This window comes from Serratia sp. PL7 (genome assembly GCF_945957435.1).
Genome location: NZ_CAMFLB010000030.1, coordinates 1 through 57671, shown reverse-complemented (window position 1 = coordinate 57671; position 57671 = coordinate 1). Strand labels below are relative to the sequence as shown.

The window sequence follows — 57671 nt, the reverse complement described above, 5'->3', positions numbered from 1 at the left end:
AGACGGCCAGTCACCGCATCAACCGAGGCACCCGCCTGGAAGAAGGCAGAAGCAGTTTCCAGCGTGCCAGAACAGTTGTTCAGGGCCATCACGAAGCCGGTATCACCTGCTGTGCGAGTGGCAGTTTGCAGTTGGCTGGTGCTTACGGTTGGCAGAACTACGGTGGCGTTTGCTGCCTGGCCGTCAACAATAACGTCACAGGTGTTGGCAGTCAGTTCACCGTTAAAGGTGATGGTGCCGGTAGAAGCTGCCTGAGCCAGGCCAACAGTACCGAAAACAGCGATCAGGGATGCAGCGATTGCTAACTTTTTCATATATATTCCTACTTACCTTGTATTATGAATACCATTTTAATATCCATTAAAATGGCCTGGTGAATACCCATGGGGATGGATATAGCTAGATGACTCTAGCATTTATATTAACAACAACTTACTTAATAAATAGCGAAGAGACTCGGTGGTTATCGACGGAATAGCCAATACCATGAACGTTCGCTATAAAATCTTCCGGGAGTCCAAGTGACGCCAGTTTCTTACGCAATTCATTTATTGCATGCCATAAACGCTGGCTGGACGAAGATAAATTAATCTCCTCCCAAACGTTTTTCATTATGTCATTTTTATAGATGACGGCATCCCGGCAATTCGCCAGCAAATAAATCAGTAATCGGGTCTGGATCTCGTTTAGAGAGATAACCTTGAAAAACAGGGTGCGCTCCGCAGCTCCATCAGAGTAATAAAGGAGTCTTCGGTTGGCAATATCGAATTGAATATCATCATCAATTAGGAATCCATAAAGTCTATTTTCCATATGCATCTCGGATTATTATTTTGGTTTAATAACAAAAATAACAAACCTCCCTTAGGTGAGACATTATAGAAGCAATTTCCACTATGGCAACCGCGCCAAGATGATCACATTGCCATCACTAAAAGTCTCACGACAGCATTAAATTCCGAGCAATTCAATTCAGTCAGAATTTACCGCTAGCCGACGCGAATCATTCTGGTGTTTTTCATAACTCATTACTTCACCTCATTTGAGTAGTCATAAATGTCAAAGATTTTTATCTTACAACATTTATAGCTGGCCATTAAATTTTACTCATTAATATTCAATCCATTACCTACAAACTCACGATTAGGATTTATCTGTTACACCGATATAAAAAGCCGCTACCGGTGAAGCTATCCTTTACCTCAGCAAGATGAAGCTGTTTTACTTTGTGCTCCCCTTGCTGATGGAATAAATACTAGGTCATGGATGAGACTTTTCTGAGTGAAGTAGTTTTATTCTTGATAAAAAACAAAAAAATACATGAAATTCAACAAATTAAAAAAACATATTGAATCAGAACAGACTATTCTCAATCGTTCTTAAATGACAGTCACTCTCATTTAAGATTAGTTATTAACATATTGTTTTTTAAATGAATGTGAATTGTTACTGATTTTTCATCCCACTATAAACGGTTAAACTATACTTTAAATAAATCGGACACTCAGACGACAAAAAGATAATATATTGAAATGAAACATAAAGTGATCATTAACGACACCGTACTGTACCTCCCAGAAGAGCACTGCCTGTGCCCACTGCGCGCTCGGGGTAAAGAAACCGTTTTGAACGTTCCTGCCAGCCGTTGCCTGCAATTAATGTTGCAGCATCCCGGCGAGGTGATCAGTCAAAGCGACTTTTTTAACGAGGTATGGCAAAAAAACGGCCAATATGTCACTGCCAATACCCTCTATCAGAACATTTCATTGGTAAGAAAAGGGATGCGGGAAGCCGGGTTGAGTAAAAATATCATCAGAACGGTTCCTAAAGTTGGGGTAGTTTTTTCCGGCACCGTTGAAATACAACAAGAAGAGAGCACCAAGGTCATAGTGCAGCAAAGCAATAAGCCGGAGTCGATCCCAGTGGAGAGCCCACAGGCCGAAACGCCGCCGTCAAAACGCACGGTTTTAAACCAGAGCAAGCTATTGCGTTATGGCCTATTTACGGCGTTCATTATGGCTATGATGATCCTTCTGGCCAGCAATCAGTCACAAAGCGCACGTTTTTTTGACAGCCACAATAAAGCTGCCACGATCAATCAATGTTCTGTCTATATAGATAGAGACGATCTGGAAACCAATGTGGCTGGCTACAAAGAATATTTGACCGTCAACAATGTGGTCTGCAATCCGGATGAGTTTGTCTACATTACTCGAACCCCGGCAAACCACAGCACGCTGGTATTATTTTGCGATACCACTGCACAAGGCGATCTGAGATGTTCCTCACGATTTCAAATCGATAATCAACACGACCCTCTTTCCGGCCTGCGACCAGCGGGGAGCCAATAGCCGTTTAACCATAAAGGTAAGGCAACAACGAACGGCGGCGGCGTAGTTGCATTCGTCATGTGGGCCCGGTAGATTGCAAGAGACCTCCCAAGTGGTATACCTACTTGGGAAAAAGCATGAGTACTGCACCACCCGCGATATGGCCAATAAACGCCGTGCCGAAGGGGATGATAACGAAGAAGCAGGATCGCAGTTACCTTGATTTTATAAGGGGGCCGGGCCCCCTTTCCTCTCCAATCATGTTTCCTGCCAACTTCAACCTTAAGCCAATGCTTTAGCCTTAAGCTGCTGGTATTCACTTTCGGTGATCACGCCATCATCCAACAGCTTTTTGGCATCCGAAATTTGCTCGGCTGGCGATTTGCCAGCCACCTCACGGATATACTCGTTGGTGGCTGAGACAGATTTTTGCACCTGCGCACGATGCCGCTCGGCCATGCCTTTACCACGGGCAATCAGATAGACCAGAGACGTTAACAACGGGATGAACAGCAGGAACACAATCCATACCGCCTTATAAAAGCCGCTCAGTTGGTGATCGCGGAACAGGTCAGAAACGACCTGGAACAGAATAAACAGGTAGGCAATAAAGAAGAAGAACGAGAAGGTGGTAACCAGAATATCCCACAGGGTGAGTAGGTGATAAGTCATTAGTGCTCCTTATGGTCTAGCAAAACCAGGATAAAACGGCTTTCAATAACAGATTGATGTTTAGCACCATAAGTATATGTCGGACTTTCATTTTTTCCATGTTAGGCGGGAAAAATACGGGAAGAGAGGGTATCTGTATGAGTAAGGCACGGGCCCCTCACCCTAACCCTCTCCCACAGGGAGAGGGGACCGACCGAGTGGGCTGAAAATGCGGTGATGTATCTTGGATGGGAGCGTTCGAGTTTACTGAGATGATTTCTTTACTTCCAAAGAGTAGGGATAACAGCTCCCTCTCCCTATGGATGGGACCGATCGAGTTTGCTGAGATTATCGCTTTTCTTACAAACGAGCAGGGGCTGACAGCCCCCTATCCCTGTGGATGGGACCGATCGAGTTTGCTGAGATTATCGCTTTTCTTACAAACGAGCAGGGGCTGACAGCTCCCTCTCCCTGTGGGAGAGGGTTGGGGTGAGGGCTATGCGTTACGCCAATGGCCATGCAGGATGACATCGTCGACAATTTCCTGCACGGTCAGTTTTGCCTCAACATCGTTAAAAAAATCACTGGTCACGATCTCGGTCTTATCATTCAGCCCAGCGATCACCGTGAGATGGCTGGCTGGATAGACCTCATGGACACGTGTTTGCATTTCGTCCAGCAAGGCCTCACGGGCTTTCTCAGACAAGTTGTCGAACAAATTGTTATCAACTTTTATTTGAATATTCATATTGGTAGCCTCTAGTAATGCGCGTGGGATTATCCCTATCATGATAGGCTCAATGTACAATTTTTGGCTAGTATCGATTCATTACGCCATATATCGAATTTTTATTCTGACAAATGTGGAATTTATTATACTTTACACTATTAAGAAACCTGAAAATCATTATATCACCAAGAAATAGCCAACTTATAGACTGTATTATCAATGCTATTTAAACAGTGCAGATCCCTCCCCGTAAATGCTGGATATTGTCGGTCGTCACCTGTAACATCTCAATAAATACCGAAATAGGAATTCTCCTATGAAATTATCTCTAAATGAATGTCTTGCAAACTTTTATTGCACCTTTGTGATTTAAAAACGATAGGTAAGAATTTTATTCTATCCAATCCTAATTATGGCGTTTTTTTAAGCGAAAAAATATAGGAGTTTTCTTTGGTACAGCGTAAATTTCTCACTCTGACAGAAGTTCGTAACCTGATGAGTGCTGCCAGAAAGACACAAACTGGGGTACGGGACAGCTGCCTGATCCTGCTTGCCTTCCGCCACGGCTTTCGTATCAGCGAGCTGCTGCGCCTGCGCTTTCGCGATCTTGAAATGGTCGAAGGACGGATAAATATACGCCGGCTTAAAAATGGCTTTTCTACCGTTCACCCTCTGATGAATGACGAATGCGAGGCAATTAGGGAATGGAAACAGCTCAGGGCCCAATGGAAACCGGGGGCAGACCCGGACATTATCTTTATTTCTCAGCGAGGAACCCAGTTATCGCGTGGTCAAGCCTGGCGCATTATCCGCCAGGCTGGCGAACTGGCAGGGACGGTCATCAATACGCATCCCCATATGTTACGCCATGCCTGTGGCTATGAACTGGCGGAAAGAGGCGCCGATACCCGCCTGATCCAGGATTATCTGGGGCACCGTAATATTCGCCATACCGTACGCTATACCGCCAGTAATGCGGCACGATTCGCTGGCATATGGGAAGCGGGTAAACGAAAAAACGGCTGAACCCTGCCAGAATAACCTCACTTTTAGTGTATTATGCAGCAAACCATGCTCTACCACCGCCGGAGATCGCTGTAGATCAGCGATCTCCAAATCGGGCAGTAACCGATATTTGACTATTGATTAAAGCAGGCATAGAGCTCGACTTCACTCTCAATGCCAAGCTTGCCCATCATGTTACGTTTATGCGCACTCACGGTCTTGACGCTGCGAGAAATCTTCTTCGCTATCTGCGAAATGCTGAAGCCTTCCTGCAATAAGCTATAAACCTTTATTTCCGAGCGGGAAAAAGGTCTGGTATCGGCGTTGAACAGACTAATCTCCCGCTCTCTGCGCAGAGACGGACTGACAACAATATTGCCAGACAAGACCCGATCGACCTGATTAACTAGCTGACGAATATCCTCAGATAGAGCAATATAGGATGCCCCAGGCAGGTAACCCGGGCAATCCAACACCTGTTTTCCTGGCACATCGGTCATAATCAGTAACGGTTTGTCCTGCCTGACCGATTGAATAAATGACAGCAGCTTCGCCCCCATAGTGATATTTTCATTCAGGCCATAGAGCTCACTGACGATCAGATCAGCATCAGATAAATCATCATTAAACACCAAATCATAGATAGAGTGTGCCGGTAAGATCTCTGCATCAGGCAGTTTGCGCCTGAATAACTGATACAAACCATGCCAGGTCACAATGCAGGGATGCATAATCATTATTTTTTTCATCACACCTCACCACTCAGTCTGTTTATCTTGGTTAAATAAACCAGCCTACCCGCCAGCAGGTAGAGTTCCTCATTGGTTGTCATCTGTAACTTTCTAATGATCGATTTCTTCTGCGTGCTGATGGTACGTACATCTTTGCCCGTCACATTGGCAATAGCCGTAGCACTGCGCCCGCGCAGTAAGGCTAGCGCAATTAATCTTTCCTGTTTACCTAATAAAGCCGCATTTTTGGACGTTTTATCAGTCTGCTCGCTGCCTAAACATTGGGTGATTTGATAAAGGTTAACCGGATCGATCAGTACCGTATCTACGCCAAACGCGTGGAGAAGTTGCACCAGCCAGGCCATATCATGCTGCAACCAGATCACTGAGTTGGTTTTATGATGATAACTGGCAATATCTGACAAAAAGGATAATAACGACAGATAGTCAGTGCCACGAGATAATGAGCTAAACAAGATCACATCAGGTTTAAATTCATAAATTTTCTTTTTGGCATCGGTCAGTTTACTGACCCGGCAAAAACTTAACTCCGTGCTACCCACGTCCCCCAGTAACCGCTGCAGCCCGATCCAATTGATCCTGGATGGCTCAACAACCAGAATTCGCTTGCGGCTTTCCGCTGTCGCATGCTCGACTTGCTGATGATTTGCCTGCTGCATTTTTCCTCCTAAATAACCGTGTTTAGTGCCCTTCCCCCAGGCTTGAGGCCTCGTTCAAACGCACATTCAAGGATACAAAAAGGTCACCCCCACCACGGCCTTGACGTTACCCGCTACTACCTGACCGGTAGTGCGTGCATAGTTGGCGGTCAAACCTAAACTGACTGCAGAACTACCGACGGTACCCAGCGCAACGTTCCTATTGGTGGCAATGACACCATTGCGGTTGGCAACCTGAATGCCAATTCCCTGAGCCACCGGTGCAGAGGCGGTGTTGGCAAAAATCGTGGATGCGGCATCCGTGGTTGGCCCGGTCAGGTAATAGGCCAGGTTTTGGTTCTTAGCGCAACGCACCGTCAACGGTATCGACACCGTTCCCGGATATTCTGGCAGATTCACGGTAACGTCGCGGGAAGATACATCACAGCCACCGGTAGGGATCACCACGCTATTGCTGGCATAGATATTCCAAATATACGAATGCGATTCTCCTACGTTATTGGTTTGATGCATATTTAACACCGCAATCAACGACCCACTGGTTATCGCCACTCCACCTGCGGTGCTGATAGGCGTGAGATAAAGCACGGCGGGCCATGGCGTCATAGTGGTGGTTCTATAGACAACGGACTTGGTTTCAGAGGTTGTCGGGAATGGGTAAGAAGTACCGTCATACACAAAGCTACCGGTGAAACTTGCCAGTACGCCACCATAGGCCGAGCCTCTTTGCAGAGAAACGTAGTCTATTCGAGTATCTGGATAATCATTTCGGCAGGATATCTGACGGGACAAATCAACGATCAGGTTTTGGCCGACCCCGATCTGCGGAGTCAAATCCACAAACACGTTAGCGCTGCCGCCACCGATAGGGATGGTTGCCCCGGCCGCCGTTTGGCAAGCAAATGCATGGGCACTGGATGAGTAGCCAATCAAGAGCGCAGCTGCACCCAGATATTTCAGAAATACGCGGATTAAGTCTTTCATATGTTCTTCATCATCAGGAATAGGTGTAAGTCACGTTGATCAGGGATTGAATCGAACCCTGCGTCACATTGCCGCTGGGCGTAATGGCTCTCACCTGCAAAACCAGGCTGGCGGCCAGCGATGCGTCATTCACCGCCACAACTTTGGTACTGCCGTTAGGCAGATTTACCCCACTGCTATCAGCCAGTTGCAACGCAATATTGCGGGCCGCGCCCTGATTGGCGTAATAACTTCGGCTGCTATCGGCCGTGCCGGAAAAGGTCGCGGTCACCTTTGAGGTCCCTACCGGGCAGTTGGTGAGGTTCAATGTCACCGAATGCCATGGCGAAGTCGCACCTGCCGCCAGCAGGTTGAAGGTATACAAATCACCCAGCTCTACCGTAGTGGACACGGTGGATACCGTGCAGGGTTTTGCCACCACCTTGCCATTGATGGTGATGTTGACATCTGCCGCATGCGCCAGGGGGAGTACCATCATCAGTAACCACCCCGCGATCGGACCCAGCTTGCTCATGTTCATAGCCCTTTTCTCCGGTTACTGAAATTCCAGGGTGAAGTTTGCCGTCGCTCTAACCTGCCCGGCAGTCACCGGGGCACGGGTCGCCATCAGGCGCGCATAAAAATACAGCGTATTAGATTGCCCAGCGGTGATGTTTGACCAGTTCAACCCACTCGAGATCTCATTGAGAGCAATGGCATTGCCGTTGTTATCGAGGATCTGTATACCCATGCCGGCTGCCGCACCGGCCCCACCGTCGATTTTCAGCAAAGTCAGATTGTCGCTGTCTGCCCCACCGGTGAAACCCGTTTTCACCGCAATGGCTGAACCGCCGCATTTATCGAGCACGATGCTGAACGGCACCATCGGCGTTGTCGCCCCTACCCGATGCAGCTGCTTGGCCGCATTACTCATCAGATCCACCACAAAACTTTGCGAACCCGGCGCTATGGAGCAGGCATTGTCCTTAACGTAGCCGTTAATGGCGATGGTACTGTCCGCAGCCTGCGTTACCCTGGCGCTAAACAGCGCCAGCAGACACAGGCTATAAAGTTGTATTCTCATTGCTCGCCTCTCCCGCCCGGCGTCATCGGCATACTGCCGTTAGATAGCTAAGTGCCCGCTGCTGACTTTCCGGCGGCAGTTGGTAACTCGCCACGCACTGCCCGCCTGCACCCTCGCCCCATTTGGCTTTCACCTCGCCACTTGGTGGCAGCCCGGTCAGATATACCTGCCCACCGTCGGCAACAATGCTGCCAGAGCGACCATTATCGAAGGACACCACCGACCCGAATGGCAACGGTTGTCCGTTATAGGTCAGCGTCATCAGTACCTTCAGCCCGATATGAGTTTTAAAATCAGCCAGCACCACCGCGCCGTGATTCGGCACTACGCTGACCACCGCGTCATCCAGCTCGACGTTGTTTGCCAGCGTATTGGGGTTCAGCGCCACGCGGTTTTCACGATAATCCATGGCAAACGGCAGTACGGCATATCCCCGCCAGTCGGTACGTATCCCGCTCTGGTTTTCCACCGATACGTTACCCGCCCCCGGCGCTTTGACCAGGATCAGCGTGTCATTCAGTGGTTGACTCAGGGTGATGCCATTTTCATGGGCCAGCACACCGCCGCTCAGCCCGTAATACAGTTGGCTGGTACCGCTGCTGCGGCTGTAACCCACGTTGGCGTTGCCAGAAGCCCCTCGATAGTTCAGCGATGTGTTACCCGTCCCGCCTGAAGTGCCCGTTCCGCCTCCGGCGTAACCGGCCTGCACGTTGTAACTCAGGTTGTTATCTTCCAGTAACGTGCCATACACCCCAGCCTGATTGGTCATCCTACCGCTCAGATCGTCAGACATGCTGTAGCTGACGCTAGAGCGGCTGAAAGCGGACTGGCTGTCGGAACGCAACCAATGGCTGAACGGGATGCTGATGTTAAAGGCCAGCATATTGTCGCGTCCGTCCTGCCAGGCATTTTTGGTCAGGCTGTAGCTGAGGGTATAAGTGATATCCTCCAACGTACCGCTGTAACCAGCCTGCAGTTGTTCATCCGCCTTACCGACCCCCCAATAAGTCTGATGGCTACCGGTCAGATAAAAGGTGCCATTGTCCCCAACCTGCTGAGTCACCGTCATCTGCAACCGCCCACGTTTGTTGTAGGCCAGATTGTAGTAATCGGTAAGTTTCGGAATGAGCTCGACGATACCTTCATCGGTTGCTGCCTTGTAGCCGCTCATCTGGCGCCAGGTCGTGTCACCCAGCGCGTAATAGCCGCTGGTGGAATAGCGGTAGCCGAGCAGTTGCAGGTTGGTGCCCCATTCGTTCAATGCCTTGTTATAAAGGAAGCGCAGCGACTGCCCCTGATGGGTGCTGTCATCCGGCAAGGTGGCGCTAGCCTGGGTGATGTCAAACGACACGGCGCCGAAAATGCCCAGGTTTTTAGCCACTCCAAGGTTGAACGCACGATAGCGATCGGCAAGCTGGGTGCCACCAGACAGCGTCCAGCCGTCAGCCAGCCCCCACATCAGGGTGCCCTGGCCAAAGGTGGGCTTTTCTTGCTGATCGTTGCCGCTGCGATACTGCCCCACCATCACCGTATATCTCACCTGCCCTTGGCGCAGCAGCCCAGGAACCGACGTATAGGGCACGGTAAAGACCTGAGCCGTGCCGTCGGCTTCCTGAATGCTGACCTGCAAATCACCGCCGCTGCCCGATCCAGACAGATCGTCGATGGTAAATGGGCCTGGCGGCACCGTGGTCTGATACACCTCAAACCCATTCTGCTTGACCGTGACCCTGGCGGTGCCGCGGGCAATTCCGCGGATCACGGGAGCATACCCTCGCTGGCTGTCTGGCAACATATTGTCATCCGTCGCCACCTGTACGCCGCGGAAGTTCACGCCGTCGAAAACGTCCCCTGAGGTATAGCCGTCACCCAACGTCAGGCGACTGCGCAGCAGCGCAATGTCCCGCTGCAAATAGGTATTGACGTGCTGCCAGCGGTTTTGATTAGCGCTCGATCCACCGCCGCTGGTGTAGCTCCAGGTAGTATTATCCCGCAGCCGCCAGGCCCCCAGATTCACGCCGCTTTGTAAGTTAAGGAAGGCGTAATTGCTGTTGCTCGACTGGCTGTTACGGACATTACTGCCGGTGAAGCTGTAATTGAGCAGCCCGGCAGTGATGCCGTTTTGCCACTGGTCAGGCGGGATATAACCACGGGCAGAGTTGCCCATGTAAGCCTGAGGAACACTGATAGACAGGCGCTGCCGCCCAACGTCAAAATCAGTGGAGGCTTCCTTGATCAGCGAGGTTAATGGTACGCAGGCTTCCGATGCCAAGATGGCCATTCCCGGGACCGCCCGGGTATTGACACCCATGGTGGCCAGTTGGCTGCGAGTCAGGCAAGGCACCAAGGCCTTGTTATCGGCATCGGCCCGGAAAGAGACATCCCGGGTCGACATAAACCCGTCATTCATATAAATGTCGACACGGTAGATACCCGGAGGCGCCTCAAGTCCCTTTTCGAACCCAGACAGATCGGCCACCTTCGCCGGATCGTCAGCCAGAAAACGAGGGTTGAAGTAATTTTCCGCTCGAGCCGATGCATCGCCACATAGCGCCCACAGCATCAAGGCCAAAGGCGTTAAAGTCAGCTTTAAGATGGGGGCACCCTGGTGGTTATCGTTTATCACTCTGCGACTTTCCGTGCCGTTTTTCAGGTATAGCATGATCCCTCCGGTTCGATACAGGTCGCCCGGCTGCCTGATTTATCTGGTTATAGCTTGATGAAGTGGATAGCGGCTCCAGGCCTTACTGCATCACACCCTTGAATGCCGGCGTTTGGGCACCGTAATCGTTGATAGTCCGATAGGAAATCGTGCTGCCTGCATCGGCGGGGAGCGCCACATTGGTCGATCCCATAGGCGATACCATGGTGTTTGCCAACTGCCGAGTGCCAGCGTTCAACTCGCTCAGCGTGATGAAATAAGGGGTAGGATTGACGATCGTCAACTCTTTGCCGCTACGTTTAAAGCGCAGCTGCTCCGCTGCCTTGTCTGGCGCAATGCTCAGCCCATTGGGGCGATAAAACAGTTTGATACGGCTGGTAATAGCCAATTGCAGGGTGTTCTCATCCTGGCGTGATTTGTCCAGTGAGGGGATCGCTTTGACGTTAACCCAGAACAGGCTTTCCCGATCCTTCGGCAAGCTTTGATTAGTCGCATCAATAATGCGCAACGTGTTTTCTTTTTTTCCCTGCATCAAATATAACGGTGGCGTAATAATCAGCCGACCATCTTTTTGGCCATCAGCGTTTTCTACCCAGGATTGGATCAGATAGGTACTTTTCTCATCGTTATTGCTGACTCCCAAAGTCACCTGCTTCTGATCGGCAGGATAGATCACCCGGGTCGCGCCCAGGCCGACTCCGGCGTTTGCCATGCCAACATGCCCCGCCGCCAACAACAGCAGCACGGACATCACCTTTCCAACCTTCGAAATTGTTCTCACATTTACCTCGTCCATCAGGATCTGACTTCCATAACACTGCGCGGCCAAGGGCCAAGCATTCGCAGCGCTATTACTTTTCATCTTGCGGCCAAGGCCTACTGATAAGTCAGTGCGAACCAGGCCTGAGCGTTAGCCAAACCATTGTTCACCGGCTGTCCGGTGGCGCGGTATTTCGCTACGAAATGCAGGATCACCGGCCCCTCTTGCAACGGCACCCAGTACCGCGGCGCAGTATTGAGTGGAATAAATCGGCCTCTGTCGTCGAACAACGCCACGGCTACGCCAGAGGCGACACCTGGCCCTTCACCAACAGAAAGCACCTGCGGATTATTGCTGTCTGCCATGCCATGGAACATGACCCCCACGTTACGGCTGACCGCGGTAGTGCAGTTCTGCAGATGTAAATCAAAGGGGACTGGATCGGCCTCATCGCCAGGCATACGAAACCGGTCGGTGGTGATATTCCCCATCGATACCGTCAAGTTGCGATCTCCGGCTTCCACCGAGCAGGTTTCAGCGATCACTTCACCCTGAAAGCGCATCAGGCCACCGAGAGGTTGTTCCTCCCAACGATCGTCAGCAACGACCTTCCCCGCCAACAGCAGGGTTAGCAGGAGTCCCGCTCCCATTCTCCACATCGCACACTCCTTGCCTCCGGTAGCTGAAAATCAGGCCTCCCTGGCCTGTAATCATCATCCTTGATAAGCTAATTCAGCTTACTGATACTGCACCTTGAAGGTCGCATCAGCGTTGGCAATACCGGCAGTGGCTACGCCGGTCGCGATATAACGAGCCTGGAATGGAACAATAACGGTGCCATCAGAGAGCGTAGTAGCCGCACTGAAGGTAGCGCCATCAACCGCTAACGCAGTACCGGTGCGATCAAGGATCTGAACGCCGACGTTAGTTGCATTACCAGCCGCAGAGCCTTGCAGGGCCAGCGCAGTAGGATAGGTGGCGTTAACCGCTGTGCCGCTGAAAGCGACAGCTGCCTGGGTAGCAACGGTAGAATCACAATCATTCAGCTGGATGTTGAACCCGGTAGCGGAGCTAACATCACCAGCGGTAGCCAGTGAAGTCGTTTTAACCTGCCCCAATTGCACTGTCTGGCCAATAGAACCGGCATCCACGGCACAAGCCGCATTAACAACTTCCCCTTTAAAATGGATAGGGCCACCGTTGACGGTAGTAACCGTTGCCGCATTAGCGACGCCAGCCAGAGAAAGAACTGCGGCAATACCAGCAACCAGTGATTTGATTTTCATACTATTTTCCTTTGAACACATAATGTTTCATAACCATGAAAAAGTGTGGAGGTCGATTCCCCTGGCGGGCAACCGCACAGACTTCATTTCTACTCACGGCCGGACCTCCCTATTCCGTTCAGTTTTCGCCAGCAACATGAGACATTTGGGGCTATTTTGTCTCACCCTATAAAAAAGCGGTAAATTAATAAATTACGAATTAATTGACTATTTTTAATATTCAAAACCAGGAAAAAAATATTAAATGCTTTGCAATAAGTTCATTATTGTGACTTTGGTGAGATTTTCGATTAACAGCAGAGAATTTATACCATGACAAAATTGCGGGAGGGGAAGAGGCTGTTCTGATGAGATAAAAAAATAAGCTTACTTATCATTATGATAAAACGTAATTCAGGAATATTCTAACATGAGGTATTGCAAAATCTTACCGAACGTTGAAGAATTAGGAACAGTTTAGCCCCAATTGTTCCATCTTGCGCCTGATTATTTACCAATAAATCCTTTATAACCAATCCGTTACGATCCCACATCCCGACAAAGCGCGCCGCGTTGCTTGCGGTATAGCGGACGGTATGCCTGATGTTACGATGCCCCAGATAATCCTGAATCAAGCGAGTATCCGTGCCCCTTTCCGCCAATTCATAGCCGCAGGCATGGCGCAGCATATGGGGATGCGTATGGGTAGCGGTGCCCGCCAGTTCCCCAGCCTGACGGATAATGCGCCAGGCCTGACCGCGCGATAGCTGGGTGCCACGCTGAGAGATAAAAACAATCTCTGGATCCACGGCAGGCTTCCACTGTGCCCTGACCTGGTTCCACTCCCTAATCGCCTTGCATTCATCACTCATCAGAGGATGAACGGTAGAGAATCCATTCTTAAGCCGGCGTATATTTATCCGTCCTTCAATCATTTCCAGGTCGTGATAACGCAAGTTCAACAACTCGCTGATACGAAACCCGTGGCGGAAGGCAAGCAGGATCAGGCAACTGTCCCGTACCCCGGTCTGTTTATTCCGGGCAGCACTCATCAGGTTGTTAACTTCGGTGAGAGTGAGAAATTTACGTTGTGCCACAAAAAACTCCTATTGCAATTATGCTGGATATTACTCGCTCAAGAATTAATAAAATCTGTCGCTGACAGATTGTTTAAAGCATAGCCTATTGTGATGAAGGATTACCAAATAAAAAATAGCATTAAGCGCCAGACGACTAAAACTGTTAACACGACAAGACCCTAAAAATTTAAAGGTTTATTTTCCACCTCCTACAAATATAAGATTTATCTCACCAAAAGTGCGTTTTGTAAGCAAAGCCAGCGCTGGCCTGCCGCCCACCGCCAAAGTGAGGATTTTTCCTAATCACTATGCTAGACAGTAATTAATCGAATAGTATTTTAAATTTTGTAATAAGATGAAAATGCCGTCACGCTATTTTGCTAATCAATTGTTCATCATGTTATTTTTAACCGTCCAGAATGTCACATAACCTTAGCGGTAATACATTCGCTAATGACGTGCACAGGGTTTATTGATTGAGAAGTTTAGATAAAGGGAATGCAGACAACCGGTAATAAAAAACTGCCCGCTAGGCGATCGTGGAACAGGTCGGAAACGGCTGGGGATGTCAGCCTGCAAAACGCAGGCTGACGTCTTCAGGGGAGAACGTTAAAGAATATCCACATTAATCACTGCCGAGCCGCGGAAATCCCCCCCCGCCAGATTACCGTTAACCTTCAATATCGAAGAGATAGGCACGGCAATCGTTTGGTTGGCCTCGATCTTTTCAAGGCTGCCGACATTGGCTGGCTGGTCACGCACAAGCACATCCGCCGCCAGTGAACCATCCGTACGCAGTTTGATACCGCTAGAGGTGTAGCCGACCAGCGTGACTTTAACCGTAGCACTGGCGGTGCATTTAACGTACAAGTCCGAGGTTTTTTTCAACCCTGGCACGCTATCGGCCTGAATATCCCCATAGCTGATGTCTACCGAAGTGCCTACCAGTGAACAGGCGGGGCCTGGCGGTGGCTGAGGTTTCCAGGCGTCACCGGTTCCACTACCATGTTCGAGAGAAACGTTCATAGACGGACCATCAGCAGGACGTTTGCCTATTTCTTTACCCAGTCCGAAGAAATACTTTTCATCGCCTTGCAATGTATACGTGATAGGGAGTATTGACGCCAAAACCTCACTACAGTTGCCACTTGCCACTCCCCTAGCTGACACAAGAAAGCGTTGGTACATCCCCGAACTGGTACCCAATATAGCGTAAAAGTTAACTGTAGTGCCGGTTCTACACGTAGTGGTGGATCCACCGATCCCATCAGGCTGGGCACTAATGGTTAATTGCTTTGGCCCCGTCCAGCTCACATCGATCCCGAGAGCGTGACCATATACGGGCATTATCAGGCCGATAATCACGGCCGTTTTTTTAAGCTGTGCTGTCCCTATTAACTTCATCTCTGTTCCTTATTGCTCTGCGCTATTGCTGATTAGCCTCTTCACAGAGGCCTAGCGGCGTCAGCCCTTAGTCATAGGTCAATGCAAAGGTCATGCTGGCACTGAAAGGACCACGATTAATGGTTCGGTTGGTAATCGCGTCTGGCTCACCTTGCACATAGGCCATCATGCGCAGATAGTTGTCCCCTGCCGCTAACGGGTAGCGATAGGGGCCTAACTGGTTCAATGGCAAAGGAGCGCCATTTTCTGACTCAATACCAATACCAATGCCCGATGCCTGGCTGGAGGCATCCAGCGCCAGTAATCCCGGCAAGGCGGGATTTTCCACTCCGGTGAACGTGACCTGCACCGATTTGCCTAGCGTCAGATCGCAGTTGCTCAGGTGCAGTTTGAACTTCCAACTGGTGGTTCTTTGATTGTGATACAGCTGTTTGTCGATCACCGTACCAAAATCCAGTTGGACGGTTTCCTCACCCGGCGGGATGATGCAAGGTTCCGCCACCAGCGTGCCATGTAAGCGCATGTTTGCCGCCTGAACGCCCTGGCTCAGTGCAAGCAGAGCGACGGTGGCACAGAGATATCTCAGTATTTGCCGCATATCAGCTCCTTATTGGTAATCCGCAAGCAGCGTTGCCGTAACTTCAAACGTCCCTTCTGTCAGTTCGGTGCCCGGTTTTTTAACCGGCACAGCTTCTAACAACGGTGGATTGAGCGGGTCAACAGCGATAGGCGTACCGAGCTCAAACGGCTCGCCGTTCTGGTAAATTTTGATGCCCAGATTGGCAATATTGGTCTGCAGCGTAGCCGGCTCAAAGGCGGCGACCGGGCCGAGCAGCGTCAGCACCATGCTCCAGGCAGGCCCCGCAGTACAGTCCAGCACGTAATCAACCTGTCGGCGGTGCTTCACCCCATCCACGCTCTTGACGCCGATCCGGTCAAAAGGCACATCAATGTCTTTGTCGTTATTCACCAGACAAGGGGGCGGCTCAATCAACGTACCGCTAAAGCTCATGTTTTCTACCGCTTGCGACGGGCATATGGCCAGCAGAGCAAACGATAGCAATAGTGACATCCCTGCAACCGATCTCATTCCTTTCTCCCGTTTCACTGGTAGTCGACCACCATCGTGGCTGCCGACGTAAAGTAGCCAGCGGTCAGGGTGCTCCCTGGGCGCTTCACTAAAGTGGCAAACAACTTTGGCTGATCCGGCAACGTGAAATTCAGCCAGCTATTCACTGGCATTGCCTGGCTGTCACTCGATAAGGCAATCCCCAGATCGCCCTTCGAGGTTTGCAGAGCGCCGGCGAAACCGGCGTCCATGCCCTGGATCTGCATTTTTAACGCGTTGGTGTTGCCTGCCGAGCATTCCAACGTGTAAGGCACCGGCTGGCGGTAGTTGATACCATCAACCCGGGTCGTCATCACCTCGTTGGTAAAATCCACCGTGATGGTTTGATCCCCGTTAATCACGCAGGGCGGCGGCAGTAAAATATTGCCCGAGATAGTCAGGTTGGACGTCGCAGCAACCGCTGATGACATGCCCAAAACCAGTATCAAACCTGCAAATCCCGTCGACGTTTTCCACGGCATAGTTCACCTCTGTTGCGCGTAGGCTATGAGTTACGTTTGCCAGGTTCTGCCTGACAGGTATCACCCGCACAGCGGAAAATAAGTTCTGGGCGGCCACCGAAGTCATTCACGTAGGTCAGCACCGGCGCACTCCCTAAAGCACTGACGCTGGCGCTTAGCGGTGCATTGGATTTAGGGGGGACCATCAACGGCACAAACCCTTTGGCGCTCTGGCCACCTTTAGTGGTGCTAGCCTCAACGATGGTGATGTAATACGGCGTCGGGTTGTTGACCACATAGCGATCGCCTTGGCGCGTCAGCGTCATTTTTTCCTGCCACGGCGTACTCATCTGTTCCTTGGTCGGTTCAATCGCCTGCGGGCGGTAGAACAGTTTAATGCGTGTCTGCAATGCAATTTGCAGCGTGTTCGGCTTGTCGCTGCGCGGTGGAATTTCACGCAGGTTGAAATAAAACAGCGATTCACGATCCTGTGGTAGTTGCTGCAAAGCAGGCAGCCCCTGCACTTTCACCTGGCTTTTGGCACCAGACTCAATACGCTGCACCGGAGGCAGAACGATCAGCGGGCTGGTGATCTTATTGCCCTGTTCATCCTCAATCCACCCCTGGGCCAGATAAGGCAGGTGTTTGTTTTCATTGCTGACGTTCATGCTGACAGACTTGTTGGAAGCGTTATAAATCACCCGGGTACGATCCAGGGCAATCGCCGCATTGGCCTGTGAGGTAAAGATGGCCAGCAGCAGTGCGCCAGCGGTTAATAAATGTGTGGTCGTTAATTTCATCAGTCTTTTTCCGTTCAGCTTCTGTTTTCCGTTTCCGGATTTTCCCCTGCGGCGATTGGCCGACAAGGCAGCAGTAAATTCTGTGTCCCATGTTGTGGGATATGCGTTGGCAGCGTTATTTCGCACTGGGTGATGCCATTCCAACTGGTGGTCATCTTGGCGCCGGGTTGTATGCCGCTCAGATAGACGCTGCCGTCATCGTTGATAATACCGACGTCCCGTTTCTTGCTATTTTGTACCGTGGCACCGAAAGGCGGTGATGACCCATCAGCCAGACGAACCACCGCCATCGCTTTTTCACCAGCCACCACTTCAAAACGCCGCAAACCAATTGCCCCTTCGGTCAATGTCGCTTGCTGCACCGAGCTGAGCGCTTCGGTCTTGTCATCCAGCGCGTTCAGATCGATGCTGACCTGGTTGCGGTAGTAGCTGTTGAGATCGGACACCACGGCTTTACCAAAGCGGTTGGATAAGGTGGTGGCACCATAGCCGCGCACAGGAACGCCTGCGACTCCATCGGTATCCAATAAAATGCGCGTTCCGCCAGGCATGCCAATCCGATGCATGGCCACGCCCTCCCCGGTCGCCGTCACCCCACCTTGCAACAGCAGGCCCATGGAACTGGAGCGCCCAGCTTGATAACCCGCGTTGGCACTCACCTGCGCGTCGTTGCCCAAGTGGGTGTAGTAACCGCTGGCAACCGCGCCTTGGCGGGCACTACCTGCACTGATCTGATAGGAGTCGGCATCATTCACGCGGCCGAAATAGCCCACCTGGTGAGTATTTTCATTGCGATCCCATGACCCGCTGTAACTGATGGAACCAGAGTGGCCCCAGGGAATGGTGACCGCCAGATACATGCCGTCGTCGTTGGTGCCGTTAAATTTGTTGCGATAGGCGGTCAACGAGAGGTTAAGATCCTTGAACTTGCCCAGATCGAAGTATCTCGCCAGCGACAGGTTGTAATGATCGTTGGCACTGTCATTCCAATAGGTCTGGTGGCTGTAATTGATAAAAGTGCTCAGGCCCAGCTCGACAAACTGCTTATTGAACGTAACGGTGTACATCTCCTTGCTGCTCTGGGTGCGGTAACCGGTAGTCCGTGCATCCAAAAATTCGCTCATGTTCATAAAGTTGCGTTCGGAGAAGCGATAGCCAGCGAACGTCACCTGGCTGTCATAATCGTCAAAACGTTTGGAATAACTGAGGCGGTAAGAGTTACCAAACAACGAGCTTTCCTGCGGCAAATTAGCCCGGGATTGGGTGACATCGAACGACAGTGCGCCCAGCATCATCAGATCGCGGCCAACCCCCAACGCCAACGCGTTATAGTCGTCGCTCCCCACGCCGCCGCCGTACAGTGACCAGCCGTTGCTAACCCCCCAGGAGAACTCGCCGGTGGAGAACAGTGGCCCGGTGACGTTATGTTTCCAATCGGTCGGTCGGCCTGCCGCGAGTTTATAGCGCAGCGAACCTGGACGGGTCAGATAGGGGATGCTGGCGGTGTTTACGGCGAACTCCTGCACGCTGCCATCCTGTTCCTCGACGCGAACCTGCAGTTGGCCGGAAACCGCATCATTCAAATCCTGAATGCGGTACGGGCCTGGCGCGACCTGAGTTTCATACAACACCCGGCCCTGTTGGCTAATAGTCACCTTGGCATTGCTTTTGGCAACGCCACTCACTTCCGGGGCATAGCCGCGCAGGTTAGGTGGCAGCATGTTGTCATCGGTATTGAGCGTAACGCCGGTGAAACGGAAGCTGTCGAAAATATCTGAATTGAGAAAATTCTCCCCGAGCGTCAGGCGGGCAAGCAGCTTGGGCAAGGCGCGATAGGCGTAATAACGGCTCCAATCCAGGCTATTTTCGCCGTTGGTGCCAGACTGATTGCGCATCTGCAACTGCCAATCCGCGCGCAGACGCCAAGGGCCAAAGTTGGCCCCGGTGGTCCCATTACCACTCAGGCTATAGGCCTGATCCTGGTGCTGCTGGCGCGTAGTCAGGAAGTTCAGGTTATAGTCAAACAACGCACCGGTAATGCCGTTGTCCCAACGGGAAGGCGGATCCCAATTTTCAGAACTGTATTCAAGATAGGCTTGTGGCACGCTGAGCTGCAGGGACGAAGTCGCCAGGTCGCCCTGAACCGTCAATCCTGGAATGCTTTGCAGATCGATACACTGCCCATCGTCTTCCCAGACAATGTCCTTGAGCACGCTGTCTCTCAGGCCAAACAGCTCTATCAATTCAGGCGTCAGGCAAGGTTCGCTGCTTTTAGGATCTGCTTTAGATGGCGCGAAGGTGATTGAACGCTCCGCTATTTGCTGCCGGTTGAGAAACACCGCCATGGTGTAAGTCCCTGGCATAATATAGCCGCCACGGGAGAAATGACTGAGATCGAGATTCTCCCGATCTTTAATATCCAACACATCGGTATTGAACTGGATATCCTCTGCGGCATGCGTAAGATAAACCGGGCTTCCCAGCGATAAAGCAATACAGACCCACAATCCGCGCAGCCGGAAAGTAGAATTCGCAACAGGTTTGGCCATCGATAAAAATTCCGTTTATCAGTAATAATCCATTTTGAAACGCACGGTGGAACGGTACTCACCGGCTCGCAGTATTTGGTGATTCGGCAACAGGTTTACGGTGTATTGCAGCAGCTTATCTCCGGAGCTCAACTCTGCCAGGGGCATAGCTACGCCGGGTAATGCGATGTTGCCTGATTGGTCTTTGATCTGTAGCCCAACGCCTTGGGCCTCGCCTTCAATACCCAGCAAGGCACCATCCTTCAAACCATCAAAGGTCACGCGGAATGCCTGCCAATCGGGCATCGTGGGATCGAAGCGTGGCAAGGTGCAGTTAATTAAGCGAATGACAAAAGGTTTAGCGATACCTTGCCCATCATGAGCAATTTGTGACGCAGGAACGGTGATCATCTCAATCACTTGCTCACGGCTGCTCATCTCAATGGCGCAGGCAGTTTCAATAATGCTGCCTTCCATGACGACACGGCCCCGTCCCAAAAACGTATCTGCCATTGCGGTTACGCTAAACAGAGTGCTGAGCAGGCAGCTCGCCACGATATATTCCATTTTGTTCACGCTGTTAATTCCCTTCGACACCATGACCTTCAGAATAAACATGCGGGTTTCCCCGCATGTGTGACCGCTTGACCGGTTAAAACTTACTGATAAGCCAGGGTGAAGGTCGTCGTGGTGCTGAAGTCGCCTGGGACGATTTCTGCAGCAGTTTTACCGTCAACACCCATGTCGCCCTGCAGGTAAGCAGAGAAGTTCAGAATGTTGGTTTGATCCTGGATGCCCTGTGGAGCAGTTGGTTGACCCAGTTTGATCAGCGTGCCGCTACCGTCGGTGATAGCCAGGCTAGCGCCACGAGCAGTACCGGTGATGCCCAGCAGATCGGCGTTACCCGCAGAAGTTGGACCTGTGAAGGTGGTGGTTACCGTTTTAAGGGTAGATGCATCACAGTTTTCCAGATGGATGTAGAAGTTTTCAGGGGTAGATTTGCCGCCGTCTTTCAGTGCCACGTTAGCGATCTGGCCCATCGGGATACGCTGGTTGTCATCGCCTGGGGCGATAGAGCAAGGTGCATCAATGATGGAACCGTAGAATTCGATTGTGCCATGGCCCGCGTCCTGTGCAGCATTGGCAGCAGAAACAAAACCCAAAGCGATTGCGGCAACTGTGAATTTGTTCAGTTTCATTATTTCTATTCCTTTATAAATTGATTGATATAAACGACTAATTAACCATCCATGTCAAACATGGTCTGGGCACTGCAAAAAACATGAGGCGACCGCCCATTATCCAATAGGAATACGCTTCATTTTTTATACTTCCGGCACTCAAGATTGGTTATATCGGTCAGCCTTCTACGCTGGTACCGTAATAGACCCGCAAGGTCTTATATAAGCCAATCTTATTGGTGCAACCAATTTTCTTCATAACGGACACGCGGTGACTGCTGACCGTCTTAATATTAATCCCTAAAATCGCACCGATCATTTTTGGCGTGTAACCGCGAAAAAGATAATAGCAAATCCGCTTTTCTCTGTTGCTTAACGCAGCCAAGGTCCCTTTAGGGATAAACTTGTCGCGTTTTGCCCATGTTGTATTTGGTGAATCGGCAATTTGTGTCAGCAGTGCATTAGAGCACTCATTGGTCGCAATAAAAACAACCCGATCTCTGTAGCGTTGCTCAATGCTTAGCGACAATATATTCAATAACGCCGTACTGGCAATCACTACCATCAACGTTCGGCTTTTCTTTTCACGTATCATTTCGCTAATCAGCAATGCACTGCGTGCCGAACCATCCGATATCGAATGCTCAAAGGCAACATGACTATGCTGTTGCTGCAACTTAATCAAGCTACACCTGATACCTTGTAAAAAGTAGCTATTATTGCTGGAGATATGGAATGAAATCTCACTTATATCTTCACTATGATAGTCGAAATCATATTCACCCACACCGTACCCGTCATCCATAACGCTACCAAACTTATCGCCAAATCCATATCGGCTATCGTACATCTGCTTCCCGCCACTATCGCTGAAAAGTTGGATGCATGTTAGCGATCGACTCCAAAATGCCATAATCAATTTATATCAACCTGTGAAATTTCATTTAAGTAATATAAAAAAATCAATAAAATCATATCATTGTAAAAAATTTCACTTAAGATCAACTTACCTTAAGAAGATGCCTAGAGCGGTATATTTGAGCATTAATCGACATTAATCAATTTACTAATCAGAAAAATCTTGCTAAGTTTTATAACGCAAGACCAGGAGCAGCCTGGTTCCTGGCTGTTCAACGGTGATGCATTAGCAATCAACAAGAAAAATCTCATTTAATAAATTGTATGCTATCCGTTATTTTTTGTTTTAATAACGCTCGTGATTTTGAACAAGGAAGTAAACGAAATGACTAGTAATTGTCGCGGTTATTATTATCTCATCGGTGACAGCGTTGAGTTCTGGCCTGAGGAAAACCTGCTTTACTCTCGTGTCAACGGTGAGAAAATCACGCTATTTATCGCAGCCTCACGCTGCCTTCAGCTTTTATTAAGCCAACAAGGTGAACTGGTTCCGCAGCGGAACCTGTTTGAAGCCGGATGGCAAAAAAATGGCTTAGAGGTGTCTAACAATACCTTTTACCAAAACATCCTTATGTTACGTAAAGGATTAAAGCTTGCCGGCTATGAGCAAGCAGTGATAAAAACAGTGCCCCGCCAGGGTCTTACCATTCCCTCAATAGTTCCGGTAGCAAGAATAATACCGGACATGAGTACAGCCTCTGCCGAAGAAATATCCATTACTGCGGAGGAAAACCAACCGTCAACACCCAGCAAGGTGGATAAAAAAGCATCCTCCCGGCCTCGTCATGTGTGGGCAATATTGCTTAGTCTCTCTTTCGGTATCGGTATTGTGCTGTTAGCTGCGTGGAATAGCTCTGAGAACAAGAATTTCTTCTCAAATTTTAACTTCGTAGGGAATATAGAGCAGTGTTCGGTCTATCTCGACAACGGCCAGACATCGTTGCAGTCCTACATGCAATTTATTGCGCAAAACAACTTCACCTGCAAAAAACAGGAAGTTGTCTACTTTACCGCCAACCCATTGGTTCCACGAGCCTCGGTAATTCGCTGCGAATGGCCATTTGCTTCAGGGACAAAGAATCTCTGTATTTCTGAATATTATCTGGAGTGGCAGCATAATGAATAAGCCCCAACTGTTCGGCGTATTTACACTACTCTCTTTGTTGTTCCTGTTGCTCGCGCTGGGGGCATACCGCCTCTATAGCCAATATCAGCAAACCCATTTTAGCTGCGAAGCCATGCTGCTGGTTCACAAAGATGATGCGGAGCTGGCCCTCATGGTTAACTTTATCTTCCAAGGTAATAACGGCATCGTCAGTCTGAAGGGAACCCTTAAGGAGGGCGACAAAACCACTAGCGTAAGCAGAAGAAACTATTTTGATTTCAGTCAGATAAAAACAGTTTATCACCTTAAGTCAATCTCGGCAGTGACCACACCGGCCGACAACAGTGACACCAAAGCTCTCGCCCGTTACCTCCCTCTTTTTTACCTGGAACCGGGACTAAAATTCGACTTCACCGCTTACTCTGCTACCAAAGAAGGGTATGTTTTTTCTACCGGGCAGGTGCCGTCATTTTACTGTGCACGTAAGTGAAATGCTGCGATACAGAGATAGGTGACCAGCAAAGGGTTGTTTGACGTTAACGAGTTTCGCGTTGTGCAGACCTAGCCCCTCCCCCCAAACCCCTTATGTCTTGATCTTCTCCGCCTTAGCGGAGAAGATCCCCGACAGATTATCGGGAGATAGCCGGTGAGCTCCCCCTAACCCTGGTGCCTATGAGCCCGTGGGAGAGATTGTGCCCCGGCTGTCTATTTCCCTGTCGCCTTCTAGACCGAACGGTATCCTGTGCCTATGAGCACCCACATATAAGGATGGTCCGGCGATTAATTACAGACATGTTTATGGAGTGCCATCATGCGCAGAACCCCATGTCGGTGTTGACATCGCCAAACACAAATTTGATTTTGATGTCGCCGTACCGCTGGACAATCAGAAGTATAAAACCAAAAAGTTTGCCAATACCCCTTCTGGATACCGCGAGTTCGCGGCCTGGTTGAGCCGCTTTGGCGACTGTCATGTCTGCATGGAAGCCACCGGGAGCTACAGCACGGAACTGGCCACTTATCTGGCAGACAACAACTACCACGTCAGTCTGATGAACCCGGCGTGTATCCATTCCTTCGGCAATACAGAACTGGCCCGGAACAAAACGGACAAAAGCGATGCAGCGACGACAGTCCGGTACTGCACACTGCATCAGCCTGATCCGTGGTTCCCGGCCCCGTTGAGTGAGCCAGTTGACCGCGTGTTGGTCAGGTATCTTAAGAACCCGGAAGCGATGCGTCAGATGGAAGAAAATCGCGCAGGTGGGCGAAGCAGCCATCGTCCATTCACTCAACGAGCACATCGCCACGTTGGATGAACAGATACGAGAAACGAAGTAGAAAATCGGTCAGCATATCTATGATAACCCGGTCCTGAAACGCGTCATGGGAGTTGATTAAAAAATATTTCAGGAGTGGGAGAGATACAGAGCCTCCAGCCAGGGCTTCGATGGAATCCAGTATCGGTTCACCAGAAGCAAGGTCCTGGTAGCGTACGCAGAACTGAATCCACAGCGATGGGAGTTGGGGACGTTTAAAGGGAAAATCGGGAATCCAAGTGGGACACGGCGGGTTGCGAAGCGCGTTATACATGAGCCCGCGGTAGTGGCAAGTCTAATTCAACGGTGTGGTTAAAGACCGAACAGAAAGGCTGATGTAGCGTGAGCGTGAGAAGTCAGGCAAAGCGATAGCGACCGTCGAGGGAAGCTATCACACAGACACCCGCGGACGTCTGGGACCGGAGCGGCGGTCCTCGTCGGCATTGTGAGGATAGAGTTACACAGGAGTATTTACGGGTCGCTTTAAGGAAGTCAAAACCCGCTTCCACCTGCGCCACCGCAGGGGGATTAGGAACAACAGATAGCCTCAACACGGCCGTGGATCGGTGGCCGTACGCACAGTAGAGTCTCCTCATAAACGGTCGGTACTGAAGCTGCACGTGGACACGGTGGAACCGTATATTCACACACGATCACGATGATCTTACTGGTGTCGCATGCAGAGACTTTCGGGATGTTTGTTCACGGTCTGGGACCGCATCGATCAGGAGATATCTATAGAATCTCCAACAGAAGTACACCATTCGCATTTGTCACACCGGCGCTAGACGCCGTACCAGACAAAGTAACGGTAAGGTTTTTTGTCCCTGACAGGAGCTGATTCAATCGGATCCAATCCCCGTTGACCGGCAAAGAGATCCCGTTGAAGCTGACAGACGCGTAGACACCATTACCAAACGACAACATATCGTTATCAGACAGGGCACTTGTGAGGGATAATTTGTAATTCACCGGAACCCCGGCCCCACAGGTAACGGACAGGGGCACAATCTTACTCACCGATACGGTAGGAGAAAGAGATTCGAAGGAGACGTTCAGGTTGGATTGGTCGATTGTACAAATTGATGATGTTTGGCCTGGCGCAACCCCATCCACCACACTGTCCACTTTAACATCCACAGTGATCATTCGTGTACCACCGGTCGTCGTCGTAGCCCGACAGGTCACATAGTTCAAATCGTAAGGCACGATGTAGGCGAATTGACCGGTCAGAAAACTGTTCCCACCCCCATTGGTCCCGGTATATGCAAAGGCGAGGCCGCCACGGTATAGCCCATTCAAATAATCCTCAATCGCACGGTCCCAGGATGGGACGGAGTACACAGAACCGGTAGGTGGTACCGGTCCGAACCCAGCTGGACATTGTTGCACTGCATGCAAGGAACCGTATCCGGCCACAATATTCGGATAACCGTCGGGGGTGTATGTACCGGTTGGCAGGGTACCGTTCACCGCGATACGCACGGCGGACGACACACCACTCTGGTTGTCGGTGGTATATGTTGCAAAGACACCAGATACGCGACTGTCACCAGAACCTTGTGCGGTGAGGGAGCGCGGAAACCCGTCATAGGTGTAAACAACAACGGCACTACACAGGTTGGAAAAAAACAAAAGAGTGAAAGAATACAGGGCGGCGAACAGGCCAGGACGGATGAAAATGGATGTGAGACTCATTTATATAGCTCCTGTTTAAATATTTAAACTTTTCATTTCAATCCTCACGGGTAAGGGATAAATAACCCCGCTCTCGCTGCTCGTAAAGCCAAGGATCGTTTTTCTAATACTGATAGCATCTGGCACTAAAACCAATGCGTCTGTTTTTTCATTGCTTTAGCGGTACTTATCACCCTTTCCGTGTCCCCAGTAAACCAGCGCCCTAACCAACCAAATCCTTTCGACACCCGGCCAATTTGTGTTTTTTCCGGGTGTTTCTCAAAACCATCATCCGCGAGAAAACCATTCAGTCGGGCAATAGCACGCCTCAAAGGCCAACGGGTGGGCGATAACAATAAAAAATCATCCATATATCGCTCGTACAACAGGTGTTGCAGCCCACTCATGGCCTCATCGACGTGATAGAGATAACAACCTCCGAGCAACGGGCTCAAAGAGCAGGCCCTCGCGATCCCGGATGTCGGTGTAAAAAACTCTCCGCCCCATTCCACACTGTAATGCACATATTGGGTCAGTAAATCCCGATAAACCGGGTGCTCAATGCGCGTAAACAACCATGCCAATAAGCGTGATTTGGGAAAATGCACATAATACCCCCGGATATCGGTACGAAATACATACCGATATTCATTCGATAATACAGCCGAACGCACCCGTGTTAATGACCCGGACACGCCACCATGGTTTTTCAAATGGCGACAGGCAGGATGCCGGGGGAGGTAGGGCATGATGCAAAGTGTCAACCATTTCAACACCAACGCATCGCTTGACGACCACATCACCACTGCCGTGTGTTGTGTATCGATCCGCTGCATCGGCATGAGTCGATAATCCCCGTTGCTCACTTGCTGCCATAAGCGCTCCTCCTGGGTCTGCCAGTGAAAACGCAGGTGCCAGATATCGGCATTCGCTGGCGCATGGCGACGTTGATGGACAAGCCAGCGGTATGCCTGCTCCCACGCCAATCTTTCGATAATATGACGAGGCCTATCTTCATTCATGCTCTCCCCCAGCGATACGCCCCTGCTTTCAAACTCTGGCCTCCTTACGTTATTCATATTCCAACGTAAAGGTTGCCGTTGCGGTAAACGCACCACGTTGGATGGATTTATTCTGTAGTGCCAAAGGTTCCCCCTGCACAAATGCCTTCAGGTTGAGCGCGTTATTGTTGCTTGCCTGTAGTTGCTGGGTATACTTGCCGCTATTGATCGCCAGCAGTTCACCCGCACCGTTCTCCAGCCCAATCGCCACGCCTTTGGCCGTACTGCTGCTGTCCAGTGCTAAATACCCCGGCAGCGCACCGCTGGCCATACCACTGAACGTTACCTTGACCTCACGCCCCAGCGCCAAATCACAGTTGATCAACCGGATAGCGAACGGCTGGCTGTGGGTACGGGTATTCAGGTACAGGTACTTGTCAATCACCGTGCCAAAATCCAGCTCTACGGCTTCATCACCTGGATAAATCTCGCAGGCATCTTCGATCAGCGTGCCGTCAAAATTCACCGTCTCGGCCATGCTGGGAGCGGTCAATCCTGCCAGCAGCAGCGACAGCGCACATCTATAGCTTTGAATTGCTGTCATGACAGCCCTCTTGAATTACTGAAACGCAATGGTCAGCGTGCCGGTGGCGGTAAAATCATCGCCCACCAGCTCGGTGCCCGCTCGTTTTACCGGCACGGCAGACAGGATCGGCGGTGTGCCCACATCGATCGCAAACGCCTTATTTAACTCCAACGGCTGACCATTTTTCTGGATCTGGATCCCCAACTTACCGCTATTGAGCAGCGTTATCGTACTCAAGGTGGCATTGTCAAAGCCCGCCCCCGCCAGGGTGCCGCCAAAGGTCAGCGTGACATCCCACGACTGGCTCATGTCCCCTAGGCAGATAAGCTGGTAGGGGATATCTTGTTTAAAGGCAACACCATCCACCTTGCGCACCCCGACCTTACCAAAAGATACCCTGATCGGGTCCTGCTGCCCTAGTTGACACACAGGGGGAATAATCAGCGTACCGTCAATCTTCCAATCGGCCTGAGCCACCGGGCTGAACATCACCCCGGCCAATACGCTCACGCTCAGCGTTTGCATGCACCAACTGCGTAAGCTGCTAATCATTGATAGTCCACCTTGAGTGTCGCAAATGCACTGAAGTACCCACCGTCCGTATCAAGGTAACTGGTCGCAGTATCCTTGACCGGGGCCACCTCCAGCGTTGGCAAGGTGGTGTAGTTTATGGCAAACGGCTGATTAATCGCCTGTTGGGCATTATTAACGTAAAACACCACCCCTAATTTGTCATTGCTGGTTTTTAATGCCCCATTGCTGCTAAAGGTGGTTGCATCGCCCTGCAAAGTCATTCTGAGGTCATTTTTCGCCAGATTGGTACAGGTCAGGCTCAACGGTACTGGGCGTTTGTAGTTATTACCATCAATGCGCGTCAGCAAAATATCGCCAAAATGCACAACCTGCTGCTGGTTATTGTTCAACGTACATTCCGGCGGCGAGTGAATGGTCAGCGTTAAATTAAGATTTGCCGTAGCGGCCTGACTCTGCGGCAGGGTCATCCCCAGCGCGGTCATCAACAGGCACATTACCCCGACCTGGTGTGGGGAACTCAGTGGTAATCGCATGGCAGCTCCTAGTCGTAACTCAGTTGAAATTGGATCTGCGCCCGATAAGCACCTGCATCCAACCCGGCTGAGGTTCGCACCGGGGTAATGTAATAAGTCAACTGGTTTTGCCCCGATGATACCAACGTTGGTGCGCTATATACCCCCGGCGTAATGGCGACATTACGCTGATCGCTTATCAACAATCCGAGCCCTTTGGCGCCAGAAACCGCCATCAGTAACGGATTTTCAGCCGTAGCCGGGGCCAGAAAACGGATCCTCATTGCTGGCATATCGGGGCTCCACAACTGATTGCCCAATTGATCGTGATTACGGCTCTCACCACTAAGACAATCCTCCAGCCGCAGCTGCACGGCAAACGGCGTGCCCTGTTTGCCCACCTGCTGCAACTTACCCGTACCAACATTACCCAGATCCACCGTCTGCCAGGCCGAGGACATATCCAGGCGGCAGGCGCTTTCCGTTAACGCCCCCTGCACCTGTAGAACTCCGTGTGCACCGTCCACATCCCAGTTGTCTACTTTTCCCAGTTCGGTCGCCTGTGCCAACGGAGAGAGTAAAATCAGCCCCACCGCAGCTTGCCAATAGCCATATTTACCGTTCATATTCATCCCTGTGTTGCCCAAGAGGTTCGATTGTCCTGGCTGCGACATCACTTCTTCGCAGGCACGACCTGGCACTGATTGGCCTGGCAGTTGAAAGACAGGGTTGGACGACCGCCGTAGTCATTGATATAGGTCAGCACTGGGCTGTTCCCCAAAGCACTGGCGCTTACGCCCAGTGATTGGCTGCTTTTCGGCGCGATCATCAACGGCTCAAAACCGGCCACCGTTTTGCCGTCTTTCTTCGGCAGGGCATCCACCAGGATGACGTTATACGGCGTCGGGTTATTGACCTTATACTGGTCCCCTTCCTTGGTTAAGGTCAGCTTTTCCTGCCACGGGTTATTCATTTGTTCCCGGGTAGGCACAATCGCGTCTGGGCGATAGAACAGCTTGATGCGGGTTTGCAGCGCAATTTGTAAGGTGTTCGGTTTATCGCTTTTTGGCGGTATCTCTCTCAGGTTGAAATAGAACACCGATTCCCGATCCTTGGGCAGGTTGGCCACATCTGGCAGCACCTGGATTTTTACCTGGCTTTTAGCCCCGGGCTCAATACGCTGTACGGGCGGTAATACGGTAAAGGGGGAGGTGATCTTTTCCCCTTTTTCATTTTCAATCCACCCTTGCGCCAAATAAGGCAGTTGCTTGTTTTCGTTGCTGACATTCAGGCTAATGGATTTTTCATTGCCAGAAATAATGGCTCTGGTACGGTCAAGCGCGATCGCTGCCTGTGCTGAGCTGAGGCTGGTCATACTCAATACGCTGGCAACCAGCACCGTAGAGAGCCTGTTATAAAATCCCTGGCTGTTGGGTCTATTTGATTTAATGTTTTTCATTACGTTAATATCTCTTCACTATAAAACGCCTGCCCTGCATGCGCAGTATAATAAGCACGCGTTGACTGTATGATTGATAGATAACCTGGACTGCGGGTTATCTATTCGCCTTGGTTATTTGCAAGGTAATAATAGGTTCACCATCAAGTCTTGTGTGTCTGATAACGAAGCTGGCAATATAACCTCACACTGGATTTTGCTATCCCAATTGACCGACAATTTTTCACCGGGATTTAACCCAGACAAGTATACATTGCCGCTATCATTCACAATCCCTACCTGCTGCTTACGTTGGTTAAACACCGTGGCACCAAACGGCGGATAGCTGTTATCTGCCAAGCGAATGATCGCCATCGCTTTGCTCCCAGCTATAACATCAAACGCCCTGTAGCCAATGGCACCTTCTGTCAATGTCCCTTGTTTGACGGACTGCGCGACTTCGGCATTGTCCGGCAGTGCATTCAGATCCACACTAACCATGCTGCGGTAGTAACTGTTGGTGTCCGTGAGCACCGCTTGCCCCCGGCTATTGGTGCGCACAATAGCGCCATTACCGCGTAGCGGGATATCAGCCACACCATCTGTATGAACAAAGATCCGCGTGCCGCCCATCTGGTTACCACGGTGGATCGCCGCACCTTGCCCGGTGGCAGTCATGCCCCCCTGCATGGAGAAGCCGGCTGAAGTGTAGCGATCCTGTTGATAGGTGGCGTTGGCGTTAACCTGCGCCAGGTCCCCTTGACGGCTATAGAATCCGCTCACCAGGCCGCCGGAACGTCCCCAGCCACTGCTCACCTGATAGTTACTGCGTTCATCGATACGATCATAGTAGCTGACACGCTGGCTATTGCCACTTTTGTCCCAGTCACCGCTGGCGCTCAACGAGCCTGTATTCCCCCACGGCAGTGACAGCGACACATACATCCCATCATCATTGCCACCATTGAAGCGGTTACGGTATGCCGTCAGGTTCACGCTGATATTCCTCACCCGTCCCACGTCAAAATTACGCGCCAGCGAGAGGCTATAACGATCGTTGTCCGGCTGATTCCAATACGTTTGGTGATAATAGTTCACATACGCACTGAGCCCGAGATCGGTAAACTGCTGGTTATAAGAGAGGGTATACATCTCTTTGCTGTTAGACTGCCGTATACCGGTCGTCCTCGCATCCAGGTACTCGGACATACTCATAAAGCCCTCTTGCGAGAAACGATAACCGGCGAAGGATATCTGGCTGTTATAAGTATTAAAGCGTTTGGAATAGCTCAGGCGATACGAGTTGCCGCTGTAGCTTTTTCCGCTTTCGTTCACACCCGCCACATCCGGTAAATGCGCAACGGAACGCGTTACGTCAAACGACATCGCCCCGAACATCAGTAAATCACGCCCGACACCCAGTGCCGTAGCGAGGTAATTTTGCTCTGCGGTCCCGCCCCCATACAGTGACCAGCCGTTGCTGACGCCCCAGGAGAACTCGCCGCTGGCAAACATGTCGCCATTAACATGGTGACGCCAGTCGCTTGGGCGACCAGTTGTCAGTTTGTAGCGCACCATGCCAGGGCGCGTCAGGTAAGGAATGCTGGCCGTGCTCACGCTAAAGGACTGGGTAGAGCCGTCTTGCTCCTTGACCTGCACATCCAGTTCCCCTGCTAGCGCATCGCTCAAGTCCTGAATACGGAAAGGACCTGCTGCCACCTGGGTCTGGTAAATCACGCGGCCTTGCTGACTGATGATAACCGTGGCGTTACTTCTGGCCACGCCGGTTACCTCAGGTGCATAACCGCGTAAGTTTGGCGGCAACATATTAGTGTCGCTGACCAGGCTCATCCCGGTGAAGCGGAAACTGTCAAAGATATCGGAAGCCAGAAAGTCTTCCCCCACCGTCAGCTTGCTGTTCAACGATTTAATCGCGCGATAGGCATAGAAACGTGACCAGTTAAATTCGTTGGTTGCCGCAGCCCCAGAGCGTTTGTCCTGGCGCATTTGCCAGTCGCCCCGCAAACGCCATGCGGATAAGTTCGCCCCGGCGACCCCGTTGCCCCCAGCGGTATAACTGGAGCCGGAACCGTTTCTTTTTTGCTGACTGACCTGCGCGTTCATGTTGTAGTCCAACAACAATCCAGGAATGCCTTCTTCCCAGCGGGACGGCGGATCCCAGTTTTCTGCGCTGTATTCCAGATACGCCTGCGGAATATTGATATACACTGCAGACTCGGCCATATCCGCCTTGACGTCGGTGCCCGGCAGGCTTTCCAGCACCAGACACTGATCCTGATGCCACCAGTTGAGCGAAGACAGCTGCGCTTTTTTCAGCCCCAACTGATTGACCAGTGCCGGGCTCAAACAGGCCAGACTATTTTTCGGGTTGGCAGGGTCGGCATAAAAAAACACCGTCTGCTCGGGCAGCGTCTGTTTATTCGCATAGACCGTAAAACTGTATTCTCCCGGCATCAGATAGCCCGGCCGCGAAAACTGGCTCAGGTCAATATTCGCTTTGTCGTTGACATCAAGAATATCGGTGTTGAATTCCAGATCTGCCGCCTGGGCATTGCCAATAAGAGAAAGACCAATCAGCACTTTCAATACGCTCAAGCGAATATTGGCAGGTAAACGGATATGAATGTTCATCTTTCCTGTTTTTCTCGTTGTATCCATACGGGAGTGAATACTTCACCCCGAGGCAAAAAGGTAAACTAACCCACTAATATCGAGTTATTCATAATCCAGTTTAAAAGCGAGCTGACTGTTATATTGCCCTGCAGCCAAAGGTTGCCGATTAGCAACCAGACGCAGCCGGTACATTAAATCGCGACTTCCTGGCGTTAACTGCTGTGGTAACATGCTGCTACCGGGGACAGATAACTCGTTATCCTGATTACGAATTTCTAACCCGACACCTTTGGCCTGCCCACTGACATTAAATAATCCCCGCTCATGCGGGCCATCAAAAGTAATACGAAAATATTGCCAATCCGGCCGGTGGTCATTTTGTTTTTCTAATGCGCAGTTAACCAAGCGGATAGTAAAGGGGCGTGCGGCACCTTGCCCGTCCCGTAATAGTTGGCTGATTGACAGACTACCCATATCAATCGTTTGGTCATGACTCCCAACATCAATGGCACACGCCGTTTCAATAATGCTCCCTTGCATTTTCAAGGTTCCTTCAGCAAAGACTGAAAAGGGTCCTGTTAGCCACACCAGCACCAATGAAAACACCAGCGATATTGATTTGCGAGCCATATTAACCTCTTAAATCCTTTTAAAAGCCTGACAGAGGCGCTATAGCCCCCCTGTCAGGTTGTACATCGGCTTATAGGTAAGACAGGGTAAAGTCTGCTACAGAGCTGAACTCACCGGCAGTGATGGTGCTCAGCGCACCTCCGTTACCCACCAGGTAAGCAGAGAAACGCAATGTGTTATTGCCGTTCTGGATCTGCTGGAAGTCTGTTGGAGTCCCCAAAGTCATCACGTTACCGCTGCCGTTAGTGATCTGCACACCCGCACCTGAGCCAGTACCTGTGATGCCCAGTGTTTTCTTGGCTGCATCAAAAGAAGCTGCTGCGCCGCTGAAAGTCAGTGTCACACCGCTGGTGATGCCTGTGAGATCGCAGTTTTCCAGAGCAATATCAAAAGTGCGAGGGGTTGATTTACCGCCATCGACCAGCGCCACGTTAGAGATTTGGCCCAAATCAACGGTCTGATCGATGCTGTCAGGAGAGATAGAGCAAGGTGCATCAACGATAGAACCTTTAAAGGTCACTTTCCCGTGCCCCACGTCAGCAGCAAAAGCAGAACCCGCCATCAGAGTAGCGCCAACAAACAATGCAATCGTTTTTACGTTCATGAAATCCGTTCCTATGAGTTAACTACAATAAATAAAATGTTAGATGGGCATTGAAATACTCACACCGCACCTGTTATCACTACCCAACAATGATACCGTTGCTTGGGATTGGCGTTATAATACCGCCACCATAAAATACTTAAATCAGACAATCCTCTTTGTTTTCTCTTACTGTCTTATGAGGCAATACCTCAACAAAAAAAACCTTAAAATACATATCGATACTAGGAAATGTCTGATTTGAATTATTATAAACAAATCAACACTTGCTAAAAAGGAAGTCAGGAATACCCATCTCAGGATATTGTTATCGCCATTTTCAGCACGAAAGACATTACACGATCGATTTTTTATATTTGTATAATCTCCCACAGCGAGTTGACCGTTGCCAAATAACCCGTATACCTTCATGCCACTAACGTGGCACAATGATGGTTATACTCAGGCTGAGAAATTGCGGCGCTGTACTCTAGCCAGGTAGCAGCGTAGGCTGGTTTGATGAAGCAAAGTCAGGTCTTAACCTATAGGGGGAGGCATGGTTTTTACGATTTCTAACATGATTGCGTTCAGAAGCGAAGACGGGGCAATGTGGAACATTGCACAGCCTGAGAGAAGACTCTCTTTCACCACTATTCCTACCCGGCTGTTCACCTACCTGCTGGAAAATGCCGATAGGATGGTAAGCCGGGAAGAACTGCTCAATAACATATGGGATAAATACGGTCTGGAACCGTCGAATAACTCGGTCAATCAGTATATCTCACTGATCCGTAAATCATTGAGTGAGCTTGGTTGTGACGAGGAGATCATCAAAACCGTCCCGAGAGTGGGGTTTTATATCCCTGGAGAAACGGTGTCTTACAGCCAGGAAACAGCACAGAGCATCGAAAACTCGAGCGGCGCCGCTCAGCCTGTCATACTGCAACCAGGGCTAAACCGAAGATATCAGTACGCATTGCTCGCCTTCAGCTTGATGATCGCAATCGTCTTGGTGCTACAACCTTTCCGTACAGCGCTTGGCTACCTGGATTACCGTTTCCCCAAATCTACGTTGTATAAAATTGGCACTATAGCAACCTGCCCGGTTTACAGTCTTAATGATAACTCGCCCAACACCGCAGCTCGCAAAGAACAACTGGCTCAAGAACTGGCCGCAGTGAATGCCCCATGCATCAATAATGAGGTTTTTATTTTTCACTCAGGCCAGCACTATGCCTACCAACAGTCTGGCAGAGCATTCATAACCCGTTGCAGCAATAGTGATAATTCTCTATTACATTTCTCTGAGTGTAAGGCCGTCTATGCTTTTGCCAAATAATCGTTCAGGCAAGTTCATCGTGTTGGCTGCTCTCGCCCTGGTCGCAGTAGCCTTATTATTCAACCTGCTGATGAATAAATTTTTCGTCACCGAGAGAGGCCCGAAAGTGAGTTGTGCCGCCTTTTTCCTGGCAAAGAACGAGTTTCGAACCAAGGGTGTTATGAGTCTACATATTGATGGCGTCAGTAGAGGGAGAATGCATATCTCAGCCACAGTGAGGGATGATATGGGCGTAGTAAAGTATAATCTTCTGCGTAACGTCAATTTTGAATATCGTTACGAAGGTAATGGTTACATTGACTTACAGCTGATGGATGTCAATAATATTGCCAACGATAATATGCCAAATGAACTGTTTAACCAGTCTATTTTTGATTTTTCGGTAAAAAACCGGCAACTGAGGATCACTGAAGTGGGTGATGGCTATTTATTGTGGAATGCCTTTTCGCCGGTGATGATGTGCATCCGCAGTCAATAACCAGCCCCATTCATGGCCGCACAGTAAAGCGTTAACCTTTCCAGGTGGCAAGTGCGATGGCTGAAGGAAGAAACCCAACGCCATCGCACAGATGTTCAGCGGTTTATTGCACATAAGATAAACTATTACCGAATTTAAGCATATACAGCTCATTGAAGTTTCTTGCACCATACCGTTTTACCGCCTTCACCTTATAGCCACTGACCGTTTTTATCGACATGTGCAACATCGCCGCTATCTGCGACTGCGTGTACCCCTCGGTAAGCAATTTTAATACCTGCAGCTCTTTCTGCGATGACTTCAGTATCCCTCCCAGGACATCACCAAAGATATTATCTGCCAACGCTTTGGGTTCTGTCGTGCTCAAAACTCTGATCAAGCTTTTCAAATCGTCAAAGGTGATTTTTTTGTCGACAACCATATCGGACAGATGCTTAATCACAACTGAACATTCTTTACCTTTAGAAAGCAGGGTGATCACATAAACCACCTTATTGTCTTTTCGCAGATCATAAATTTTTTTGATAGTACCGAACATATCGTTTGAGTCACCATCGATGAAAGCCACATAGCCATCGTCATCCCGCACATTTGCATGTGGCTCAGCGTTTAAAAACTCAATGACTGAACCGAAAGTCACTTTACTCAAAGAGCAAGGGTAATCAGTATCAAATAAAAACATGGATATCTTCCTGCAAGTATAGAACTTAGATTTTGTGTAATACCAGGCATGAGGCCATCCAAGATAACCTTGTTCATTGTTAATCGACGTCAGGGCCTAACCCCTTATGGGTTTTGCCGATACCTACCTGGTGCTGAACTTATCGTTACTGCTCAGGATTGACGCCGCGCCAACCAGACAAAACCCAGTAAACAGCGCCCCACATCAATCTGAGGCTTAAGTTACAGGAAAAGCCACCACACAGTTATTTATAACTTAAATAACATTAATTATAGGTTTAAACTCTGATTTTTAATTTTATTATAGAATAAAACATAGGATCACATCCATCAGCAAGCGTAACGTCCAGCAATGAATCATCATCCTGCTTAACATCAACGCCAGGAATGCGCGAGATACGTGGGTAAGTTCAAAAGTTGGGACTACAACTTTTTCATCACAGGATGCGCTCTAGCTCAATACAACAAAAGGGTAATAACTTTATAATCATGAACATCCCAATATGGTTCTGAATGGGTATACACTGATATAGCAGAGATAATGAGTAGCCAGATCTTACTTATGATCCCAGTTATGAATGGGGAGATTACCAAGCCGTAGCCAACAAGGGGAAGGGAATGGTTTTTACAATCTTTAATATGATTGCATTCAGAAGCGAAGACGGAGTGATGTGGGATCTAGCCCAGCCTGATAGAAGACTCTCCTTCACCGCTATCCCAGCACGACTTTTTACCTATCTGCTGGAAAATGCCGATAGAATGGTCGGGAGAGAAGAGCTACTTAATAACATATGGGATAAGTATGGTTTGGAACCCTCGAATAACTCGGTCAATCAATATATTTCACTAATCCGTAAATCATTGATCGAGTTAGGTTGTGAGGAAGAGATCATAAAAACTATTCCAAGAGTAGGATTTTATATCGCTGGGGAAATGGTATCTTACAGCCAGGAAACCACAAAGAACATTAAGATTACGACCAGCGAACCACAACCAAGACGAAGCAGATGGCCTAAACCTTTGTTACTCGCAATCAGTTTTATTATCTCAACCTTATTGATTCTCCAACCTTTCCGTTCCGCTACGGGGTACCTAGAGTATCGTATTCCCAAGTCAACACTGTATAAAATAGGCACCATAGCGAACTGTCCTGTCTATAGCCTTAACAATAACTCACCTGACACGGCTGCACGCAAAGAACGGCTAGCTCAGGAGTTGGCGGATTTGCATGCTCCGTGCATCAGCAATGAGGTGTTTGTTTTTCACTCAGGCGAACACTACACCTACCAACAATCTGGCAGGGCGTTCATAGCTCGTTGCGCAAATAGTGACCACACCTTATCTCATTTCTCTGACTGTAGGGCCGTCTATGTTTTTGCTAAATAATCTCCCTGGCAAACTGGTCGGGGCTATTGCTGTTATCCTGATCGCTGCAGCATTGCTTGTTAATCTCCTTATACACAAATTTTTCTTCACCGAGCAAGGTCCGAAAGTGGAGTGCTCCTCCTTTTTCCTGGTACAGAGCGATTTGCAAACCAAAGGCGTTATGAGCCTGCATATTGATGGCAAGGGCCACGGGGAAATGGGCATTTCAGCCACGGTTGTCGATAGTGCAGGCACCGTAAAGTACCATCTTCTACGTAACGTAAATTTTGACTATCGCTATGAAAAAAATGGGAACTTCGCCTTGCAACTGGTGAATATCAATAAAAATGCCAGCGATAATATGCCTAATGAATTGTTAAACCAGTCCATTTATGATTTTTCAGTAACAAAAAGACGGCTGAAGATCACCACGGTGGGTGATGGTTACTTATTGTGGAATGGTTTTTCACCGGTGATGATGTGTATAAAAAGTCAATAACCAGCTGGCTAATAGTTAGTAACGGTGATGGCTTGAATGGAAAAACTCAAGCCATCGCACAACAGTGTAGAGATACATTACACATTGGATAAACCATTACTAAATTTTTTCATATACAACTCATTGAAGTTTCTTGTCCCATGCCGTTTTACTGCCTTAGTCTTATAGCCACTTACCGTTTTTATCGACAGATGCAGCATCTTGGCTATCTGCGATTGTGAGTACCCCTCCAGCAACAGTTTTAATACTCTCTGCTCTTTCTGTGACGATTTCAGGATCCCTCCCCAAATATCGCCAAAAATATTGTCTGCTAACACCTTCGGTTCTGTAGCAATCATAGCACTGACCAAAACGTTCAGGTCGGCGTAGGCAATTTTTTTATCGACCACAAAATCTGATAGGTGCTTAATCACGTAAGAACACTCTTTGCCTTTAGAAAGCAGCGTGATCACATGAATTTTTTTATTTTCCTTTCGCAGATCATAAATTCGCTTTACAGTGCTGTGCGTATCGGCCATATCGCCATCAATAAAAGCAACATAACCTGTACCATTACGTAAACCAACGGTTGGCTCACTATTTAAAGTTTGAACAATAGTGCTGAATGCACTCTTACTTAAAAGAACAAGGATAGTTAGTGTCGAACAAAAGCATGAGATAATACCTGTGCTAGTATATTTTCCATTGGAAATATCAGGCTCAAAATTATCCAAGATAACCTTGTTATTCTTTATCGACGTAAAAGTATACCCATCATGGGTCTTGCCGATGCCAGCCTGATGCCAAACTCTCTTTTCACGGTTGTGTTGCGCCCAACATTCTGGTTACGCAACACATTGAAATAGAGCCTGTCTGGCCGGTTTACCCCTGCTTTACGGACGCTCTGATTTCCCACGTTTCGATGGCACAAGGGGCCAATCCCCCGGCATACAGAAAAATGCGCCTTCAGAAATCCAGTTAGCCGCTCGAAGACAAATCAGCTAAAACATTGATACAAATGAATTTTTGACACAATTTACGCCAACCAGAGAAAAACAGCACCTTATAATTAAATTTTCTTAATTTATAGTATAAAACACCAAATAATAAGCACACAAGACAAAACTAAAGAATATAAATTCAATAAGTTAAAGTAAAAGTTATTGCAGGAGTGGGTGTTTCTGCGTTTTACCCAAGTAACGGTGACAGAACACCCCATGGCATAACTTAATGAGATCGCGGTTTACAGCTGCAGGGACGAAGTTTTAGTGAAGAGACAAGCCTCGCGTCAAAAACAGAGCCGCGCAGAAAACATCTGGGAAAGTTCTCCCCCTCTTGACACAGACTGCATCCTATTGATAACTTGCTTGCAGGCTAATGGGCTTAAAATTGATTATGTTGCTTATGTAACTTCAACATATAGAGCTCGTTGAAATTTCTTGCACCATGCCTTTTGACAGCCTTGACCTTATAACCACTGATCGTCTTTATCGATAAATTTAGTATCTGAGATATTTGGTATTGAGAGTATCCTTCCAGCAACAGTTTCAATACGCGATACTCTTTCTGTGAAGAGTTCAAGATATCCCCCCAGATATCGCCAAACACATTATCGGCTAACGCCTTGGGTGCTGCCGCTACCATCGAGATGATCAGGCATTTTAGATCATAATACGTAATTTTTTTATCAACCACATAATCAGAAAGATGCCTTATCACGGAAGAACAATCTGCCCCCTTTGAAAGTAAGGTGACCATATAAACAGTTTTTCCACTCTTTCGCATCTCGTATACAGACTTAATAATACTGTGAGGGTTAGTCGAGTCTCCATCAACAAAAACAATAGCACTCTCATCATCCTCAAAATGTGCTTTTTGTTCAAAGTATAAAGAATTGATTATATGTTTAAAAGTTACTTTACTCAATGTACAGGTATAATCTGAATCTATTACAATCATTGGAATAGTTACCTCCTGGTAAAAAAAATCCTTCCATATTGGAGTACCGCTTAGTCATGGTTAAAAGATACCGCACAGATAATTATTTTCTGCCAATAGACAATTAGTTTACAGCATAACAATAAAGACCATCATTAATAAAATAACAGTCATATTTCACTTAACTTCATGCGCTGCCAAAAAATAATACCCATTCATAAATTATGGAGTAACACTATGCATTAGACTCATTAAATTTACGTCTTTTGGTATTTAATGGGTCTATACAAAACCACCTACAACCCCATTTTACGTATTGGAAATTATAGAGTCTTAATTTTAACACCAAGTGATATCAGTATATTATTAGTGAATTATTGTCGTCAAACAATTTTACCCCTTATACCACTACCCCATCTAATATTTACAAATATTCACACTCTCTTTGTCATTGTTTATAAATGAATTTATTCAATAACACCTTAAATAATAAGACAAACAGAGAAAATAAAAAGAAAATTCCCATTTAAAAACATTGAAAAAAACAATAACATCATACAAAGTCACCCTCTCTTTTTTTAAAAGACCTTTTTAAAGTACCCGCATTATTATTAATCCATTAACTTTAGTTTTTTATCACAATAATGAAGGTTGGCATGCATGAATAACCATAACCATAGTAAGTCAATATAAGTAATCAGGCTGTACCCAAGCCCCTGGCTAGACACGCAGTTTCTAACCTGTGCCACTGCATAAAAGGTGATTCAAATCAGCAAAGAGGCACCATCACAAAACGCACAAATTCCATTTTGTCGACGAGAACAGCCACAATGCTTTTGAGTTTTTCTTAGCGCTCAACGCTGTTCCCCGTTGAAACCTTGATCAACAAAGTCCCCCGAAGCAACCTCTTTCACAGGGCAGTACCGAAGCTTAGAACCCCATCCAAACCATTACAACCCCAGTTTGCGAAGCGCTTCCAATTTTTAGCTGCGACTGGCTCTTACTCTCTAGGCTAGACTTACGGCAGAAAAGGGTCTGAACACCTATCGCACTATAAATGACACGCAAGCCTAGGTTTTTGCCGATACCGCTACTGTTTTTGTCCCATAGCTTCGTTTTTTTACCGGCTATAGGCGACAAAGGTTTGCCAGCCTGTTTGCCGGTCATATATGCTCAATCCCTTGACCAACCGATTGATTTATTTGAGCAGCGCTTGCTGTTGCTCATCCTGAACGTTTTGGCGGTTTTTAATGAGGCGACGTGATACCCAATGACGACAACGAATATCACAATCAACTTTGAATTCAATGGATTGGAACAGTAACGTTATGACAAGCACCGAAAAACTCGATTCGCACACCCCTATGATGCTGCAGTACTTCTCTAGACAATCTAATGTCATGATCTAAAATGAATAAATATAAAAACCCTCTTCAAAAGTTACTTATAGGCTACATATGAAAAGGATAATCGGTTATCTCTTCACATTACTCTTACTTGTTGTGCTTGTGTATGCAGGATTAGTAAAGGGCGATGTATTCCCTGAATGGATCATGAGTAAGAAGCTCATGATTCGTTGTGGATTGATAGGTGTTCTTGGTGGAACTCTTTACTGCATTCGTGGAGTATATCTAAACAAATGTGTTAGGAATTGTTGGGATGACCGTTGGCATGTTTGGTATGTATTAAGACCTATCGTTAGTGGCATCTGCGGTGTAGTGGCTTATCTATTCCTTAAAGCTGGATTAATAGTGTTAGATGCATCACAAAATGGCAGTGGTGGTGACTACGGATATATGGCATTTGCCTTCTTTGCAGGGTTGAATGTCGATAAGTTCGTTGGCAAAATTGAAGATGTTGGTATGGCTATTTTTGGGATTGAAAAATCTCGCACAGCAAGATCGGGTGATAATTCCGATCAGAAATAATTAAAAAGGATATGATATGTCTGCAAAGATATGCTTCTTTCCCGTTGGGAATGGGGATATGACCCTCATCCAAACGGAAGATGATAAAAATATTTTAATAGATTGTCGCATCAGGGATGGTGAAGAACATCCTGATGTTCGCACCCAACTCAGAGAAAAGCTTCCTCGAAATAACGAAGGTCGTTTGTTTGTCCATCTTTTTATTTGGACTCACCCTGATTCAGATCATTGTGATGGGGTGGCTGACCACTTTCATTTAGGAAAACCAGAAGATTGGAGTGAGAAGAACGATAAAATTTTTATAAATGAGATTTGGTCAAGTCCAATTGTATTCAGGCGACACCATGCACAAAATCATCCGTTATGCGATGATGCAATAGCTTTGAATAAAGAAGTTAAGAGAAGAGTTAATCTTTATAAAGAAAAAAATTATTTGGATGGAGTTGGAAACCAAGTTCTGGTCTTAGGAAAAGACGAAGATGGGAAAACAGACGACATACCAGGTATCCTATTAGAATTAGACCAAACAACCCGCTGGATTAATCAAAGTTATTCTTCATATTTTGAAGCTCATTTATTGGGTCCTTCACCCAAGAAAGATCTTGATGAGTTGGAAGATAAATTAGGTAAAAATCATTCCAGCGTAATAATAAATTTTGAAATTAAAGGTGACAATAAAACTGCACACTTTTTAAGTGGTGGTGATGCAGAAGTCGTTTGTTGGGAAGGTGTTAGAGATCGTTTAACCAATAAATATTCTATGTCATGGTTAGATTATGACATTTTACAAGCACCACATCACTGTTCTTGGCATAGTCTATCTCATGATAGTTTAAGCAAAAAAGGAGATGATGCTAAAACTTCCGAGAAAGCTATGGAAGTTTTTAATAGAGCAAAAGAAAAAGCATTTATAATTTCAAGCTCTAAAACAATTGAAAATGACGAAAAAGATCCTCCAGCATACCGAGCCAAAGAAGAATATGAAAAAATAGTAGATGATGTGCAAGGTCAGTTTTTATGTGTGTCAGACCATAAAAAGAATGGAGAGAATATTCCGTTAGAGATTGAAATTTCCGATAACGGTATTAAGAAAATTGCTGCATCTGCATTAGGTATGGCCGAATCATCAAGTGCCGCTGTAAATAGACAAGGTGGTGGTGGTTATGCCTGATTGTCTTAATAAAAAGATAGATCAGTTGAGCACTATCCTTGCACCTTATGGTGCAAGGAAGCTTTCTACGAATGAATTATCAAAATTCAACGGTAAATATGTTTGTGCTTGGGAATTAGTAACTGATTTAGAATTTAGTAATGAACCTATTGTATTGCAACTAAGATACAAAACTCTTAGTCAATTTGACATCCCAGATGTGTTTATTTCCTCACCAAAAATTGATGTTTGCCAACTCCCACACTTGGAAAAAAATGGCAAGTTATGTGTTTGGCCTGACAGTTATATCATCGATCATAATGATATGACCTATGCAGTCGATTTACTAAACGATGCTATACTAATGCTAAGAAAAGGAATAAATGGTGATTTAAATGAGGATTTTATTGATGAGTTCCAGAACTATTGGATTTATCAATGTAATAAAATAGATCGACTTATAAGCCAGTGTGATCTAACAAATAAAAACACAAGGTTGGTTTTCGGTTATCGGACCCGGAAATTTGGAGTAATATATTCTGACACACAAAAAGAATTAATTAACTGGTTGGAAAACCAAAAAATATTGCCATTAGAATCGGATGGAAGTAATTCAAAAGATAAACGAATAAGGCAACAGCAACTCTCTAAAGTAGTTTCAATTCCATTGATATTCTTCAATGAAGCCTGGTATCCGAGTCAGTATCCCAAAACTGCAAGGGATTTTTTTGAACTCATAAATCAGCAACAGGAAGATCCAGAAAGCACTATTGAATTGATCTTAAGATCTTGTGCTAATATGTTCAATGTCAAGCCCATAATTCTAGTTTCATTCCCAACGCCTTCTGGGATGAATATTATAGGAATACAGATTCCTAAGGGAGTTAGTGATCTTGCCACTGACCGCTTTGATACCAGAGGTATTAGTCGGGGTCGATTCAGAAATACAGCTTTATTAGATGGTTATAGAAATTACATTGATGGAAAGATTTTAAAAAATAGAATAGGCCAAACTAAAACAGAAAATCTTATAGTAGACCGTTCTGACGATTCTTGGTTAACGGGTCGTGAGCATAACAAAACTTACAAGAAAATCTCTGAACATAAAGTAGCTATCGTCGGATGTGGTTCAGTAGGATCTTCGGTATCAAGACTGTTACTTCAATCAGGCATTAGAAAAATGATGCTTTGGGATGATGATTTAATGAAGAGTGAAAACTCCTCTCGTCATCTATTAGGATTTGATTCTGTTTATAAAAATAAAGCATTAGCTCTTGCCTCAAGGCTACGGGAAGAGTTTCCAAATGTCTATATAGAAGCTTTTAATGAAGATTGGACAGAAGATTCCAAGAATAACAAAAAAATTGCAGAAGCCGATATTATAGTAAGCTGCACTGCACATTGGAATACTGAACAGCAGTTAATTAAAAGACAGTCGGAAGACATTCTCGGTGCTATTGTCTTTGCATTTGTTGAAGCTCATGCAATGGCGGGGCATGTAATAGTCAACCAAGTGGATTCTAATGCTTTTAATAGCTGGCATATTACAGAAGGCAAAAATATAGGTGCATTAAAATATCCTGCTACTTACTGGAAAGAAAATACTCGTAAAAGAATAGCAGCATGTGCCGGAGAGTTCCAACCATACGGAGCTATCCCTTTGACTAATTTACATGCTCTAACGGCAAGAACTGTAATAGATCTAATCATGGATCGTTTTTCAAATAAATCTTTTGCATATAGTTACATAGGAAGAGAAGCAGAGCTTTTAGAACTTGGTGGTAACTGGAATGATAAATGGATTGCACAATTCGGAAACCCAGGAAAGGGTGATTGTATTATACCTTTGATTTTTGAAAATTCTAATTGGGAAAAAAGTGATGCATAAATTTCATTGTGCCGAATTAGATTTCAAAATATGCATCAGCCAAAGCATAGTAGATGAATTATTTTCTCATCGTCAAACCCACTGTTTTAGTAAAGAATCAGGAGGTATGCTATTTTCCAATAATCTCAATGATTCTGAGATTGAAATCAATAAAATAACTACACCAGGCTCTACTGACTTGAGGAAAAGAAATTATTTCAAGTTAGATGAGAAAAAAGCCAAAGAAGATATCATATCGTTATTCAAGCAGGGTTTCCACTACTTAGGTGATTGGCATACACATAACGAAGGAATGGCAAGCCCATCAGGAACAGATATCCGCAGTATCCAAGACTTATTTATCAAATCAGGTCATACAAGACCTTTTTTTCTCATGCTAATAATCCCAAACAAAGAAAATATTTCACACTGTTATTTATCAGCAGCAGATGGGAAGATGTTATATAAATTCACATATCAAAAACCAAACAAATAAAAAGGTTGTAATTATATGAATAGCACAAGTAAATCATATCCACGGTGGTTAATCATATTAATACTGTTATTTATTTTTGCTGGCTTCGTTGTTCTTGGGGTAATAATTAATCATAAGTATCACTCTAATGAAAGCTTATCTAAATATATACTCTTAATTCCCCCTGCAATTTTGTCATTAGGTTTTTCTGTATTTTATAAAAGATACGAAGTACAAGCTGAGTGGCTATTTTCATTTGCGACAGCTTCGGCTGCGATAAGTTTATGCGTTGATTCTTTACCTGGTGTCCAAAATGACCTTTTCCCTATATTCCTTCAAAGCGGGTTAGGCTATGCACTTCTCGTAATAATTGCAGCATTGTCGTTCGCAAAAATAATTTCGGCTTTCGTCAGTAGATTCATAAACTAATCATATTTCAATTCTTAAAAGTGTAGTTAATATTTTCAGTTGCTACACTTTTTTACAGGAAAGAAAACAAAAGGGAATACAATAATATAATATATAGGTAGTAAAATTATAAATGTTTCACCAAGACTATTGCTGTTAGCTAATAGTTCATTAACGAAAAAAGTGTATATGAATGATAACAGGAACATAAAAGCCAACAGATATAGTATTTTTTTATTATTAATCATAATCAGGCCTCATCTATTTTAACAATAATCCATTGATACAACATTATATGAGTATGTCAATAGCATCTATATAGATGCAAGGTATGACTAAACGAAGCGGAGCTTCGTTTAGTCTCCTTGTTTTTCGCCCTTCGGTTGAAAAAGAAAGAAAGTCAAAGTCTTATCTAACTAATTGACATAAATTGCATTTCTATTATAACTGTATTATGGGTGTGCAAGGATTGCTCACCATAAAGCGAATACACATATGAAAAGGAGTTTCTATGAGTAATACAATAACCTTATCCTATACAAATGATTTTAAACCAGTCAATAATCATATCCCCCCTGCTCAATCTTTGCGAATACATTGTGTCAGTGTTCGATTTAATAAAGAAGAATTGGCTATTCTCAATAAAAACAGAGGTGACAAAAGCAAAGGCGAATGGCTTCGATTAACCTCTTTGATAGGCTTCCTCCTGTCGTTCCTGCTATCAATGTTGAAGCTTGGAAATCACAGTCTAACATATCCCAAAAGCTGAACCGCCTTATAAGCCATCTTGATGCAAAAAGTAGCAATAGTGAGTTAGCTAAAACAGAGATCTTCGCAGTCAAGAAACAGATCAAAGAGCTTCGCTCGTGCCAGACAGCCTCTATGAGTAGGTATTCCTATGAAGTGAATGCAACAGCCCCTCATCCCTCTAAAAAATGGTCATGAGAGCATGATTGTCAGGATTGCAATTAACCATCAAATTCTTTTTATTTTTTTAGCTTTATCTGAATTTTCTAATATGATTGAAGAAATTATTTTTTCTTCTTTTTTTGCAATTAGAGATTGGATATTAATAGTACCATAATCTAAATTATCACCCCACCAGTACATGAATTCTTTTATTACGGGAGTGATATTGTCTATAACCTCTTGAGATCCTTCGTTATAAATAAAAGATAATATTTTTAAATTTTCAACATCAATCTCTTGCACAATTACCCGAAACATATCATCAGTTGGATATAAATTCGTTTCATTTAATGATATATTTAATTTTTCAAGCATCTCATTCATAAGCAAGTCTACTTCATTGAAGGCCGTATTATATTCAGTCATTATTTAACCTCTTGTTTTAAATTTATACAACATTATAATTAATCACTTTAAGAAAGAATATCAAGAATTTTTGTGAAATAAATAATATTTATTATAAAAAGAATTGCTTGAGTGAATAATTTTTTAATTATAAGCACCATACAGTGTCATCTATTCAACCGAAGCGGAAATTTATAGCATCTTCTGTGCTGCAAGAGAAGCTTTAAAATAAATGCAAGTTAAGCTGTATATCTGTATATAAAATATCAGGCACTGCGATTTTTTATTATTATAGCGAAATGAAGCAAGGGCTAACTCAGCGAAGCCGCTGCGCTTGCTTCTTCGAGTTCCCCTTGCTTTTCTGCCCTTCGGTTAGAAAAGAAACCAAACCGCTACCAACCTTGAATATCTATTTTTTTGAATAGCCCCCCCCCTCCTTAACTACCACTATCAAAAATAGAAAAATCATCTTACAAATAACCCCACACATCATTTTAGATTGCGACCTTATTAAATTAAAAATTCAACCTTAGATGGAATTTAATGTATAAGGAATGTCTTACTGTAACGGAGAATTTTAAACATTAAAAATTATAGATATGGTTTGTCATAGCCTGTACATCTATTCACCCCATGCATATGCACTAAAAAAGCATTTTTTGAATACTGGAGTTGCCCCTGCTAAAACGGACACGGCTAATTAACTGCTAATATGGCATCAAGATATTAGCGTGGCGATTTCATGTTCAACCCCTTGTGTGGATGCAGATTATTATAATCCTCTATCCATTCTGCCATTTTTCCATCACTGAGACTGCATCCGGCAGATCATTTACTTACACGTAATTCCGCTTGAACGTCTTTACAAACGATTCTGCCATGCCGTTGCTTTCCGGATGCGTACTGGTGTAGTACACACGATGAACCCCAGTGAACTGGCGAATGTGCGCGTGGCATCGGCTATGCTGCAATTATGCCAATGACAGTGGCTCCATTGACGGCAATGACCTGACATCTACAATCCCGCTACAAAGCACTTACTCCATGAGTCATTGCACTTGCTGAGCTAAACAAACACACTAAAACCAGATAATAATTAATCGCTGTATAAGCTCGTAACAAGCGGAACTTTAAGGCAAAATAGGGCCATCGTCCCCCTTCACAAGGTTACGCTAATGGCCAGAAAACCTAAAGAAATCAAAACAGACCCGTTAGAGGTCATCCTGTGGAAAGCAGCTGACAAGCTACGTAAGAACATTGATGCAGCCGAGTACAAGCATGTCGTGCTGGGCCTGATTTTCCTTAAGTATATTTCTGATTCTTTTGAATCTCATTATGAGTTGCTGAAGGCTGGTGAAGGCGAGTTCACAGGCGCTGACCCGGAAGATAAAGACGAGTACACTGCTTACAACATTTTCTTTGTCCCTGAGCTTGCACGCTGGAACTATCTAATATCTAAGGCCAAGCTACCCGAAATCGGTAAGCTGGTTGATGATGCTATGGAGCTTATCGAAGCGGGTAACCCACAGCTAAAAGGTGTGTTGCCGAAAGTCTACGCTCGCCAGAACCTCGACGCCACTGTACTGGGTGAACTGATAGATCTGATTGGCAACATTGCACTGGGAGATGCCAAAGCGCGTTCTGCTGATGTATTAGGCCACGTATTCGAATACTTCCTTGGTGAATTTGCACTGGCAGAAGGCAAACAGGGCGGTCAGTTCTATACGCCAAAATCCATCGTAAGCCTGCTGGTTACCATGCTGGAACCCTATAAAGGCCGAGTCTTTGACCCTTGCTGCGGTTCCGGTGGTATGTTCGTTCAGTCAGAAAAATTTGTTGAAGCGCATCAGGGAAATATTGACGATATTTCGATTTACGGTCAGGAATCCAACCAGACCACCTGGCGTCTGGCAAAAATGAACCTGGCAATTCGTGGCATTAACTCCGAACACGTTCGCTGGAATAATGAAGGTTCATTCCTTAACGATGCTCATAAAGATTTAAAATCTGATTTTATCATTGCTAACCCACCGTTTAACGTTTCCGACTGGTCCGGTGAGCAGCTTCGTGGTGATGCCCGCTGGCAATATGGCATTCCACCTGCTGGCAACGCTAACTTTGCATGGATGCAACATTTTTTGTATCACTTGTCTCCTAAAGGGCAAGCGGGTGTTGTTCTGGCAAAAGGGGCATTAACTTCTAAAAGCTCTGGTGAAGGTGATATTCGTGCTGCACTGGTAAAAGATGCCAATGTGATTGACTGTATCGTCAACTTACCGGCAAAGCTGTTCCTGAATACTCAGATCCCTGCTGCATTATGGTTTATGCGCCGTGACCGTCATAACAGCAACCAGTATCGTGATCGCAGTAAAGAAATTCTGTTTATCGATGCCCGTAATCTTGGTCATTTGATTAATCGTCGTACCAAAGTGCTTTCTGACGACGATATTAAAACCATCGCAGACACCTACCATAACTGGCGTAACAAAGGTGGCGACTATGAAGATGTGGCGGGTTTCTGTGCGTCCGTAGACATTGATGAAGTGGCTAAACTCGATTATGTGCTGACTCCCGGCCGTTATGTTGGCCTTGCTGACGAAGAAGACGATTTTGACTTTAAAGAACGTTTTACGGCTCTTAAAGCGGAGTTTGAAGCACAATTGGAAGAAGAAGCGCATCTGAATAAGTCTATCGCTGAGAGTCTGGCGAAGGTGGTATTATGAGCGAGTGGACACCTATAAAATTAGGTTCAATTGTAAATATAACAAATGGGTTTGCATTTAAATCTGAAAATTTTCTAACATCTTTAACATTTAATACTTTGCCTGTTCTGAAAATTAAAAATGTGGCTAATGGGGATGTTCATTTAAAAGATGTTCAGTATCACTTAATCGATAGCAAATATGATAAATACACGTCTTCCAAAGGTGATATCCTTATAACTTTAACCGGTAATCACCCACAAGCTCTTACTCAGGTTGTGGGGGCGGTATCAAAGCAGAAGTTTGATACACTTGCATATATTAATCAGCGAGTTGCTAAAATAGACCCAATTTCCAGCCTGGCCTTTAAGGATTTCATTTATTATTTTCTTAAAGAAAAATCGACTCATGATTACTTAGCAAGTCAATCTTCTGGAAGTGCAAATCAAGCAAATATTTCAAAAGCAGATATTGAAAACGTAGAGTTATTACTTCCTCCGGTCACTGAACAAATAGCCATCGCCTCTGTGCTGTCCTCTCTTGATGACAAAATAGACCTGCTTCATCGCCAGAATAAAACGCTGGAATCTATGGCTAACACCCTGTTTAGACAGTGGTTTATTGAGGACGCGCATATACACTGGACGGAAAAAAAACTGTCCTCTTTTGGAAGAATAATTTGTGGTAAAACGCCTTCAAAAAAGAATTCTTTGTATTTTGGTAATGATGTTCCTTTTCTAAAAATCCCTGACATGCATGGCAAGGTTTTTGTATTCAAATCAACTGATAATCTTTCATTTGCAGGGGAGCATAGCCAATCAAAAAAAACAATTCCACCAGGAAGTATATGTGTTAGCTGTATCGCTACTGTTGGTTTAGTCTGTATAACTGATGTAAGCATGCAAACAAACCAACAAATTAACTCCATTATTCCTAACAAGGAATATTATAAATATTTTTTGTATCTTTTAATGAAAAGCATGGGTGATGAATTAAATAACCTGGCAAGTGGCGGTACTGCAACATTAAACTTGAACACTGGGGATTTTTCTAACATAACATTTCTTTCCCCTTCAGAAAATGAGCTGAAAATATTTCATCAATCCATTTCAAGTTTTTTTGATAAGTTAAAATTAAATTCAAAACAAATTAATATAATTGAAAACCTTCGAGACACTCTTCTTCCCAAACTGATGAGTGGTGAAGTAAGGGTTCAGGATGCAGAAGAAGCAATCGCGTCAGTAGTTTAAAATAATTAAGCGGGTATGCAGCCCGCCCTCTGGTTAAGCAGCAATAAGGACAGTACGCATGGTAAAGATGACCGAATCCGATATTGAAGTAATGGCGATTGAGCACCTGCAAGGGCTGGGCTATGAGTATGTTTACGGCCCGGATATTGAGTCCAGTGGTATTAATCCGTTACGTAGCTATCAGCAGGTTATCCTTGAAGATAAGGTGCGTATTGCTCTACAACGCCTGAATCCGCACCTTAGTGAACAGAAGTGTGAGGAAGCCCTGAAACAGATGATGCAGATCAGCACACCTGATCTAATGGCAAACAATCTGGCCTTTCATCGCCTGTTGACCGAAGGGATCAATATCGAAGTCAGTAAGGATGGTAATACACAAGGAGAGCTGGCCTGCCTGATCGACTTTAACGATCCCACTAATAATGAATTTCTGGTCATTAATCAGCTCACCATCAAAGAAGGCAATCATACCCGCCGACCTGATCTTATTTTATTCATCAATGGCCTGCCATTAGTCGTTATCGAACTTAAAAATGCCGCTGACGAAAATGCTACGGTAACAGGTGCCTATAATCAGATTAAAACCTATCAGAACCAAATCCCCGGTCTGTTTAACTACAATGCTTTTAATGTAATATCTGACGGGCTGGAAGCCAAAGCGGGGACGGTTTCTGCCGATTTCAGTCGTTATATGACGTGGAAAACTGCTAACGGTAAAACGCAAGCCACCAGTACCCAACCACAGCTTGAAGTTTTATTACAGGGGTTGCTTAATCCTGTAACGCTGCTGGATATGATCCGCCACTTTATCGTGTTTGAGGCCAGCAAACATGAAGACAGCAAAGGGATTATCAGTATCCGTACTGTTAAAAAAATGGCGGCTTATCACCAGTACTACGCGGTCAATGCAGCAGTTCTTTCCACTATTCGTGCCTCAGCGGTGAATGCGGACTCCCCCTCTGCCGAAGTGGCACTGCGCCAGCAGGGACGTAACAGTAAAGATCTTGTTAATGCGCAAAAAACCGGAGATCGCAAAGCGGGCGTAGTCTGGCATACTCAGGGTTCCGGTAAATCGCTTTCGATGGTGTTTTACACCGGGAAAATTGTGCTGGCGCTGGATAATCCGACAGTTGTTGTGATTACTGACCGTAACGACTTAGATGATCAGCTATTCGGTACGTTCTCTTCCGCGACCCAGCTACTTCGTCAGACACCAAAACAGGCCAACAACCGGGAAGAACTCAAAGAATATTTGCGCGTAGCCTCTGGTGGTGTGGTGTTTACCACTATTCAAAAATTCCAGCCTGATGATGGCAGCAATATCTATGAGTTGTTGTCAGACAGAACCAATATTGTCGTTATCGCTGATGAAGCCCACCGTTCACAATACGGTTTCAGCGCCAAAGAAGTTGACGTGAAAGACAGTGAAGGCAACGTTACAGGTAAGCGCACTGTTTATGGCTTTGCCAAATATATGCGTGATGCCTTACCTAATGCGACCTATCTCGGCTTTACCGGAACCCCCATAGAAAAAACGGACGTCAACACGCCTGCTGTTTTTGGTAACTATGTTGATATCTACGATATCTCGCAGGCCGTTGAAGATGGTGCAACAGTTCGTATCTTTTATGAAAGCCGTCTTGCCAAAATTGCCATCAGTGATGAAGGTCGTCAGCTTATTGAAGACTTTGATGATGAGTTTAACGAGGACGAACTGACGCTCACGCAGAAAGAACGTTCTAAATGGGCCAGAATCGAAGGTTTGATTGGCAGTTCAAAACGTATTAAAGCGATTGCGGCGGATATGGTTCTGCACTTTGAGCAGCGCTTAAAATCCAATGCCGATCATGGTAAGGGCATGATTGTTACCATGTCTCGCCGTATTGCTGCTGAACTATATAAAGAAATCATAGCCTTAAAACCTGAATGGCACAGCGATGATTTAAATGACGGTATAATAAAAGTCGTCATGACCTCTTCTGCTGCTGACGGGCCAGAAATTGCCAAGCACCACACCACCAAAAAAGAACGTCAGGTTCTGGCTAACCGTATGAAGGATGACGACGACAAGCTTAAACTGGTGATAGTGCGTGATATGTGGCTTACCGGCTTTGATGCACCAAGTATGCATACCCTCTATATAGACAAACCGATGAAGGGCCATAACCTGATGCAGGCCATTGCCCGTGTGAACCGTGTGTATAAAGATAAGATAGGCGGTCTGGTTGTTGACTATCTGGGCATTGCCTCTGATTTAAAAGAAGCCCTCTCCTTTTACTCTGATGCAGGTGGACGTGGAGATCCTGCTGAGGTTCAGGAAGAAGCCGTAACGCTCATGCAGGAAAAGCTGGAAATCCTGGAAGGCATGATGCATGGATACGATTACAAAGCTTATTTTGCCGCAACTACCTCACAACGCCTGACAATTATTCTTGAATCAGAAAACCATATTTTAGGGCTGGATAACGGTAAAGGTAAAATGCGTTTCCTAGCTGCGGTTGCAGCCTTATCGCAGGCATTTGCATTGGCGACACCGCACGATAAAGCAATGGAAGCGGCACCCGAAGTAGCATTCTTCCAGGCAGTAAAAGCCAGACTGAATAAATTTACTGAAAACTCAGACGGATCAGAAGAAGAACACAATGACAGTCTCGAAGTTCGGGTAAAACAGACTATCGATCAGGCTCTGGTTACCGATAAAGTTGTTGATATTTTTGACGCTGCTGGGATACAAAAGCCTGATATTTCCGTTCTTTCTGAAGAATTCCTTCAGGAAATGAAGGATTACCAACACAGAAATATTGCTTTGGAAACGCTTAAAAAACTGCTTTCTGACGAGATCAAGGTTCGCTCGAATCAAAGTATCACCCAAGGCAAAAAACTGATTGATATGCTGACCTCTGCAATCAATGGCTACCAGAACAAGGTACTGACCGCAGCGGAGGTAATTGATGAGCTAATCAAGCTTGCCAAGACTATCCAGGAATCTGACAGCCTTGCCACCCAGTTAAACCTCAGCGCTTATGAATATGCCTTCTATTCTGCTGTTGCAGATAACGACAGTGCTCGCGAGTTAATGGAAAAGGAAAAACTACGAGAACTGGCAGTCGTACTTACGGAGGCTATCCGCAACAATGTCAGTCTTGACTGGACAGTGAAAGAAGCAGCAAGAGCAAAAATTCGCGTGGTGGTAAAACGTCTGCTCAAAAAATATGGTTATCCACCCGATATGTCCTTGCTCGCCACAGAGACCATTTTGAAGCAGGCTGAACTTTTAGCTGGAGAATTAGGAAAATGATTCCCTAAATTTTTAGCATATAAACTATTTTAAGTTATACAGGAGAAGCTAATGGATAGCAGGCCATATCTTAAAACAGTACTATATATACTATCACTGTGGCTTTTATTTTTATCATTATTAATTATGTCCTACGATAAGGTTTTGATAAAAAATGTGTGGGACTATATTTTCACGGAAAACATTACTCTCTCAATCTCGTCATTGAAAGTGAGAAATATCGTTTTCATAGTTAGTTTGATTTTCATCTTTATTGGTGCCATTATTTTAATAGCCCTTGCAAATAGCTTTGGTTCGGGTTGGTCTGTTGCATGCACTGTCTCGGATATCAGCAATGAAAACCATGAACATTTAGAGTTTTTAACCACTTATATAATGCCCTTAGTTTTCACTGATGTCGATAGTAAGAGAACTGTATTAAATTTAGGATTGATGATATTTTTAATCGGCGCAATATACGTAAAGACAAACCGGTTTTATTCTAACCCATCACTTGCAATACTCGGATTCAGAATATACAAAGCTAATGTCCATGACCGTGGAGTGAAAAAATGCACAGTAATCTGCCGCAGTGTTCTAAAGAGCACAGATAATATAAAGTATATAAAAATCGACAATGAAACTTATTTGGCTAAAATAGTGTAGAGGTCATGACATGTTCACTAACATTGAAAATATTTCAAAATCGAAACGCATCTCTGGCGAAGCTTTTTTTGTCACTGATATTCAAGGTACGATAGATATATTTAAGGTTAACCTTGAACCTGATGCTGAAAAAGATCTGACCACTTCATTTTCTAAAAGCTTAATCAATAATATTATTGAACCTAACAGAGGTAAAGTGGCCGTTCCACTTGTATCCACTTTATTAGAAAGAGATAAACAAGTTTTCGAATATGATCACTTAGCAATTAATCATCTCCCAATTGAATTTACTAAAATGAACAACGTGCTAAATTTCGGTGTCAATGGGAATGCAACACAGTTTGATTTTGCAACACAAAGCCTGACATCGGTAAAAGCCGTAATTTACCACCTTTGTGATGGTAATGGAAACAGCGTAGTCATTTACCAACATAAATATCCTGTTTCTCTACATAAGAAAACAAAAAAGTCTTTCTTGAGTCTAAATGGCAGAACCTTAGATAAGATCACTCATGACAGTATTGATATAAATGACACGATTGACTTCTTCTTTTTTCAGAATAAGTACTATGCGCTAAACATTAAACTTCTTGAAAGAATGTATGGATTAGAAAGTGTAATAGATAATCTTGCAAATAACTCAACGCCATTAATAATAAACCTTGGAATTGTTAATACACAAGGTATGCCAGTGCCACTAGATATTTTCAAGGACATGTATAAAGACAGAGCATTTATGCGTAGACTTGCTATGGTTTCAAAAGGGAATTTAGTAAAAACGGGAGTTTCAGTCCCTCAAATACAACAAGTTATGCAAAAATTCCCTGTATTTCAACGGAATATTGATCTAACAGGAGGATTAATAAACCTTAATACTAAAGATCAAAAGAGATACTTTATTCGGCTTCTAAATAATGAAGCATCTTTTGCAGCACTTGATAACTCGCCCTTCCTGGCTGTTGAAAAAGACTCCGCTGCTTAAATTTTAAATGAGCATCCTCAAGCCGAATAACTTAAAGGATGCTCTTCAAATTTTAATAAGAATTATCAACAGCAAAAAACCTCATAAAAAACACTACTCATTTAATTTCCAAAATTAAGAAGAACATTAATAACCACCATTATATTACATGATCTTTTCCATATCCTATAGCATTACTCTCTATAGTATTAATATCTGCGCCTCTAATTATCTCCTTTATACAGATTAGCTCCAATATGGATAAATATTCTTGTGAAAATGGTTGATCCACATCACATAGGATAACCTTAACGTCCCTATGTTCCATTAAGTTAAGAATAACCTCAAGCAAACCAAATCAGATACCCCCTAATAAAACAAAAGTAAATTTGAATACCGTAAAATCTGGTGTCATTAATATCTTGAAAACAACAAAAAAGGAGATAAATAATGATATCAAGAGAAAATAATAAAAATAACCTATTCCGTGTAAAGTCTAAAAATGGTGTCCTTCGTTGCCTTAAGGCTGGCATGGATATAAATATGTGCAATAGTAAAGGTCAAACTGCTCTTTTTACCTGTAATGTACCTGAAGCTATACAGGCAATGATTGACGCTGACATTGACATTCACCACTTGGATAATGACGGTAATAATGCATTATTCTATGCTCAAAATGTTGAAACAGTGGAACTTCTTGTCAGCAATGGTATTAATGTTAACCACCGGAATAAGTCAGGTACCCTTGCGATTCAACATATTGATGTTTCACCAGGGTTAGTAAAATATCTTATCAAAGCTGGACTAGATATCCATACCAAAGATAGCTATGGCAACTCCTTTCTTTTCATTCCATTTGAAGGATATGTATACGATGCACTCATTGAGGCTGGTTGCGACATTAATCATAAAAATTTAAGCGGGCAGACAGCATTCGATTACTGGCAGTCAGAAAACCACAGCATAGCTGGTAAATATACTCACTGGGAATCTAAAAACGATAACTACATTCGTTTTCTTATCCGTAATATTCAT

At 46.0% G+C, this 57671-nt stretch carries 57 protein-coding genes and 2 pseudogenes (1 of these 59 running past the window's edge); 20 read left to right on the top strand and 39 right to left on the bottom strand.

Annotated elements, in window-relative coordinates; translation table 11 throughout:
- On the bottom strand, window positions 1-314 hold the 5' portion of the coding sequence (locus N6G83_RS47555) for a fimbrial protein (RefSeq protein ID WP_074031659.1). Its footprint begins 232 nt before the window's first position; only the first 314 of its 546 coding nucleotides appear in the window; it begins with the start codon at window positions 312-314; its stop codon lies beyond the left edge, outside the window.
- Between the two features lie 118 nt (window positions 315-432).
- Complete coding sequence (locus tag N6G83_RS47550; RefSeq protein WP_074031658.1) at window positions 433-813, bottom strand: transcriptional regulator; 381 nt, start codon at window positions 811-813, stop codon at window positions 433-435.
- Between the two features lie 719 nt (window positions 814-1532).
- On the opposite strand from N6G83_RS47550, the gene N6G83_RS47545 reads away from it, so the two are divergent.
- Window positions 1533-2351 carry a transcriptional regulator gene (locus N6G83_RS47545; RefSeq protein ID WP_074031656.1) on the top strand — a complete coding sequence of 273 codons (819 nt, stop codon included), beginning with the start codon at window positions 1533-1535 and terminating at the stop codon, window positions 2349-2351.
- Between the two features lie 261 nt (window positions 2352-2612).
- Here the strand turns inward: N6G83_RS47545 and N6G83_RS47540 are convergent, their stop codons facing one another.
- Window positions 2613-3002 carry an SHOCT domain-containing protein gene (locus tag N6G83_RS47540; RefSeq protein ID WP_024484143.1) on the bottom strand — a complete coding sequence of 130 codons (390 nt, stop codon included), beginning with the start codon at window positions 3000-3002 and terminating at the stop codon, window positions 2613-2615.
- Window positions 3003-3477: 475 nt separating this feature from the next.
- Complete coding sequence (locus tag N6G83_RS47535; protein WP_074031654.1) at window positions 3478-3729, bottom strand: DinI-like family protein; 252 nt, start codon at window positions 3727-3729, stop codon at window positions 3478-3480.
- Between the two features lie 432 nt (window positions 3730-4161).
- Here N6G83_RS47535 and N6G83_RS47530 point away from each other — a divergent pair, with 432 nt between their 5' ends.
- Window positions 4162-4737: a tyrosine-type DNA invertase gene (locus tag N6G83_RS47530; protein WP_074031653.1), complete on the top strand. Its 576-nt coding sequence runs from the start codon at window positions 4162-4164 to the stop codon at window positions 4735-4737.
- Window positions 4738-4850: 113 nt separating this feature from the next.
- On the opposite strand, the gene N6G83_RS47525 is transcribed toward N6G83_RS47530, so the two are convergent.
- The 19 genes from N6G83_RS47525 to N6G83_RS47435 all read right to left on the bottom strand — a co-directional run bounded on the left by N6G83_RS47525 (window position 4851) and on the right by N6G83_RS47435 (window position 22272).
- Entirely contained in the window at window positions 4851-5465 is a 615-nt protein-coding gene (locus tag N6G83_RS47525) for a helix-turn-helix domain-containing protein (protein WP_074031651.1), read from the bottom strand.
- Window positions 5465-6127, bottom strand: a complete 663-nt coding sequence (locus N6G83_RS47520; RefSeq protein ID WP_211136821.1) for a response regulator transcription factor — start codon at window positions 6125-6127, stop codon at window positions 5465-5467. Before N6G83_RS47520 ends, N6G83_RS47525 begins: the two co-directional genes overlap by 1 nt.
- A gap of 66 nt (window positions 6128-6193) precedes the next feature.
- Window positions 6194-7111, bottom strand: a complete 918-nt coding sequence (locus N6G83_RS47515) for a fimbrial protein (RefSeq protein WP_199063387.1) — start codon at window positions 7109-7111, stop codon at window positions 6194-6196.
- 13 nt (window positions 7112-7124) lie between these two features.
- On the bottom strand, window positions 7125-7631 hold the full coding sequence (locus N6G83_RS47510) for a fimbrial protein (protein ID WP_370592682.1): 507 nt from the start codon (window positions 7629-7631) through the stop codon (window positions 7125-7127).
- Window positions 7632-7646: 15 nt separating this feature from the next.
- On the bottom strand, window positions 7647-8174 hold the full coding sequence (locus N6G83_RS47505; RefSeq protein WP_065686982.1) for a fimbrial protein: 528 nt from the start codon (window positions 8172-8174) through the stop codon (window positions 7647-7649).
- Between the two features lie 22 nt (window positions 8175-8196).
- Complete coding sequence (locus N6G83_RS47500) at window positions 8197-10836, bottom strand: fimbrial biogenesis usher protein (protein ID WP_081375854.1); 2640 nt, start codon at window positions 10834-10836, stop codon at window positions 8197-8199.
- Window positions 10837-10918: 82 nt separating this feature from the next.
- Window positions 10919-11587 carry a fimbria/pilus periplasmic chaperone gene (locus N6G83_RS47495; protein WP_074031645.1) on the bottom strand — a complete coding sequence of 223 codons (669 nt, stop codon included), beginning with the start codon at window positions 11585-11587 and terminating at the stop codon, window positions 10919-10921.
- 125 nt (window positions 11588-11712) lie between these two features.
- Window positions 11713-12255: a fimbrial protein gene (locus tag N6G83_RS47490; protein ID WP_065686984.1), complete on the bottom strand. Its 543-nt coding sequence runs from the start codon at window positions 12253-12255 to the stop codon at window positions 11713-11715.
- A 78-nt stretch (window positions 12256-12333) separates the two neighbouring features.
- Window positions 12334-12882 (bottom strand): type 1 fimbrial major subunit FimA, encoded by a 549-nt coding sequence (gene fimA, locus N6G83_RS47485; protein ID WP_024530428.1) that lies wholly within the window; start codon window positions 12880-12882, stop codon window positions 12334-12336.
- 404 nt (window positions 12883-13286) lie between these two features.
- Window positions 13287-13958: a tyrosine-type DNA invertase gene (locus tag N6G83_RS47480; protein WP_081375852.1), complete on the bottom strand. Its 672-nt coding sequence runs from the start codon at window positions 13956-13958 to the stop codon at window positions 13287-13289.
- Window positions 13959-14549: 591 nt separating this feature from the next.
- Complete coding sequence (locus tag N6G83_RS47475; RefSeq protein WP_260524217.1) at window positions 14550-15344, bottom strand: hypothetical protein; 795 nt, start codon at window positions 15342-15344, stop codon at window positions 14550-14552.
- Window positions 15345-15411: 67 nt separating this feature from the next.
- The gene (locus N6G83_RS47470; protein WP_211136884.1) at window positions 15412-15942 is read right to left on the bottom strand and encodes a fimbrial protein; all 531 of its coding nucleotides are present in this window, start codon (window positions 15940-15942) and stop codon (window positions 15412-15414) included.
- Between the two features lie 9 nt (window positions 15943-15951).
- On the bottom strand, window positions 15952-16434 hold the full coding sequence (locus N6G83_RS47465) for a fimbrial protein (RefSeq protein ID WP_248006706.1): 483 nt from the start codon (window positions 16432-16434) through the stop codon (window positions 15952-15954).
- A 14-nt stretch (window positions 16435-16448) separates the two neighbouring features.
- Window positions 16449-16883 carry a fimbrial protein gene (locus N6G83_RS47460; RefSeq protein ID WP_081375859.1) on the bottom strand — a complete coding sequence of 145 codons (435 nt, stop codon included), beginning with the start codon at window positions 16881-16883 and terminating at the stop codon, window positions 16449-16451.
- A 74-nt stretch (window positions 16884-16957) separates the two neighbouring features.
- Entirely contained in the window at window positions 16958-17713 is a 756-nt protein-coding gene (locus N6G83_RS47455) for a fimbria/pilus periplasmic chaperone (RefSeq protein WP_074031638.1), read from the bottom strand.
- 14 nt (window positions 17714-17727) lie between these two features.
- Entirely contained in the window at window positions 17728-20262 is a 2535-nt protein-coding gene (locus N6G83_RS47450; RefSeq protein WP_211136885.1) for an outer membrane usher protein, read from the bottom strand.
- Window positions 20263-20280: 18 nt separating this feature from the next.
- A complete protein-coding gene (locus N6G83_RS47445) occupies window positions 20281-20859 on the bottom strand; it encodes a fimbrial protein (RefSeq protein WP_233169615.1) in 579 nt (192 codons plus the stop codon).
- A 41-nt stretch (window positions 20860-20900) separates the two neighbouring features.
- A complete protein-coding gene (locus tag N6G83_RS47440) occupies window positions 20901-21440 on the bottom strand; it encodes a fimbrial protein (protein WP_074031636.1) in 540 nt (179 codons plus the stop codon).
- 160 nt (window positions 21441-21600) lie between these two features.
- Window positions 21601-22272: a helix-turn-helix transcriptional regulator gene (locus N6G83_RS47435; protein ID WP_199063390.1), complete on the bottom strand. Its 672-nt coding sequence runs from the start codon at window positions 22270-22272 to the stop codon at window positions 21601-21603.
- Window positions 22273-22665: 393 nt separating this feature from the next.
- Here N6G83_RS47435 and N6G83_RS47430 point away from each other — a divergent pair, with 393 nt between their 5' ends.
- From N6G83_RS47430 to N6G83_RS55000, 3 genes are all read left to right on the top strand, one after another.
- On the top strand, window positions 22666-23466 hold the full coding sequence (locus tag N6G83_RS47430) for a winged helix-turn-helix domain-containing protein (protein WP_211136886.1): 801 nt from the start codon (window positions 22666-22668) through the stop codon (window positions 23464-23466).
- Window positions 23459-23935, top strand: coding sequence for a hypothetical protein (locus tag N6G83_RS47425; RefSeq protein WP_074031633.1), 477 nt, complete (start codon window positions 23459-23461; stop codon window positions 23933-23935). Before N6G83_RS47430 ends, N6G83_RS47425 begins: the two co-directional genes overlap by 8 nt.
- 313 nt (window positions 23936-24248) lie before the next feature.
- Window positions 24249-24764 carry a transposase gene (locus tag N6G83_RS55000; protein WP_409529738.1) on the top strand — a complete coding sequence of 172 codons (516 nt, stop codon included), beginning with the start codon at window positions 24249-24251 and terminating at the stop codon, window positions 24762-24764.
- A gap of 735 nt (window positions 24765-25499) precedes the next feature.
- On the opposite strand, the gene N6G83_RS47415 is transcribed toward N6G83_RS55000, so the two are convergent.
- The 10 genes from N6G83_RS47415 to N6G83_RS47370 form a co-directional block, all read right to left on the bottom strand.
- Window positions 25500-26462: a hypothetical protein gene (locus N6G83_RS47415; protein ID WP_211136699.1), complete on the bottom strand. Its 963-nt coding sequence runs from the start codon at window positions 26460-26462 to the stop codon at window positions 25500-25502.
- A 125-nt stretch (window positions 26463-26587) separates the two neighbouring features.
- Complete coding sequence (locus tag N6G83_RS47410; protein ID WP_211136698.1) at window positions 26588-27463, bottom strand: reverse transcriptase domain-containing protein; 876 nt, start codon at window positions 27461-27463, stop codon at window positions 26588-26590.
- Window positions 27464-27512: 49 nt separating this feature from the next.
- Window positions 27513-28046, bottom strand: a complete 534-nt coding sequence (locus tag N6G83_RS47405; protein WP_211136697.1) for a fimbrial protein — start codon at window positions 28044-28046, stop codon at window positions 27513-27515.
- A 15-nt stretch (window positions 28047-28061) separates the two neighbouring features.
- Window positions 28062-28580, bottom strand: coding sequence for a fimbrial protein (locus N6G83_RS47400; RefSeq protein WP_248006698.1), 519 nt, complete (start codon window positions 28578-28580; stop codon window positions 28062-28064).
- Complete coding sequence (locus N6G83_RS47395; RefSeq protein ID WP_312847423.1) at window positions 28577-29095, bottom strand: fimbrial protein; 519 nt, start codon at window positions 29093-29095, stop codon at window positions 28577-28579. Before N6G83_RS47395 ends, N6G83_RS47400 begins: the two co-directional genes overlap by 4 nt.
- An 8-nt stretch (window positions 29096-29103) precedes the next feature.
- The gene (locus N6G83_RS47390; protein ID WP_248006697.1) at window positions 29104-29700 is read right to left on the bottom strand and encodes a fimbrial protein; all 597 of its coding nucleotides are present in this window, start codon (window positions 29698-29700) and stop codon (window positions 29104-29106) included.
- A 47-nt stretch (window positions 29701-29747) separates the two neighbouring features.
- Complete coding sequence (locus N6G83_RS47385) at window positions 29748-30533, bottom strand: fimbria/pilus periplasmic chaperone (protein ID WP_409529737.1); 786 nt, start codon at window positions 30531-30533, stop codon at window positions 29748-29750.
- Between the two features lie 114 nt (window positions 30534-30647).
- A complete protein-coding gene (locus tag N6G83_RS47380) occupies window positions 30648-33164 on the bottom strand; it encodes an outer membrane usher protein (protein ID WP_211136695.1) in 2517 nt (838 codons plus the stop codon).
- Window positions 33165-33248: 84 nt separating this feature from the next.
- Window positions 33249-33776 (bottom strand): fimbrial protein, encoded by a 528-nt coding sequence (locus N6G83_RS47375; protein WP_211136694.1) that lies wholly within the window; start codon window positions 33774-33776, stop codon window positions 33249-33251.
- A 70-nt stretch (window positions 33777-33846) separates the two neighbouring features.
- On the bottom strand, window positions 33847-34380 hold the full coding sequence (locus N6G83_RS47370) for a fimbrial protein (protein WP_211136693.1): 534 nt from the start codon (window positions 34378-34380) through the stop codon (window positions 33847-33849).
- Between the two features lie 535 nt (window positions 34381-34915).
- Here N6G83_RS47370 and N6G83_RS47365 point away from each other — a divergent pair.
- Entirely contained in the window at window positions 34916-35698 is a 783-nt protein-coding gene (locus N6G83_RS47365) for a transcriptional regulator (RefSeq protein WP_098928693.1), read from the top strand.
- Window positions 35682-36176: a hypothetical protein gene (locus N6G83_RS47360; protein ID WP_138106260.1), complete on the top strand. Its 495-nt coding sequence runs from the start codon at window positions 35682-35684 to the stop codon at window positions 36174-36176. The genes N6G83_RS47365 and N6G83_RS47360 overlap by 17 nt, the downstream gene beginning before the upstream one ends.
- A 103-nt stretch (window positions 36177-36279) precedes the next feature.
- Here the strand turns inward: N6G83_RS47360 and N6G83_RS47355 are convergent, their stop codons facing one another.
- Window positions 36280-36858, bottom strand: coding sequence for a response regulator transcription factor (locus N6G83_RS47355; RefSeq protein ID WP_098928697.1), 579 nt, complete (start codon window positions 36856-36858; stop codon window positions 36280-36282).
- Between the two features lie 617 nt (window positions 36859-37475).
- On the opposite strand from N6G83_RS47355, the gene N6G83_RS47350 reads away from it, so the two are divergent.
- Window positions 37476-38243, top strand: a complete 768-nt coding sequence (locus N6G83_RS47350) for a winged helix-turn-helix domain-containing protein (protein ID WP_211136692.1) — start codon at window positions 37476-37478, stop codon at window positions 38241-38243.
- Window positions 38227-38721: a hypothetical protein gene (locus tag N6G83_RS47345; protein WP_098928701.1), complete on the top strand. Its 495-nt coding sequence runs from the start codon at window positions 38227-38229 to the stop codon at window positions 38719-38721. Before N6G83_RS47350 ends, N6G83_RS47345 begins: the two co-directional genes overlap by 17 nt.
- Window positions 38722-38798: 77 nt before the next feature.
- On the opposite strand, the gene N6G83_RS47340 is transcribed toward N6G83_RS47345, so the two are convergent.
- From N6G83_RS47340 to N6G83_RS47330, 3 genes are all read right to left on the bottom strand, one after another.
- Window positions 38799-39434 (bottom strand): helix-turn-helix transcriptional regulator, encoded by a 636-nt coding sequence (locus N6G83_RS47340; protein ID WP_211136930.1) that lies wholly within the window; start codon window positions 39432-39434, stop codon window positions 38799-38801.
- A gap of 649 nt (window positions 39435-40083) precedes the next feature.
- Window positions 40084-40659, bottom strand: a complete 576-nt coding sequence (locus N6G83_RS47335; RefSeq protein WP_098928705.1) for a LuxR C-terminal-related transcriptional regulator — start codon at window positions 40657-40659, stop codon at window positions 40084-40086.
- A gap of 909 nt (window positions 40660-41568) precedes the next feature.
- Window positions 41569-41805, bottom strand: a complete 237-nt coding sequence (locus N6G83_RS47330; RefSeq protein WP_211136944.1) for a DUF4102 domain-containing protein — start codon at window positions 41803-41805, stop codon at window positions 41569-41571.
- 386 nt (window positions 41806-42191) lie between these two features.
- On the opposite strand from N6G83_RS47330, the gene N6G83_RS47325 reads away from it, so the two are divergent.
- The 5 genes and pseudogenes from N6G83_RS47325 to N6G83_RS47305 all read left to right on the top strand — a co-directional run bounded on the left by N6G83_RS47325 (window position 42192) and on the right by N6G83_RS47305 (window position 47411).
- Window positions 42192-42566 carry a hypothetical protein gene (locus tag N6G83_RS47325; protein WP_123912595.1) on the top strand — a complete coding sequence of 125 codons (375 nt, stop codon included), beginning with the start codon at window positions 42192-42194 and terminating at the stop codon, window positions 42564-42566.
- A 16-nt stretch (window positions 42567-42582) separates the two neighbouring features.
- On the top strand, window positions 42583-43737 hold the full coding sequence (locus N6G83_RS47320; RefSeq protein WP_004114812.1) for a hypothetical protein: 1155 nt from the start codon (window positions 42583-42585) through the stop codon (window positions 43735-43737).
- Window positions 43730-45604, top strand: coding sequence for a ThiF family adenylyltransferase (locus tag N6G83_RS47315; RefSeq protein WP_004114814.1), 1875 nt, complete (start codon window positions 43730-43732; stop codon window positions 45602-45604). Before N6G83_RS47320 ends, N6G83_RS47315 begins: the two co-directional genes overlap by 8 nt.
- On the top strand, window positions 45597-46079 hold the full coding sequence (locus N6G83_RS47310; RefSeq protein WP_031275127.1) for a Mov34/MPN/PAD-1 family protein: 483 nt from the start codon (window positions 45597-45599) through the stop codon (window positions 46077-46079). Before N6G83_RS47315 ends, N6G83_RS47310 begins: the two co-directional genes overlap by 8 nt.
- 898 nt (window positions 46080-46977) lie before the next feature.
- Window positions 46978-47411: pseudogene (locus tag N6G83_RS47305) on the top strand (hypothetical protein).
- A 30-nt stretch (window positions 47412-47441) separates the two neighbouring features.
- On the opposite strand, the gene N6G83_RS47300 reads toward N6G83_RS47305, so the two are convergent.
- Together N6G83_RS47300 and N6G83_RS47295 are read right to left on the bottom strand one after the other, a co-directional pair.
- Window positions 47442-47801 carry a hypothetical protein gene (locus tag N6G83_RS47300; RefSeq protein WP_045783774.1) on the bottom strand — a complete coding sequence of 120 codons (360 nt, stop codon included), beginning with the start codon at window positions 47799-47801 and terminating at the stop codon, window positions 47442-47444.
- A gap of 705 nt (window positions 47802-48506) precedes the next feature.
- A pseudogene (locus N6G83_RS47295) lies at window positions 48507-48753 on the bottom strand (integrase core domain-containing protein); the annotation flags it as partial.
- Between the two features lie 202 nt (window positions 48754-48955).
- Here N6G83_RS47295 and N6G83_RS47290 point away from each other — a divergent pair.
- The 6 genes from N6G83_RS47290 to N6G83_RS47265 all read left to right on the top strand — a co-directional run.
- Window positions 48956-50503 carry a type I restriction-modification system subunit M gene (locus N6G83_RS47290; RefSeq protein WP_151309227.1) on the top strand — a complete coding sequence of 516 codons (1548 nt, stop codon included), beginning with the start codon at window positions 48956-48958 and terminating at the stop codon, window positions 50501-50503.
- Window positions 50500-51732 carry a restriction endonuclease subunit S gene (locus N6G83_RS47285; RefSeq protein WP_260524215.1) on the top strand — a complete coding sequence of 411 codons (1233 nt, stop codon included), beginning with the start codon at window positions 50500-50502 and terminating at the stop codon, window positions 51730-51732. The genes N6G83_RS47290 and N6G83_RS47285 overlap by 4 nt, the downstream gene beginning before the upstream one ends.
- A gap of 58 nt (window positions 51733-51790) precedes the next feature.
- On the top strand, window positions 51791-55030 hold the full coding sequence (locus N6G83_RS47280) for a type I restriction endonuclease subunit R (protein ID WP_191113495.1): 3240 nt from the start codon (window positions 51791-51793) through the stop codon (window positions 55028-55030).
- Between the two features lie 51 nt (window positions 55031-55081).
- Window positions 55082-55675 carry an anti-phage protein KwaA gene (gene kwaA / locus N6G83_RS47275; protein ID WP_260524214.1) on the top strand — a complete coding sequence of 198 codons (594 nt, stop codon included), beginning with the start codon at window positions 55082-55084 and terminating at the stop codon, window positions 55673-55675.
- A gap of 10 nt (window positions 55676-55685) precedes the next feature.
- Complete coding sequence (locus tag N6G83_RS47270; protein WP_000494846.1) at window positions 55686-56657, top strand: Kiwa anti-phage protein KwaB-like domain-containing protein; 972 nt, start codon at window positions 55686-55688, stop codon at window positions 56655-56657.
- Between the two features lie 429 nt (window positions 56658-57086).
- Window positions 57087-57671: ankyrin repeat domain-containing protein (locus N6G83_RS47265; RefSeq protein WP_260524213.1), on the top strand; the 585-nt coding region annotated here is incomplete at its 3' end.

Coding starts and splice junctions, on each gene's coding strand:
- N6G83_RS47550 (WP_074031658.1), bottom strand. CDS start 813: ATGGAAAATAGACTTTATGGATTCCTAATTGATGATGATATTCAATTC.
- N6G83_RS47545 (WP_074031656.1), top strand. CDS start 1,533: ATGAAACATAAAGTGATCATTAACGACACCGTACTGTACCTCCCAGAA.
- N6G83_RS47540 (WP_024484143.1), bottom strand. CDS start 3,002: ATGACTTATCACCTACTCACCCTGTGGGATATTCTGGTTACCACCTTC.
- N6G83_RS47535 (WP_074031654.1), bottom strand. CDS start 3,729: ATGAATATTCAAATAAAAGTTGATAACAATTTGTTCGACAACTTGTCT.
- N6G83_RS47525 (WP_074031651.1), bottom strand. CDS start 5,465: ATGAAAAAAATAATGATTATGCATCCCTGCATTGTGACCTGGCATGGT.
- N6G83_RS47520 (WP_211136821.1), bottom strand. CDS start 6,127: ATGCAGCAGGCAAATCATCAGCAAGTCGAGCATGCGACAGCGGAAAGC.
- N6G83_RS47515 (WP_199063387.1), bottom strand. CDS start 7,111: ATGAAAGACTTAATCCGCGTATTTCTGAAATATCTGGGTGCAGCTGCG.
- N6G83_RS47510 (WP_370592682.1), bottom strand. CDS start 7,631: ATGAACATGAGCAAGCTGGGTCCGATCGCGGGGTGGTTACTGATGATG.
- N6G83_RS47505 (WP_065686982.1), bottom strand. CDS start 8,174: ATGAGAATACAACTTTATAGCCTGTGTCTGCTGGCGCTGTTTAGCGCC.
- N6G83_RS47500 (WP_081375854.1), bottom strand. CDS start 10,836: ATGCTATACCTGAAAAACGGCACGGAAAGTCGCAGAGTGATAAACGAT.
- N6G83_RS47495 (WP_074031645.1), bottom strand. CDS start 11,587: ATGTCCGTGCTGCTGTTGTTGGCGGCGGGGCATGTTGGCATGGCAAAC.
- N6G83_RS47490 (WP_065686984.1), bottom strand. CDS start 12,255: ATGTGGAGAATGGGAGCGGGACTCCTGCTAACCCTGCTGTTGGCGGGG.
- fimA (WP_024530428.1), bottom strand. CDS start 12,882: ATGAAAATCAAATCACTGGTTGCTGGTATTGCCGCAGTTCTTTCTCTG.
- N6G83_RS47475 (WP_260524217.1), bottom strand. CDS start 15,344: ATGAAGTTAATAGGGACAGCACAGCTTAAAAAAACGGCCGTGATTATC.
- N6G83_RS47470 (WP_211136884.1), bottom strand. CDS start 15,942: ATGCGGCAAATACTGAGATATCTCTGTGCCACCGTCGCTCTGCTTGCA.
- N6G83_RS47465 (WP_248006706.1), bottom strand. CDS start 16,434: ATGAGATCGGTTGCAGGGATGTCACTATTGCTATCGTTTGCTCTGCTG.
- N6G83_RS47460 (WP_081375859.1), bottom strand. CDS start 16,883: ATGTCATCAGCGGTTGCTGCGACGTCCAACCTGACTATCTCGGGCAAT.
- N6G83_RS47455 (WP_074031638.1), bottom strand. CDS start 17,713: ATGAAATTAACGACCACACATTTATTAACCGCTGGCGCACTGCTGCTG.
- N6G83_RS47450 (WP_211136885.1), bottom strand. CDS start 20,262: ATGGCCAAACCTGTTGCGAATTCTACTTTCCGGCTGCGCGGATTGTGG.
- N6G83_RS47445 (WP_233169615.1), bottom strand. CDS start 20,859: ATGTTTATTCTGAAGGTCATGGTGTCGAAGGGAATTAACAGCGTGAAC.
- N6G83_RS47440 (WP_074031636.1), bottom strand. CDS start 21,440: ATGAAACTGAACAAATTCACAGTTGCCGCAATCGCTTTGGGTTTTGTT.
- N6G83_RS47435 (WP_199063390.1), bottom strand. CDS start 22,272: ATGTACGATAGCCGATATGGATTTGGCGATAAGTTTGGTAGCGTTATG.
- N6G83_RS47430 (WP_211136886.1), top strand. CDS start 22,666: ATGACTAGTAATTGTCGCGGTTATTATTATCTCATCGGTGACAGCGTT.
- N6G83_RS47425 (WP_074031633.1), top strand. CDS start 23,459: ATGAATAAGCCCCAACTGTTCGGCGTATTTACACTACTCTCTTTGTTG.
- N6G83_RS47415 (WP_211136699.1), bottom strand. CDS start 26,462: ATGAGTCTCACATCCATTTTCATCCGTCCTGGCCTGTTCGCCGCCCTG.
- N6G83_RS47410 (WP_211136698.1), bottom strand. CDS start 27,463: ATGAATGAAGATAGGCCTCGTCATATTATCGAAAGATTGGCGTGGGAG.
- N6G83_RS47405 (WP_211136697.1), bottom strand. CDS start 28,046: ATGACAGCAATTCAAAGCTATAGATGTGCGCTGTCGCTGCTGCTGGCA.
- N6G83_RS47400 (WP_248006698.1), bottom strand. CDS start 28,580: ATGATTAGCAGCTTACGCAGTTGGTGCATGCAAACGCTGAGCGTGAGC.
- N6G83_RS47395 (WP_312847423.1), bottom strand. CDS start 29,095: ATGCGATTACCACTGAGTTCCCCACACCAGGTCGGGGTAATGTGCCTG.
- N6G83_RS47390 (WP_248006697.1), bottom strand. CDS start 29,700: ATGAACGGTAAATATGGCTATTGGCAAGCTGCGGTGGGGCTGATTTTA.
- N6G83_RS47385 (WP_409529737.1), bottom strand. CDS start 30,533: ATGAAAAACATTAAATCAAATAGACCCAACAGCCAGGGATTTTATAAC.
- N6G83_RS47380 (WP_211136695.1), bottom strand. CDS start 33,164: ATGAACATTCATATCCGTTTACCTGCCAATATTCGCTTGAGCGTATTG.
- N6G83_RS47375 (WP_211136694.1), bottom strand. CDS start 33,776: ATGGCTCGCAAATCAATATCGCTGGTGTTTTCATTGGTGCTGGTGTGG.
- N6G83_RS47370 (WP_211136693.1), bottom strand. CDS start 34,380: ATGAACGTAAAAACGATTGCATTGTTTGTTGGCGCTACTCTGATGGCG.
- N6G83_RS47365 (WP_098928693.1), top strand. CDS start 34,916: ATGGTTTTTACGATTTCTAACATGATTGCGTTCAGAAGCGAAGACGGG.
- N6G83_RS47360 (WP_138106260.1), top strand. CDS start 35,682: ATGCTTTTGCCAAATAATCGTTCAGGCAAGTTCATCGTGTTGGCTGCT.
- N6G83_RS47355 (WP_098928697.1), bottom strand. CDS start 36,858: ATGTTTTTATTTGATACTGATTACCCTTGCTCTTTGAGTAAAGTGACT.
- N6G83_RS47350 (WP_211136692.1), top strand. CDS start 37,476: ATGGTTTTTACAATCTTTAATATGATTGCATTCAGAAGCGAAGACGGA.
- N6G83_RS47345 (WP_098928701.1), top strand. CDS start 38,227: ATGTTTTTGCTAAATAATCTCCCTGGCAAACTGGTCGGGGCTATTGCT.
- N6G83_RS47335 (WP_098928705.1), bottom strand. CDS start 40,659: ATGATTGTAATAGATTCAGATTATACCTGTACATTGAGTAAAGTAACT.
- N6G83_RS47330 (WP_211136944.1), bottom strand. CDS start 41,805: ATGACCGGCAAACAGGCTGGCAAACCTTTGTCGCCTATAGCCGGTAAA.
- N6G83_RS47325 (WP_123912595.1), top strand. CDS start 42,192: ATGAGTAAGAAGCTCATGATTCGTTGTGGATTGATAGGTGTTCTTGGT.
- N6G83_RS47320 (WP_004114812.1), top strand. CDS start 42,583: ATGTCTGCAAAGATATGCTTCTTTCCCGTTGGGAATGGGGATATGACC.
- N6G83_RS47315 (WP_004114814.1), top strand. CDS start 43,730: ATGCCTGATTGTCTTAATAAAAAGATAGATCAGTTGAGCACTATCCTT.
- N6G83_RS47310 (WP_031275127.1), top strand. CDS start 45,597: ATGCATAAATTTCATTGTGCCGAATTAGATTTCAAAATATGCATCAGC.
- N6G83_RS47300 (WP_045783774.1), bottom strand. CDS start 47,801: ATGACTGAATATAATACGGCCTTCAATGAAGTAGACTTGCTTATGAAT.
- N6G83_RS47290 (WP_151309227.1), top strand. CDS start 48,956: ATGGCCAGAAAACCTAAAGAAATCAAAACAGACCCGTTAGAGGTCATC.
- N6G83_RS47285 (WP_260524215.1), top strand. CDS start 50,500: ATGAGCGAGTGGACACCTATAAAATTAGGTTCAATTGTAAATATAACA.
- N6G83_RS47280 (WP_191113495.1), top strand. CDS start 51,791: ATGGTAAAGATGACCGAATCCGATATTGAAGTAATGGCGATTGAGCAC.
- kwaA (WP_260524214.1), top strand. CDS start 55,082: ATGGATAGCAGGCCATATCTTAAAACAGTACTATATATACTATCACTG.
- N6G83_RS47270 (WP_000494846.1), top strand. CDS start 55,686: ATGTTCACTAACATTGAAAATATTTCAAAATCGAAACGCATCTCTGGC.